General features: G+C 65.9%; 46 protein-coding genes (2 of these 46 running past the window's edge). 29 read left to right on the top strand and 17 right to left on the bottom strand.

Annotated elements, in window-relative coordinates:
- Positions 1 to 899, bottom strand: the 5' end (the start) of a protein-coding gene (locus tag H8S61_RS08280; protein ID WP_186938645.1) for a molybdopterin-dependent oxidoreductase. Its footprint begins 1693 nt before the window's first position; the window shows 899 of its 2592 coding nt (coding positions 1-899); its start codon is at positions 897 to 899; its stop codon lies beyond the left edge, outside the window.
- 332 nt (positions 900 to 1231) lie between these two features.
- Between H8S61_RS08280 and H8S61_RS08285 the strand changes: the two genes are divergently transcribed.
- The gene (locus H8S61_RS08285) at positions 1232 to 2716 is read left to right on the top strand and encodes a helix-turn-helix transcriptional regulator (protein WP_186938646.1); all 1485 of its coding nucleotides are present in this window, start codon (positions 1232 to 1234) and stop codon (positions 2714 to 2716) included.
- Between the two features lie 99 nt (positions 2717 to 2815).
- Here H8S61_RS08285 and H8S61_RS08290 read toward each other — a convergent pair whose 3' ends face one another.
- Positions 2816 to 3967 carry a nitrate/nitrite transporter gene (locus tag H8S61_RS08290; RefSeq protein ID WP_160941338.1) on the bottom strand — a complete coding sequence of 384 codons (1152 nt, stop codon included), beginning with the start codon at positions 3965 to 3967 and terminating at the stop codon, positions 2816 to 2818.
- Positions 3968 to 4250: 283 nt separating this feature from the next.
- Between H8S61_RS08290 and H8S61_RS08295 the strand changes: the two genes are divergently transcribed.
- Genes H8S61_RS08295 through H8S61_RS08305 form a run of 3 tightly spaced genes read left to right on the top strand, consistent with a single transcriptional unit; the run spans position 4251 to position 6603 of the window.
- Positions 4251 to 5303 carry an inorganic phosphate transporter gene (locus H8S61_RS08295; RefSeq protein WP_186938647.1) on the top strand — a complete coding sequence of 351 codons (1053 nt, stop codon included), beginning with the start codon at positions 4251 to 4253 and terminating at the stop codon, positions 5301 to 5303.
- Positions 5304 to 5313: 10 nt separating this feature from the next.
- A complete protein-coding gene (locus H8S61_RS08300) occupies positions 5314 to 5943 on the top strand; it encodes a DUF47 domain-containing protein (protein WP_186938648.1) in 630 nt (209 codons plus the stop codon).
- A gap of 30 nt (positions 5944 to 5973) precedes the next feature.
- Positions 5974 to 6603 (top strand): DUF47 domain-containing protein, encoded by a 630-nt coding sequence (locus H8S61_RS08305; RefSeq protein ID WP_160941336.1) that lies wholly within the window; start codon positions 5974 to 5976, stop codon positions 6601 to 6603.
- Positions 6604 to 6639: 36 nt separating this feature from the next.
- Here H8S61_RS08305 and H8S61_RS08310 read toward each other — a convergent pair whose 3' ends face one another.
- A complete protein-coding gene (locus H8S61_RS08310; RefSeq protein WP_186938649.1) occupies positions 6640 to 7593 on the bottom strand; it encodes a trimeric intracellular cation channel family protein in 954 nt (317 codons plus the stop codon).
- Positions 7594 to 7599: 6 nt separating this feature from the next.
- Positions 7600 to 8592 (bottom strand): zinc dependent phospholipase C family protein, encoded by a 993-nt coding sequence (locus H8S61_RS08315; RefSeq protein WP_186938650.1) that lies wholly within the window; start codon positions 8590 to 8592, stop codon positions 7600 to 7602.
- A gap of 146 nt (positions 8593 to 8738) precedes the next feature.
- On the opposite strand from H8S61_RS08315, the gene H8S61_RS08320 reads away from it, so the two are divergent.
- Positions 8739 to 9965: an MFS transporter gene (locus H8S61_RS08320; RefSeq protein WP_186938651.1), complete on the top strand. Its 1227-nt coding sequence runs from the start codon at positions 8739 to 8741 to the stop codon at positions 9963 to 9965.
- A 121-nt stretch (positions 9966 to 10086) separates the two neighbouring features.
- Here the strand turns inward: H8S61_RS08320 and H8S61_RS08325 are convergent, their stop codons facing one another.
- Positions 10087 to 11760, bottom strand: a complete 1674-nt coding sequence (locus H8S61_RS08325) for an MFS transporter (protein ID WP_186938652.1) — start codon at positions 11758 to 11760, stop codon at positions 10087 to 10089.
- Positions 11761 to 12011: 251 nt separating this feature from the next.
- On the opposite strand from H8S61_RS08325, the gene H8S61_RS08330 reads away from it, so the two are divergent.
- A complete protein-coding gene (locus H8S61_RS08330) occupies positions 12012 to 13889 on the top strand; it encodes a BglG family transcription antiterminator (RefSeq protein ID WP_160941331.1) in 1878 nt (625 codons plus the stop codon).
- Between the two features lie 244 nt (positions 13890 to 14133).
- Here the strand turns inward: H8S61_RS08330 and H8S61_RS08335 are convergent, their stop codons facing one another.
- Together H8S61_RS08335 and H8S61_RS08340 are read right to left on the bottom strand one after the other, a co-directional pair.
- Complete coding sequence (locus H8S61_RS08335; RefSeq protein ID WP_186938653.1) at positions 14134 to 15750, bottom strand: amidohydrolase; 1617 nt, start codon at positions 15748 to 15750, stop codon at positions 14134 to 14136.
- Between the two features lie 137 nt (positions 15751 to 15887).
- Positions 15888 to 17573 (bottom strand): MFS transporter, encoded by a 1686-nt coding sequence (locus H8S61_RS08340; RefSeq protein ID WP_160941329.1) that lies wholly within the window; start codon positions 17571 to 17573, stop codon positions 15888 to 15890.
- A gap of 345 nt (positions 17574 to 17918) precedes the next feature.
- Here H8S61_RS08340 and H8S61_RS08345 point away from each other — a divergent pair, with 345 nt between their 5' ends.
- Together H8S61_RS08345 and H8S61_RS08350 are read left to right on the top strand one after the other, a co-directional pair.
- The gene (locus H8S61_RS08345) at positions 17919 to 18428 is read left to right on the top strand and encodes a hypothetical protein (RefSeq protein WP_186938654.1); all 510 of its coding nucleotides are present in this window, start codon (positions 17919 to 17921) and stop codon (positions 18426 to 18428) included.
- Between the two features lie 149 nt (positions 18429 to 18577).
- Positions 18578 to 19747: a helix-turn-helix domain-containing protein gene (locus tag H8S61_RS08350; RefSeq protein WP_366458116.1), complete on the top strand. Its 1170-nt coding sequence runs from the start codon at positions 18578 to 18580 to the stop codon at positions 19745 to 19747.
- On the opposite strand, the gene H8S61_RS08355 is transcribed toward H8S61_RS08350, so the two are convergent.
- The gene (locus tag H8S61_RS08355; RefSeq protein WP_186938656.1) at positions 19704 to 21146 is read right to left on the bottom strand and encodes a sodium:solute symporter family protein; all 1443 of its coding nucleotides are present in this window, start codon (positions 21144 to 21146) and stop codon (positions 19704 to 19706) included. The two genes, H8S61_RS08350 and H8S61_RS08355, sit on opposite strands and share 44 nt — an antisense overlap.
- Before the next feature lie 245 nt (positions 21147 to 21391).
- Here H8S61_RS08355 and argF point away from each other — a divergent pair, with 245 nt between their 5' ends.
- From argF to H8S61_RS08385, 6 genes are all read left to right on the top strand, one after another.
- Complete coding sequence (gene argF, locus H8S61_RS08360) at positions 21392 to 22408, top strand: ornithine carbamoyltransferase (protein WP_186938657.1); 1017 nt, start codon at positions 21392 to 21394, stop codon at positions 22406 to 22408.
- Between the two features lie 138 nt (positions 22409 to 22546).
- Positions 22547 to 24061 carry a YfcC family protein gene (locus H8S61_RS08365; protein WP_186938658.1) on the top strand — a complete coding sequence of 505 codons (1515 nt, stop codon included), beginning with the start codon at positions 22547 to 22549 and terminating at the stop codon, positions 24059 to 24061.
- 79 nt (positions 24062 to 24140) lie between these two features.
- The gene (locus H8S61_RS08370) at positions 24141 to 25001 is read left to right on the top strand and encodes a dimethylarginine dimethylaminohydrolase family protein (protein ID WP_160941325.1); all 861 of its coding nucleotides are present in this window, start codon (positions 24141 to 24143) and stop codon (positions 24999 to 25001) included.
- 28 nt (positions 25002 to 25029) lie between these two features.
- Positions 25030 to 26019 (top strand): hydroxyacid dehydrogenase, encoded by a 990-nt coding sequence (locus H8S61_RS08375; RefSeq protein ID WP_186938659.1) that lies wholly within the window; start codon positions 25030 to 25032, stop codon positions 26017 to 26019.
- Between the two features lie 194 nt (positions 26020 to 26213).
- Positions 26214 to 27389, top strand: a complete 1176-nt coding sequence (locus tag H8S61_RS08380) for a PucR family transcriptional regulator (protein WP_186938660.1) — start codon at positions 26214 to 26216, stop codon at positions 27387 to 27389.
- Between the two features lie 331 nt (positions 27390 to 27720).
- The gene (locus H8S61_RS08385; protein WP_101723563.1) at positions 27721 to 27906 is read left to right on the top strand and encodes a hypothetical protein; all 186 of its coding nucleotides are present in this window, start codon (positions 27721 to 27723) and stop codon (positions 27904 to 27906) included.
- Between the two features lie 7 nt (positions 27907 to 27913).
- Here the strand turns inward: H8S61_RS08385 and H8S61_RS08390 are convergent, their stop codons facing one another.
- A complete protein-coding gene (locus tag H8S61_RS08390) occupies positions 27914 to 28867 on the bottom strand; it encodes a LysR family transcriptional regulator (RefSeq protein WP_186938661.1) in 954 nt (317 codons plus the stop codon).
- Between the two features lie 366 nt (positions 28868 to 29233).
- Here H8S61_RS08390 and H8S61_RS08395 point away from each other — a divergent pair, with 366 nt between their 5' ends.
- The 7 genes from H8S61_RS08395 (at position 29234) to H8S61_RS08425 (ending at position 38227) form a co-directional block, all read left to right on the top strand.
- Positions 29234 to 31924 (top strand): LPXTG cell wall anchor domain-containing protein, encoded by a 2691-nt coding sequence (locus tag H8S61_RS08395; RefSeq protein ID WP_186938662.1) that lies wholly within the window; start codon positions 29234 to 29236, stop codon positions 31922 to 31924.
- Positions 31925 to 31945: 21 nt separating this feature from the next.
- Positions 31946 to 32905, top strand: coding sequence for a heme-binding Shp domain-containing protein (locus H8S61_RS08400; protein WP_186938663.1), 960 nt, complete (start codon positions 31946 to 31948; stop codon positions 32903 to 32905).
- Positions 32883 to 33983, top strand: coding sequence for a heme ABC transporter substrate-binding protein IsdE (gene isdE / locus H8S61_RS08405; RefSeq protein WP_186938664.1), 1101 nt, complete (start codon positions 32883 to 32885; stop codon positions 33981 to 33983). Before H8S61_RS08400 ends, isdE begins: the two co-directional genes overlap by 23 nt.
- 12 nt (positions 33984 to 33995) lie before the next feature.
- Positions 33996 to 34988 carry a FecCD family ABC transporter permease gene (locus H8S61_RS08410; RefSeq protein WP_160941317.1) on the top strand — a complete coding sequence of 331 codons (993 nt, stop codon included), beginning with the start codon at positions 33996 to 33998 and terminating at the stop codon, positions 34986 to 34988.
- Positions 34978 to 35754, top strand: a complete 777-nt coding sequence (locus H8S61_RS08415) for an ABC transporter ATP-binding protein (protein WP_186938665.1) — start codon at positions 34978 to 34980, stop codon at positions 35752 to 35754. The genes H8S61_RS08410 and H8S61_RS08415 overlap by 11 nt, the downstream gene beginning before the upstream one ends.
- Positions 35755 to 35886: 132 nt before the next feature.
- Positions 35887 to 37167: an aspartate kinase gene (locus H8S61_RS08420; RefSeq protein WP_101723556.1), complete on the top strand. Its 1281-nt coding sequence runs from the start codon at positions 35887 to 35889 to the stop codon at positions 37165 to 37167.
- 10 nt (positions 37168 to 37177) lie between these two features.
- Entirely contained in the window at positions 37178 to 38227 is a 1050-nt protein-coding gene (locus tag H8S61_RS08425) for an aspartate-semialdehyde dehydrogenase (RefSeq protein WP_186938666.1), read from the top strand.
- A gap of 69 nt (positions 38228 to 38296) precedes the next feature.
- Here H8S61_RS08425 and H8S61_RS17445 read toward each other — a convergent pair whose 3' ends face one another.
- Positions 38297 to 38428: a hypothetical protein gene (locus H8S61_RS17445; RefSeq protein WP_015761364.1), complete on the bottom strand. Its 132-nt coding sequence runs from the start codon at positions 38426 to 38428 to the stop codon at positions 38297 to 38299.
- Between the two features lie 111 nt (positions 38429 to 38539).
- Positions 38540 to 39976, bottom strand: a complete 1437-nt coding sequence (locus tag H8S61_RS08430) for a helix-turn-helix domain-containing protein (protein ID WP_186938667.1) — start codon at positions 39974 to 39976, stop codon at positions 38540 to 38542.
- A gap of 212 nt (positions 39977 to 40188) precedes the next feature.
- Here H8S61_RS08430 and H8S61_RS08435 point away from each other — a divergent pair, with 212 nt between their 5' ends.
- The 3 genes from H8S61_RS08435 to H8S61_RS08445 all read left to right on the top strand — a co-directional run bounded on the left by H8S61_RS08435 (position 40189) and on the right by H8S61_RS08445 (position 44461).
- Entirely contained in the window at positions 40189 to 41970 is a 1782-nt protein-coding gene (locus tag H8S61_RS08435; protein WP_186938668.1) for an FAD-dependent oxidoreductase, read from the top strand.
- Positions 41971 to 42113: 143 nt separating this feature from the next.
- Complete coding sequence (locus H8S61_RS08440; RefSeq protein WP_015761361.1) at positions 42114 to 42860, top strand: TlyA family RNA methyltransferase; 747 nt, start codon at positions 42114 to 42116, stop codon at positions 42858 to 42860.
- Positions 42857 to 44461 carry a helix-turn-helix transcriptional regulator gene (locus H8S61_RS08445; RefSeq protein ID WP_186938669.1) on the top strand — a complete coding sequence of 535 codons (1605 nt, stop codon included), beginning with the start codon at positions 42857 to 42859 and terminating at the stop codon, positions 44459 to 44461. Before H8S61_RS08440 ends, H8S61_RS08445 begins: the two co-directional genes overlap by 4 nt.
- Before the next feature lie 179 nt (positions 44462 to 44640).
- Here H8S61_RS08445 and H8S61_RS08450 read toward each other — a convergent pair whose 3' ends face one another.
- Entirely contained in the window at positions 44641 to 46290 is a 1650-nt protein-coding gene (locus H8S61_RS08450) for an FAD-dependent oxidoreductase (RefSeq protein ID WP_186938670.1), read from the bottom strand.
- Positions 46291 to 46557: 267 nt separating this feature from the next.
- On the opposite strand from H8S61_RS08450, the gene H8S61_RS08455 reads away from it, so the two are divergent.
- Positions 46558 to 46923 (top strand): YccF domain-containing protein, encoded by a 366-nt coding sequence (locus H8S61_RS08455; RefSeq protein WP_160941313.1) that lies wholly within the window; start codon positions 46558 to 46560, stop codon positions 46921 to 46923.
- A 122-nt stretch (positions 46924 to 47045) separates the two neighbouring features.
- Here H8S61_RS08455 and H8S61_RS17275 read toward each other — a convergent pair whose 3' ends face one another.
- Both H8S61_RS17275 and H8S61_RS08465 read right to left on the bottom strand, forming a co-directional pair.
- Positions 47046 to 47906, bottom strand: a complete 861-nt coding sequence (locus tag H8S61_RS17275) for a helix-turn-helix transcriptional regulator (protein ID WP_255466532.1) — start codon at positions 47904 to 47906, stop codon at positions 47046 to 47048.
- Between the two features lie 166 nt (positions 47907 to 48072).
- Entirely contained in the window at positions 48073 to 49926 is a 1854-nt protein-coding gene (locus tag H8S61_RS08465) for an FAD-binding protein (RefSeq protein WP_186938671.1), read from the bottom strand.
- Positions 49927 to 50252: 326 nt separating this feature from the next.
- On the opposite strand from H8S61_RS08465, the gene H8S61_RS08470 reads away from it, so the two are divergent.
- The gene (locus H8S61_RS08470; protein ID WP_186938672.1) at positions 50253 to 51926 is read left to right on the top strand and encodes an FAD-binding protein; all 1674 of its coding nucleotides are present in this window, start codon (positions 50253 to 50255) and stop codon (positions 51924 to 51926) included.
- Between the two features lie 8 nt (positions 51927 to 51934).
- Positions 51935 to 52558, top strand: coding sequence for a hypothetical protein (locus H8S61_RS08475; RefSeq protein WP_015761353.1), 624 nt, complete (start codon positions 51935 to 51937; stop codon positions 52556 to 52558).
- 111 nt (positions 52559 to 52669) lie between these two features.
- On the opposite strand, the gene H8S61_RS08480 is transcribed toward H8S61_RS08475, so the two are convergent.
- On the bottom strand, positions 52670 to 54082 hold the full coding sequence (locus H8S61_RS08480; RefSeq protein WP_186938673.1) for a helix-turn-helix domain-containing protein: 1413 nt from the start codon (positions 54080 to 54082) through the stop codon (positions 52670 to 52672).
- 286 nt (positions 54083 to 54368) lie between these two features.
- On the opposite strand from H8S61_RS08480, the gene H8S61_RS08485 reads away from it, so the two are divergent.
- The gene (locus H8S61_RS08485; protein ID WP_186938674.1) at positions 54369 to 54680 is read left to right on the top strand and encodes a type II toxin-antitoxin system RelB/DinJ family antitoxin; all 312 of its coding nucleotides are present in this window, start codon (positions 54369 to 54371) and stop codon (positions 54678 to 54680) included.
- Positions 54677 to 55132 (top strand): type II toxin-antitoxin system VapC family toxin, encoded by a 456-nt coding sequence (locus H8S61_RS08490; RefSeq protein ID WP_186938675.1) that lies wholly within the window; start codon positions 54677 to 54679, stop codon positions 55130 to 55132. Before H8S61_RS08485 ends, H8S61_RS08490 begins: the two co-directional genes overlap by 4 nt.
- A 64-nt stretch (positions 55133 to 55196) precedes the next feature.
- Here H8S61_RS08490 and H8S61_RS08495 read toward each other — a convergent pair whose 3' ends face one another.
- A complete protein-coding gene (locus H8S61_RS08495; RefSeq protein WP_160941309.1) occupies positions 55197 to 56561 on the bottom strand; it encodes a PFL family protein in 1365 nt (454 codons plus the stop codon).
- 226 nt (positions 56562 to 56787) lie between these two features.
- Positions 56788 to 57521, bottom strand: partial view of a biotin--[acetyl-CoA-carboxylase] ligase gene (locus H8S61_RS08500; protein WP_186938676.1) — the 3' portion only. 238 nt of this gene lie beyond the right edge of the window; the window shows 734 of its 972 coding nt (coding positions 239-972); its start codon lies beyond the right edge, outside the window — the gene reads right to left on this strand; its stop codon occupies positions 56788 to 56790.

The following is a 57521-nucleotide window of genomic DNA, read 5'->3' on the forward strand; positions in this document are numbered from 1 at the left end:
GCGTCGAACCCTACGCAGTACGCGTCGAGAAACGCCTGATCTTGCAGGTTGTTCTCAATCATGTGGTACGCGATGGCCGCCAGAAGCGCCCCGTCGGTGGCGGGGCGGCACGGCACCCAATCGGCGCCGAGCGCCTGGCACGTGGGGTTGAACCACGAATCCACCACGATGACCCGGGCTCCCGCTTCGCGCGCCTGCTGGATGAAGTAGGTGTTCGACCCCAGGGCGCTCCACATGGGGTTGAGTCCCCACAGCACGACGAGCTGCGCTTTCGCCAGCGAGAAGCGATCGTTCGCCGCCGAGAAGAAGCTTCCCTTGACGGTGTTGGCAATCAGCGGCCATGCGCCCTTGGATTGCTGGCCCCACATGGAAACGTAGCCTCCGTAGGCTGCAAGCAGAGGGGAGGGCACCAATTCGAGATTGCCGAAGGCCTGGTTTCCGTATGTTTCCTTGATGCGCTTGAACTCGCTTGCCACCAGATCGAGCGCTTCATCCCAACCGATACGCTCCCACTCGTCGCGTCCGCGCAGGGTCACGTCGCCGCCTCCCGGCTCCCAGTGCTTGCGCTTCATGGGGTACTTCACGCGATCGGGGCTCATGACGAACTGGCGCAGCGAGCGTCCCTTCACGCACCCGCGCTGCTGGGGCATGTTGATCGTGTCTTCGTGCAGATCGTCGGTTTTCTGGCGGATCACCATGCCGTCCACCACGTATGCCTGGTTCTTGCAGCCGCAGTGGCAGGTGAGCCAGCACGCAGACGTTTTCCACGCTCCGTCCGCGAGCGCCCCCTCGACCCGTTCTTCGCCCTTGGCTTCCTCCACGCGGTTGCTGCTGCATCCGCTCATGGCGAGGGCTGCCGCGCTCGCCGTCGCGGCGGCTACGAACGCCCGTCGAGACATGCTGGATGCTTGGATACCTTCAAGTACGTGCATCGTCGATCCTCCATTCGTTTGAAGGGCTGCGCGCCGTTCGCTCGCTTTCTTGCGAATCGAATGCCCCTTGGCGTAACCGGCTTCCGCGATGCGGTGGAATTCGGTCGTGCCGACAGCCCTGCTCGTCGCGTGCTATTATGCGAAGGGGGCTTTCGACACGCATCGGCCTTGGACGGTTTTCGGGGTTATCTTTCTAAACCGACGCAGTAACCCTGTAAAATGCCTGATCAAAAGGTTGGTTGCTAGAAGGGTGCATGCTTGGGGCGGGCCGTGTCGAAGCGATGACGAAGAGGGGGACCATGGCAGGACTGCTTCGCAGGGCGGTGGCGGCGTATCGGAAGCTCGCGGCCATACCGCTGGTGTTCTTGGGAATCGGGTTGCAGCGCGCGTGGTCGTCGCTGCTGTTCAACGAATCCATCTTCCCCGTCTCGTCGACCGAGGCGTACATCGCGGGCATGGTATGCACGGTGGCGGTGAACTTCGCGCTGGCTTTCGCGTCGTCGCGCATGGGCCCGTTGTATCGTCAAACCTGGCTCGTCGTATCGGTTGCCGCGCTGGCGTCGATGGGGACGGTGCTCGTGGTGTGCGACGCGTTCCTCGTTGGCGCGGGGGTGCTCTCGTTCGTCGGCACGATGCTGGCCATGACGGCCACCGGGGCCAGCATGCTGCTATGGTGCGAGTTCTTCGGATCGATGAATCCCACGCGCGTGGCGCTGTACTATGCCGCCGCCATCGTATTCGGCCAGTTCGTGTTCTACTTCCTGTCCGGCATGGAGCTGTCCCTTTTGTGGCCGCTGCTGGTGGTCATGCCCGTGATGAACGTGGTGTGGGCCGTGGACAGCACCACGCGCGTGCGTGCTGAGGAAGGCAGCGCGGCGCAAAGCGATGGGGGCAAGGGGAGCATGACGTATCCGGTGGCACTCGTGGTGCTCATGGCGTCGGTCTCGTTCACCGACGGCTTCATGGACGTATCGAACAGGGGTGACGGCTTGGGCGTTCTCCTGGGCACCATCGCCATACCCTGCGTGATCGTAATCGTGGTGCTGTCGGGATCACGGCGGATCCGGCTTGAGAGCGTGTACCGGTTCGTGATGCCCGTCACCATCGTGGCTATGCTCATGCTGCTGCCCGACATGGGGTTGGACGAGCGGTTCAGCGGCGCGCTGTTCTGCAGCGGCGACGCGGCATTGGCCGTGATGACCATGATCGTGTTCTCGGGCATGAGCTACCGGTTCGGCATGAACGCCGTGTGGCTGAACGGCATCGAGCGCGGCGTGCGCTACTCCGCGTACGTGCTGGGCTGGCTTTTCCAGGTGCTGCTGGTCCCGCAGATGGGGTCCGACCAGACGTTCGTGGCGCGCATCGTGCTGACGGCGGTGATCGTGCTGCTGTTCGTGCTGCTGTTCGTTCCCAACAGCGACCTGTTCTCGGCTTGGGGCGTGCATCTTGCGAAGGACGATAGGCCTTCCGTTCGCTCGAGCGTGCGCGATGCCGCGATGGAGCCCGCTGTTGCCGAGCGATCCTCATCCGAGGAGACGTGGGCCGCGCGCTCGCTCGCTTGCGACAGCTTGGCCTCCCAATTCCGGTTGACGGCGCGCGAGCAGGAGGTCTGTCTGCTGTTGTCGCATCGCATGACGTCCCTCGAGATAGAACGGCAGTTGGTCATTGCTCCGGGCACGTTGAAAGCCCATGTCAACCATATATATACGAAGCTTAGCGTGCACAGTCGTGCCGAGTTCTACGAAATGTTGGCGGAGCGCGAACAAGAGCTGTCGACCTCGTAGCGCAGCGCACGCCGCGCGGTTCGCTGTTTCACGTGAAACACTTGTTCCAATATCGCGGTACATCGCAACAAATGTTTCACGTGAAACACGCCACGCGACTCATGCCTCGGCCTGCTTTCTCCCGTGCATCGCCAGGGCTATCGCGAGGCAAGCCAGCGCGAAGGCGCCGAAGGCGGCGAGGCCCGGCACGTTCGTGCCGAACAGCAGCATCGACGTGGACAGCACGAGCGGCGGGAAGAAGCCGCCGAGGCCGCCCATCATGGACACGATGCCGTTCGCAAGGCCGGCCTGCTTCGTGAAGTACGTCGGCACCAGCTTGAACACCACGCCGTTGCCGATGCCGCATGCGAGGCTGATCAGGTAGATGCCCGCCAGGTACACCGGCAACCCCGGCGCGACGGCCAGCACGGCGGCGCCCGCGACGATGCCCGCGAATACGAGGGCCAGCAGGCGATAGCAGTCGAACCGGTCGGCCAGCCAGCCGCCCAGCACGCGCACGGCCGCAGCCGCCACGATGAACACCGAGGTGGCCATGCCCGCCGACACGCCGTCCATCGCATAGTGCGACGTGAGGAAGTTCGGCAGGTACACGGTCAGCGCTACGAACGCGCCGAACGTCACGAAGTAGAACAGCGACAGGTACCACAGGCGCACGTCGCTGCCGATGGCCCTCAGCTGCTCCCTGATGGGCGTCTTCACACGCGGCTCGTCGCGATCGCCCAGCACGAAGTTCAGCACGATGAACGCCGCCAGCAGCACGAGGTACAGCTTGACGGCGGTGCGCCAGCCGAAGGCCACGGCGGCCACGGGCGCCAGCCAGGTGGTGAGCGCGGTGCCCATGTTGCCGAAGCCGTACACGCCGTTCACGAAGCCGTGGCGCTCCTTCGGATAGTACTTCGGCAGCGACGTGACGCCCACCGAGAACACCGCGCCGGCGATGCCGAGGAACGTCCCGCCGATGAGCAACCCCTGGTAGGAGGTCGTTTCGCTCAGGAACCACACGGGCACCACGAGCACGGCGAAGCTGGCCAGGAACACGGTACGCGCTCCGAACAGGTTCGCGCAGTAGCCGAACGGCACGCGCAGCACCGAGCCCAGCACCACGGGGATGGCGGTGACGAGGGCCACTTGGTCGGGAGGGATGAAGATGTCCTGCTTGATGTACGGAAGCAGCGACGACAGGATGACCCACACCATGAATCCTGCGATCAGGTCAGCCGTCTGCAGCGGCAGTTGAATGCGCTTGTTCATATCGATTTCCTCCCCCCGGTGCCTCGCGGTGCCGTATGCCGGCGCAGCGACGCTGAAACCTTCCCCCTGATTCGCTTACTGTATCACGCATCAATGCGATGCGGGTTAACTCCTATCCATTTAAGGGGTTTTCCCCGCGGCGCTTTCTTCGCGGCTTTACCTGGATTTTGCCGTTTCCCCCATAATCCGGCGTGAAAAGAGCGAGGAGCCCCTTTCGCTTTGTTAGATTTACGTTAAACTGGGGAATGCTGAACCTTTTTGCTGTTTTGTCGAGAGGGATTTCGTGACCATAGAGTGGGCTTCGTTCATCGCTGAGCTCGCGTCCAACCCGATTCTCGTGGTTGTGACCCTGCTCAACATCGGTGTCATCGTCGTGAACGGGGCGACCGACGCACCGAACGCGATTGCCACCGTCGTATCGACGCGTGCCATGAAGCCGAAGTTCGCCATCATCATGGCGGCTGTCTGCAACTTCCTGGGATTGCTGGTGGTGTCGCTCTTCACCGCCGCCGTCGCGCACACCATTTTCAACATGGTCGATTTCGGGGGGAGCTCCGAGCAATCGCTCATCGCGCTCATGGCCGCGATGGTGGCCATCATCGTATGGGGCACCGTGGCCTGGTACTTCGGCATCCCCACCAGCCAAAGCCATTCGCTGATCGCCGGCCTGACGGGCGCGGCCATCGCGCTGCAGGGCAGCTTCGACGCCATCAACGGCGCGGAGTGGATCAAGGTGGTGTACGGCATCGTCCTGTCCACGCTGCTCGGCTTCTTCCTGGGCTGGGTGAACTCCAAAGCGCTCGGGCGCATTTGCCGCAACATGGACCGCAAGAAGACGTCGCGCTTCTTCCGCTGGGCGCAGGTAGCCTCGGGCGCGGGCGTGGCGTTCATGCACGGCGCGCAGGACGGCCAGAAGTTCATGAGCATCTTCGTCTTGGCCATCACGCTGGCGACGGGCGTCGGGCAAGCCGACCAGATGATCCTGCCCGTGTGGCTCATGTTCTTCTGCGCGCTCAACATGGGGTTGGGCACCGCCGTCGGCGGCGAGCGCATCATCAAGAGCGTCGGTCTGGACATGGTGAAGCTCGAGCCGTTCCAAGGGTTCGCCGCCAGCGTCGCCACGTTCTTCTGCCTCATGCTTTCCACGTTCGCCGGCTTGCCGGTTTCCACGACGCACACGAACACGACGGCCATCATGGGCGTGGGCGCGGCGAAACGAAAAAGCGCGGTGAAGTGGGGAATTGCAATCGACATGGTGAAAACGTGGGTGCTCACGTTTCCGGGGTGCGGTCTGCTCGGATTCGCGTTCGCCCACCTGTTCTTAATGTTCTCGTAGAGGAGGACCTGTGAGCAAGAGGGTCAAGTTCGATTATTTCGACGCGTTCGAGAAGCAGACGGAAGTTGCCGTCCAGGAAGCCGAGTTGCTGATCGAGGCCATCGAAGGCTTCACCGAGGCCGAGCACCTCAAGGAGGTCATGGAGCGCGCGCACGAGCTGGAGCACAAGGGCGACGAGATCAACCACGCCATCTTCAAGACCGTGGCCACCGATTTCATCACGCCCATCGAGCGCGAGGACATCATCAACATGTCCCAGTACCTCGACAACATCATCGACTACATCGAAGACGTCATGCAGCGTTTCTACATGTACGACGTGCACTTCATCCATCATGACGCGCTCGAGTTCGCGCATCTCATCAAGAAGAGCTGCGAGGCGCTCGACAAGGCCATGGAGGACTTCCGCAACTTCAAGAAGTCCAAGACGTTCAAGCAGCTCATCGTGGACGTGAACACGTACGAGGAAGAGGCCGACCAGCTGTACATGAAGGTCATCCGCAAGCTGCACACCCACGACCGCGAGAACCCCATGCGCGTGCTGGTTTGGTCGCAGATCTTCGACCGCATGGAGAAGTGCTGCGACTCGTGCGAGCACGCCGCCGACACGATGAACTCCATTCTGTTGAAGAACGTGTAAGGATCGGCAACGACCCGCTAAGGGGGCCTCATGGGCAAGAAGCGCAAGGCGGACTATTTCGACCTGTTCGAAAAGCAATCCGAGGCTGCGGTGGCCGAAGCGCAGCTGCTCATCGAGGTGATCGACAGCTACACGTCGGGAAAGAGCGTGCGCGAGCTGATGGAGCGCGCGCACGCTCTGGAGAACGAGAGCGACGAGTACAGCCACGCCGTCTACAAGATGCTGTCGCACGATTTCATCACGCCCATCGAGCGCGAGGACATCATCGCGCTGACGCAGAACCTGGACAACCTCATCGACTTCATCGAGGACGTGGTGCTGTGCTTCTACATGTATCGCGCGAGCGACATGCACGAGCACGCGCGCGAGTTCGCGGTGCTCATCAAGAAGAGCTGCAAAACGCTGGATAAAGCCATGAAGGATTTCCGTCATTTCAAGAAATCGAAGGCCATCAGGCAGCTCATCATCGACGTGAACGCCTACGAGGAAGAGGCCGACCGGCTGTACCTCAAGGTGAACCGCAGCCTCTACGGCAAGGAGCACGACGACCCGCTGCGCGTGGTCATGTGGCTGCGCATCTTCGACCGCATGGAGAAGTGCTGCGACACCTGCGAGCACGTAGCCGACACCATGGGCGGGATCCTGCTGAAGAACGCATAGGGCGCGCCTGCGTTTCGCGGCGCGCCCGGGCGCGTGCTATTCCCGCGGCTCGAAGGGGTCGCGCTCTTCCTCCTCGTCCGTGCCGACGATGCGGCGTAGCTCTTCCCGGTTCACGATGATGCGGTCGCTGGGGTCGCTGGCGCCCGCGGCGCTCGACGACGTCGGGGGCTCGGCCTCGTGCGCGGCGGACGTCCGGTCGCCCTTGCTCCGCTCCGCCACGTACTCGCCGTTCATGCGCGCCCAGAACACGCGCAGCTTCTCGTAACCGTGCCGCTCCTTGTCGCGTTCCACCTTGCCCTTCGGCGGCCGCACGCGGTTCGCCACCGAGCGCACCGGCTTCGACACCGCGCGCGTCACCACGTCGGAGTAGTCGCGCGGCGGCTTCGTGCGCCAGCCGAAGAACAGCGACGCGTAGCGCAGCCCCAGCACCAGCACGACGCAGGCGAGGGCGGCGTAGTTGTCCAGGATGTGGTTCTGGCTCATCAGCGCGTAGGCGATGCAGCCCACGAGCGCGGCGCTGCCGTACAGGGCACCCGCTTGGAACGCCTCGGGCTCGCGGTTCATGCACACGTCGCGCAGGATGCCGCCGCCCACGGCGGTGATGGTTCCCAGGATGATGGACGGGATGATGTCGAGCCCCGCCGACAGGCTCTTGCTGACGCTGATGACGGCCCACAGTGCAACCGACAGGTTGTCGAGCAAATCGACGATGGGGTCGAGGTAGGTGGCCAGCTTGCCGAAGTAGAACACCACCACGCCCGCGATGGCGCACGCCAGCACGAGCGTGGGTTTCTGGAAGGCGTAGATGCCGTAGTTCTGCAGCAGGATGTCGCGCATGATGCCGCCGGCCAACCCGGTGAGGATGGCGATGCACGCCACGCCGAAGATGTCGTAGCGTGCGCGCACGGCGCTCATGGCGCCGGACAAACCGCCGGTCAGCGCAGCGGCCATTTCCAGCCAGAACGGGATGGTGAGGGCGACGTCCAGCATGGGGGCTTATGCTTCGCCGACGGGCGGCGCGTTGACCGCGCCGTCCTCGACCGACACCACGAGGGCCACCACGGGCTCGCCCGAGAAGTCCAGCTCGTGCGTGATGGCGCGCGCCGCTTCGAGGTCGAATCCATCCTCGTCGAACGCGAACAGGTTGTCCTGCGCCTTCCCCAGCGCCTCGTCGAAGAGGTCCCAGAAGCCCACCGTGCGCACTTCGCCCGTGAACGGGTTCTCCCACGCCTCGTGGGCGCGGTTGTCGAACGGGCTCTCGGTGAGGGCGACGGGGCGGTGGCTCATCGACTTGTAGAACGAGAAGGGACGCAGCAGCTCCTCGACGCGCCCGATGACGGCGCGCTTGCGGCCCGAGGGCGAGTAGAACAGGCGCTGCGCCATGCGGAAGTCCTTGACGGCCGTCTCGAACATCGTGGCGGGGATGATCTCGCCGTACACGGTGAGGGCGACGTAGGCGTACATCTTCGAGATGACGTGCAACACGAAGTCGCTCGCGTTGAGGATCTCGGTGGACGGGTTGAACGTGGCCACGGTTTCGTTGCGCCGCTCGAACAGCACGAGCTCGTCGAGCTCGCTCTCGATGATGCCGTGCACCTCGCTGCCGTCGGCGCGCGACAGGCCGGGCTCGCCGGCGTCGCACAGCTGGTACTCGTGGAAGAACACGAACGGGTGCATGGTGGAGTCCAGCGTGTAGTGGCACAGGAAGCCCAGGGCGTAGGCGCGGCCCACCTCGAGCTCGGCGCTTCCGAGGATGCCGAGGGAGTTCTTGAACGCGGCCAGCAGCTCGCTCGGCTTCTTGTTGTGCATGGTGGAGCCCAGACGGTTGTGCTCGCGCAGCTGCGGGCTGAGCACGGTGTAGAACAGGGGGTCGGGCCCTTGGTTGCCCAAGAGGAAGGCCTCGGCTTCGTCGCGCGAGCCTCCGATGAGGGTGTACAGGCGGTCGTAGACGTCGCGCCCGAAGAAATCGTGTGTTATGAGTGCGGGCATGGGGGATGACGCTCCGTTCTGACTTGAATTTTACCGGTGACGCTCAGCGCTATCATATACAATGAGCGAGGACTTGTTAACCTTCGGTTTCTCACTTGTGAAGAAGGAATCCCCGAGTTGACGGAAACGAGACGAGAGGCGTGGCCATGGCAGGCAAGCTGACGAAGCAGGAGAAGAGCTGGATTCTCTACGATGTGGGCAATTCGGCCTTCGTGCTGCTTGCGACGGCACTGATCCCCGTGTACTTCAAAACGCTAGCCGAGCCGGGTTCGTCGGTGGTGGTGGCGTGGGGCTACGCCGAGACGGTGGCCTCGCTGCTGCTGGCGCTGCTCATGCCCATTCTGGGAAGCCTTGCCGACCTCAAGGGCAACAAGAAGAAGTTCTTCATCGGCACCGTGGGCACCGGCGCCATCGCGCTGGCCGCGCTGGGCATCCCCACAGCGGCGCTCGCATTCCTCGTGATCTACGTCATCGCCTCCATCATGCTGAACGGCTCGATGGTGTTCTACGACGCCTTCCTCGTGGACGCCACCACCGACGAGCGCTACGACGAGGTGTCGTCGCAGGGCTACGCGTGGGGCTACATCGGCTCGTGCGTGCCGTTCATCCTGTGCCTCGTGGTGGTGCTGTTGGGGCCGAGCGTGGGCATTCCCATGGACGTCGGCATGAAGATCGCGTTCCTGATCACGGCCGTGTGGTGGGTGGTGTTCAGCATCCCGCTGATCAAGGACGTGCATCAAACGCATTATAAGGAGCGCGCGACGCATCTCGTGCACGACACGTTCAGCGGCCTGCTGCGCACGCTCAAGCGCATCTGGAAGGACCGTCGCCTGCGCCTGTTCATGCTGGCGTTCTTCTGCTATATCGACGGCGTGCACACCATCATCAAGATGTCGACGAGCTACGGCACCGACCTGGGAATCGACTCGACGCAGCTGGTGCTGGCGCTGCTGGTGACGCAGTTCGTGGCATTCCCGTCGGCCATCGCCTACGGGCGGCTGTCCACGAAGTTCGGCACGAAGCGCATGCTTCTCGTGGCCATCGGCGCGTACTTCTTCATCACGCTGTTCGCGGCGTTCTTCCTGCGCGAGGCCGTGGAGTTCTGGATGCTCGCCATCTGCGTGGGCCTGTTCCAGGGCGGCATCCAGGCGTTGTCGCGCAGCGAGTTCGGCAAGCTCATCCCGAAGGAGCACGCCAACGAGTACTACGGCTTCTTCGACATCTTCGGCAAGTACGCCGCCGTCATGGGCACGTTCCTGGTGAGCCTGTTCACCCAGCTCACGGGCAACTCGTCGCTGGGCGTGCTGTCCATCGCCGTGCTGTTCGTGCTGGGCTTCGTGCTGCTGTGGCGGATGCCCCAGAGCAAGGAGTAGCGCGCGCCGGAGGGGCGGGTGTTTCACGTGAAACACCCGTTCTGAAACGCCCGATTGTTTCACGTGAAACACCCGGGCGCGGCACGCCGTTGCCCATGCCGCACTGCGTCCCGGCTTCGCGCTACTCCTGGAGGGCTGCGTCTTCGAGGTCGGGGGCGGGGGAGCCTTCGCTTGCGGTACGGGTGCGGGGGACGGCGGTTTGGACGAGGTGGCGCGTTCCCAAGAGGCCGACGAGCATCACGAGGCTCAGCAGCGCGAACGTGATCTGGGTGGCCTCGGTTTGCACCTGGGCGTGGGAGGCTGCGAAGCCGTCGGCTGCGGCGGCGCTCATGCCGTAGGGCTCGATGACGGCCAGGAACCCCTCGTTGCTGGTGTAGGCGGCGCTCTGCTCGATGAGCAGCGGCCGCGCGTCGGCGTCCACGGCGTCGGCGGGAAGCGCTCCCGCCATGCCGAACGACAGCGTCAGCAGCAGCGACGTGCCCGCAGCGGCCGTGCCCAGGGCCATGCCGATGTTGCGCGCCGCGCCCTGCATGCCGCCCGATTGCTGCGCGTCGCGGCCCGAAACGGCCGACGCCACGGCGTTGTTCGCCTGCGAGTTCACCGCGCCCACGCCGAACCCGCCGAGGCACACGCCCGCGAACAGCGTGGGCCCCACGCCGTCGCTTGTCACCCCGAGGGCGATGAGCGCGCAGGCGGCCGCCATGGCGGCGAATCCTCCGCGGATGAGCAGGCGCGACGACAGATGCGGGGCGACCTTGGGCAGGAAGGTGGCCAGCACGAACATCGGCAGGGCCGACAGCAGCGAGAACACGCCGGTCTGCAGCGCGGAAAACCCGGCCACCAGCTGGAGGTGCGGCGTGATGACCATGCCCTGCGCGCCCATGTAGAAGAACGGCAGCGCCACCGCGACGAGGCCCGCGCGCACGGGGCGGCTCTCGATGAACGATCGCGGGATGAGCGCGCTGCCGTGCACGCGCTCGATGCGCCGCTCGACGGGGATGAGCACCACGAGCAGGACGAGCCCGCATGCGGCCAGCGGCAGCGCCGGCGAGATGCCGAAGAGGGTGAAGGGGCATCCCGTGGTGGGCGCGACCACGCCCCATGCCGAGACGCGCGACACGCCGAACAGGAACATGCCCAGCCCGAGGGCCGCCAGCGCGGTGCCGACGCCGTCGAGGCGCGCGGGCTTGCCGGTGGCGTGCAGCGCGGGCAGCAGCGCCGTGCTGAGCAGGACCAGGACGAAGTAGAAGCCGAGCGTGGCGAAGGTCATGCGGAATCCGGCGCCGTCCATGAGCGCGCCCAGCGCGAGCGGCGACAGCGTGGAGATGGCCGCGGCCCCGGCGATGGCCCCGAACGCGATGGCGCGCCGCCGACCCTGGAACAAGCCGGGGACGAAGCCGAGCACGGCGGGCGTCACGAGGCTGGCGCCGAGCCCCATGACGAGGCGGCCGGCCCAGGTGAACGCCAGCATGGTGGGGGCGCATGCGGCGAACGCCTCGCCGACCACGGCCAGCACGAGCCCGATGCGCAGCGTCTTGCGCCAGCCCCACGACACGCCCAGCATGCCGCCGGCGATCATGAAGGCGCCCGCCACGAGCGCGTACACGGTGTTCGCCACCTGGATGTCGCCCAACGAGGCTCCCAGCTGGGACGACAATTGCGATACGGCGATGTTCATGGCGGCGTTGTCGCTGGTGGTGCCCACCTGCGCCAGAACGAGCGCGGCCAGCGGCGCGTACGAGGAGGCTCCGTTCGAAGCGGGTGCGGCGGTGTGAGATTGGGATCGAGCTGACATGGAAAACCCCTTTAGCCGAGATGCAGGTCGATGCTGCGAATCCGGTTCCGCCTTGTATTGTAGGCCGCACCGGGAAACGACATGCCAACGGAAATTGCCGGAGTTGCGGCAACCTTGCCGTGCCGTGAGGGGCGGTTTGCCGGAGCAACGGAACGCGCGCATCGCGTACGCCAGGTACGCCTCGAAACGGGTGCAGTACCATGGGAGGTGGAACGTTTCATATCCGCCGAGTTCAAATCAGGGGGTTGGCGATGAACGCGAGGCAAGGCGCATTGCTGCGCGAATTGCTTGAGGCAACCGAATTCCAGACATGCGATTACTTCGCCGGCCGCTTGGGATGTTCCGAGCGCACCGTGCGCAACGATGTGAAGGTGATCGCGACGTTTCTCCAGCACGAAGGGTTCTCGTCGCAGATCGTGGGCAAGCGCGGCGCGGGGATGCGGCTCGTGCTGGCGCAGGGCGAGGGCAACCGCCTCGTGCGCGTGCTCGACGAGAGCGAGTTCTCCATGCAGCCGCGCTTCGAGCGCCTGTGCCAGGAGATGACCATATTCGCCTGCGCGCCCGGCACGCACACCGCGGAGTCGCTGGCGCACCGGCTGTACACGAACAAGCAGCAGATCCAAGCCGACGTGCGCTGGTGGCAGCGCATCCTGGCCCCGTACGGCATCGGGTTGACCACCGGGCGCAGCATCGCGCTCGAGGGCACGGAGTGGGTGGTGCGCGGGTTCGTGATGTCGGTGCTGTTCTCGTTCTCGGCCCGCGCCGTGAAGCAGCGCATCGAGCCGTGGCTGACGGGCGAGGGCGTGAGCAAGCACGACCAGGGGTTCTACGAGCGGTGCATCGACGAGGTGCAGGAGTCGCTGGGCTTCCGGTTCTCGAGCAACGCGCAGTGGCAGCTCACCGTGTATTTGAAGGTCGTGGTGGCGCGCATCCGGCTGGGCTGCACGATATCGTCGCATGCGAGCCATCGCGCGCTCTCGCCGTACTTCTCGGACCTGCGCGTGCGGCTGGAGCGCCATTTCGGCATCACGGTGTCGCTGGCCGAGATGCACCTGCTGCAGGACATGGCCGATTGCTGCACCTGGCAGTGGAGCTCGAAGCTCATGGACCAGTACGTGCCCGACGAGCGCGCGTTCGGCATCGCGCGCGACATCGTGCGGGCGTTGGCCGACAGCTTCCAGAGCGAGGTGCCGCCCTCGTACGTCAAGCCGCTCGGCATCCTCGTGGAAAGCGGGCTCACGCGTCGCGCCTGCGGGTTCACCATCAAGAACCCCAACGAGCTGACCGTGAAGTACGACACGATGGACAGCTTCTGCCTGCTGTCGTCGGTGCTCGTGGACGTGGGGCCGGTGCGCGAGGCGTACCTGAACGGCTCGGACTATGCGCGCATCGCGCTCGTGCTGCTGGAGTACCTCGAGCAGGTGGACTACCAGCGCCGGTACCGTGCGGGGCTCGTGGTGAACTGCGGCATTGACATGGCGCTGTTCGGCAAGCACCGCATCGAGAAGCTCATGTCGAAGGTGCGCGTGGCCGATATCGTCACCGAGGACGAGATCCAGATGGAGTGCGCGCGGTCGAACGTCGGCCTGTTCGACCGTTTCGACTTCCTCATCTCGTTCGAACCGCTGGCGGTGGACTTCCCGTCGGTGGTGGTTTCGAGCACCATCGACGAGCGCGACATCGAGCGCATCGTCGCGTCTATCCCGCTGTGGAAGAGCGGCCACGAAGCCGAGCTGCCCTGGGTGCACCGCAAGCTCAAGCGCGGCCCGAAAAACGTGGGCGTGGTGCGCGGGCTGTGCGACGATCTGCTGGTCAACGGCGAGATCGACATGACCTACGAGCGATTCGTGTGGCTGTTCGAGACGCTGTCGTTCGTGAAGGGGCGCACGCTCGTGCTGGCGCTCTGCTGCGAGGGCGTGCAGCGCACGCGCGCCGTGCTGTACCAGATGGAAGGCGATGCGCACGTGTTCGGGAAGCGGTGCTCCATGGCCGCGGTGCTGCTCGTGCCCCTCGCGGATCGCGGCGACCTGACGCCGGCGACCGAGGGCTTCAAGCGCCTCCTGGAGGCCCACGCCGACATCGCGGACGTGGCCGACGAAGGGGACTTCTTCAGCAGCTTCCCGGAGTAGGGGGGGTGTGCACGGCGTGTCAGGGGAGCACCCCTGCTTTCGGCGTGCGATGAAGGGAGAGCCCCCTCCTGCTTGGCGCGCGGAGGGGGCGGCGGGTTGCGAGGGTTGTGCGTGCCGAAAGAGAGACGTGCAGGTTGGGTTGTGGGCGCGTGCGGCTGCGTTCGCTCGAAGGACTTCGAGCGCGCCATGGGAAAAGCAGGGCAGAAAAAGGGGATGGGCGCACCCATCCCCTTCTCCGGTTGCCTTACCCGTAGACTCGCTCGCCTTCCTTGATGGTGGCGAGCACGGTTACGTCGCGCAAATCGGCGGGGTCGATGGCGAAGGGGTCGCGGTCGAGGACGGCCAGGTCGGCCAGCTTGCCGGTTTCCAGCGTGCCCTTGCGATCCTCCTCGCCGTACTGGTAGGCGCCGTTCACCGTGATGGCCCGCAGGGCGTCGTACACGCCGACCTTCTGGTCCTCGTCGAGCTGCACGCCCTTCTTCGTCACGCGGTTCACGGCGCACCAGGCGGCCTCCAGCAGGTTCGGGCGCAGCACGGGCGTGTCGGTGTGCAGCGTGAAGGGCAGGCCGGCGCGCAGGGCGTCGCCGCACGCGCTGATGCGGCCGCCGCGCACGGGCCCGAAGTTCTTGAGGTGCACGTCGCCCCAGTACCAGATGTGCGACGAGAAGATGGACGGCACCATGTGCAGCTCGGCCATGCGCTCGTACTGGTCGGGACGCATCGTCTGGCAGTGGATCATCACGGGGCGCAGCTCGTGCTTGCGGGGGTTGTCGGACGCGTCGAGCGCGGCGGCGTACACGCGCAGCAGCTGGTCGCCGGCCGCGTCGCCGTTCGTATGGCACAGCAGCTGGTGCCCGCCGTCGATGGCCTTCTTCGCGAAGGCGATGGCGTCCTCGTCGGTCATCGTGCCGTACGCCACCCAGTCGTCCTCGCCCTCGGGGCCGCTGACGTAGGGCTCGGTCATCCACGCGGTCATGCCCTGCGGCGAGCCGTCCAGGAACATCTTGAGGCCGCCGATGCGCAGGTGCCCCCGGTACGTCGGGCCGTCGTAGGCGGCGTACTGCTCCAGCATGGCGTCCACGTCCTCGCCGTGCATGGGGTAGGCCACCACGTCCAGCTTGAGCTTGCCGCTTTCGGCCATGCCGCGCAGCAGCTCGGCCATCGATGCGGGGGTGGCGCCGTCCTGGCAGGTGGTGATGCCGTGCTCGAGGTACACGAGCTGCATGTCGTCGGCGATGGCGTTGAGGTCGAGGTTCATGCGCGGCTGCGTGACGGCGTACAGGGCGTTCACGGCCGCGGGCTCCTCGGCGTAGCCGTCGGGCTCCTGCGTGCCGGCCACGCGTCCGTAGCGGCCGCCCTCGGGGTCGGGCGTGGACGCGTCGATGCCGGCCATGTCGAGCAGCAGGCTGTTCGCCACGGCCATGTGGTTCGAGGCGTGCACGGCCAGGATGGGCACCTCGGTGGACACGGCGTCGAGCACGCTCTTGTTGGGGTGGTGCCCCTCGGCGAGCTCGTTCTGATCGTAGCCCGTGGCCATGACCACGCCGTCGGGGCCCACGTTGCGCGCGGCGATGAACTCCCGGATGACGCGCTGGATGTCCTCGAACGAGGTGCACAGCGACAGGTCGGCGTACAGGACGTACTGCATGGAGCCGCCGAAGTGGCCGTGCGGGTCGATGAGGCCGGGCAGCACGGTGGCTCCCTGGAGGTCGACGGCTTCGGCGTCGGGGGCCTGGCGGCGGGCCTCGTCGAGCGGCCCGACGAAGGCGAGGGTGCCGTCGTCGGCGACGACGAGCGCCTCGGCCCGATCGCCTTCGGCGACCATCGTGTAGAAGGTTGCGTTGTGGAAAAGCGTGGTCATGGGAACTCCTTACCTTGGGTAGTGCGGGGCGTGCAGGGCAAAAGAAACGGGTGGGGTGCGATCCCACCCGTAGAGGTGCCGTTATTTCAGCGAGGGCCGGGCGCTTCGCGGTGCGCAGCGCCCGGCGTGATGCGGTATCAGACGGGCGTGGGCTCGAGGTCCTCGTCGCCCGCGGTCGCAACCGGCGCCGCTGCGGCGGCGGTTGCGCCTTCCTCCTCCTTCTTGAACACGGTGATCCAGCGCGTGGTGATGAGGCCCGCGAGGATGACCACGGCCGACACGCCGTAGCCGGTGATGGTGGAGTTGACGCGCGCCTGGGAGTTGATGGCCACGAGCTCGGCCTTCTCGGTGTCGGACATGGGGATGTCGGCGATGGCCTGCTCGAACTGCGAATCGCCCATCAGCGTGAGGTTGCGCTCGGACACGGCCGCGCGCACGGCGGGGGTGATGGTGGGGTTGGCGTCCATGGCGGAGTTGATGTTCGAGGTGATGCCGAACAGCAGCACGGCGCCGACGGCCGCCACGCCGATGGCCTGGCCCACGTTGCGCATGGTGGTCTGGATGCCGCCGGACTGCGAGGCGTCGCGCTCGTTCACGGCCAGCGCCACGATGTTGTTCGTGTGCGAGCTCACGATGCCGGCACCGGCGCCGGCCACGGCCAGGCCCACCCACATGAGCGGCGTGACGACGCTGCCCTGCAGCGACAGGCCCATGGGGATGAAGGCCAGCGCCATGACGCAGTAGCCGATCTGGATGACGCGACGCGGGTTGGCGTTCGGGATGAACTTGGGGATGCCCATCGAGAAGAGGAACGTGGGGATGCCCACGGCCAGGGCGGACACGCCCATGAGCATGGGCGACCAACCGGCGACGAGCTGCAGGTAGGGCGACAGCAGGATGGCCTGCAGGCCCATGAAGAAGAACGTGATGGCCGAGGCGATGAGGCCGGCGCGCACCTGCGGGGTCTTGAGGAACGACTGGGGGATCAGGGCGATGCCGTTCTTCGCCTCGACGCGCTTCTCCACGAACACGAGCACGACGAGCACGATGAGGCCGAGCGCCGCCATGGGCAGGGCCGGCGAGATGCCGAAGATGGTGAAGGGGCAGCCTGCGAACGGCTCGATGAGGCCCCAGGCCGAGATGCGGGACAGGCCGATGAGGAACAGGAACAAGCCCACGGCGGCGAGGCCGGTGCCGATGCCGTCGAACTTGAGCTTCTCCGTGGACTTCTCGATGGCCGGGATCTTCAGCGACATGACCAGCACGAGCACGAAGTACACGGCCAGCACGCCGTACGTGATGCGGAAGCCGCCCACCTGCATGATGATGCCGAGGAACAGCGGCAGGAACGCCGAGAGGCCCGACGCGGCGCCGATGCAGCCGAATGCGAGCATGCGGTTCTTCCCGTGGTAGATGTGGGGGATGAGTCCCAGCACCGAGGGGATCATGAAGCTGGCTCCGAATCCGACGAGGATACGGCCTCCCCAGATGAAGACCGTCATGTTCGGCGACAGCGCCATGACCAGCTCGCCCGCTGCGCACAGCGCGGCGCCCATGCGGAAGTTCTTGCGCCAGCCGATGATGGTGCCCACGAGTCCGCCGGCGATCATGAACGCGCCGGCCATGAGCGAGTACACCATGTTGGCCAGCTGGATGTCGGGCGTGGTGGCGCCCAGGATGTTGACGAGCTCGGTGTTGGCCAGGCCGAGCGCGCCGTTGTCGCCCGACGTCCCCATCTGGGCCATGATGAGCACGAGGATGGGCAGGACGAGAAACTTCTCGACGGTCCCTTCCTTCGATGCTGCGGGGTTCTTCTGATTCATGCTTCCTCCTTGTCTGCGTGTGAGCAGGTCTGCTGGCGCTCATTCTAATGACGCGAACAGGGCGCGTTGGCAGAATCAGTTCCGGAGCAACGGCAAAACGGAGACGGGGCCCCGTGCGAAGAGCGTCGACGACGGCGCGACGGCGCGGGCGATGAGGTTGCATGAAAACGCAGGTGAGCGGCATGGTTTCGCGTTTTCCGATTCCGGGTGAGCGACGGGGTCGGCGCGGGCGCGGCCTCCGGCAAGGGCGCGGCCCGTGCCGGAGTTCCGGCAGCGGTTCATCCGCGAACCCCGCAGTTCGCTTCCTATAATGCGGGACGTTCACCCTTGAGAGGAAGGTGCTCCATGGAGGTTTCCGCAACGGCCCAGAAAGCCCCGAAAACGTTCTCCGCCTACGCCGCCAACAAGTGCCTCATCGGCTACGGCCTGGTCAACGGCATCGTCAACGCGGCGGTGTTCGCCGCCATGCACGCGGCGCAGCCCGAGGTGGGGTTCGGCCTGCCCGACATCATGATGGATCTGACGCTGACGGGCGCCATCCTGGGCATCATCCTGTTCGCCTGCGTGGTGCCGCTGACGCGCCACGACATGAACGCCGCGCGCTTCGCCCGCCCCGAGGCGCTGCCCTCTTTCGTGCGGCTGCTGCCGCGTTCGTACGTGGGCGCGATGCTGGTGCTGGGGCTCGTGGCCGCCGTCGCCGCCATGGCGGTTGGCCTGGCGTTGGCGCTGATCGTGGGCATCGTGCTGCCGTTGCCGCTGCACTTCGTCACCATGATGGTGCTCAAGGGCTGCGTGTGCGCCTGCATCGGCGCCCTGTCCGGCTTCCTCACCATCTCCTACGTGGTGCGCGGCTAGCTAGCGGGCGCAACCTGTCGGACGCCGCGCGTAATTCTCGTTAAGCCCGATCGACCTCCACGCCTCGCCTTTCGCGATACGGTATCATGCGTACCGTATCGCATCTTCTTGAAGATCGCTTCTCGTGCACAGGGGAAACGGAGGGGCTCGTGGTTACCGTTGCGGACATCATCGCACTGCCGGCGTTCAAGAACGTGGAGCTCGTCGCTCCCTGCGAGGGGGCGGAGCGGCGCGAGGTGCGCAACGTGGGCATCCTCGATTGCCCTCCCGACTACAACGAATACAGCGTGTACGTGGCGGGCGAGCTCATCCTCACGAACCTCGGGTTCGCGTTCGGCAATCCCGGCATGGCCGAGAAGTCGCTGCTGACGATGCTGCGTCGCGACGTGGCCGCCATCGCCATCAAAACCGTGTACGAGCCTCCCATCAGCGACGTCGTGCGCAAGGAAAGCACGGCGCGCGGGGTGCCGCTCTACCTGTACGACGGCGCCTACCACGAGACGGTGGCGTACCAATCGCTCGACCTGCTGCAGCGCGATCGCGACGAGCTGGACAAGGGCAAGGCCCTCGACGAGCTGCTGACCACCCACGACGGCGACCAGGTGCGCACGCGGCTGAGTGCGCTCGTGGGCGTGACGGGCTCGAAGCTGCAGTGCTTCGCGTTCGCCCTGCGCGCGGGCGACCCGTGCTCGTTCTACGCCATGCTCGACTCGGTGTCCTCGGGGCTGGGGACGGTGAGGGACGGGTGCGCGGCCGTCGAGTCGGCCAGCGTGTGCCGCTACCGCGATCATATCCTGGCGTTCGTGTCCTACGGCTCGGCCGGCGACGAGGAGCAGGCGGCCGCCGAGCGCCGCTGCATCGCCGTGGCCTCGGTGGAGGGCAGCCTGCACTGCGGCGTGAGCGAGGCGGTGCACCTGAGCGACGGCGACCTGGCCATCCGCCAGGCGCTTGCCGCGGCCGCGAGCGCGCAGCGCCACGGCGACCAGCTGGTGCGCTGGTCGGGCTTGCACCTCTCGGCCTTCGCGAGCGCCGCGCGCCACGACCGCCTGTTCATGAGCGCGAGCGAGCTGTACCGCTCGATGCTGGCCACCTACGACGAGGAGCACGGCACCGAGCTCGTGCGCACGGCCGAGGCGCTGGTGAACTGGCACGGCGACGTGAAGGTCATCGCCGAGGAGCTGCACCAGCATCCGAACACCGTGCGCTACCGCATGCGCAAGATGAAGGCCGTGCTGGGCATCCCCCACGAGGACGACAAGGTGTTCATCAACCTGCTCAGCCTCGTGTTCCTTCCCGATCTGGACGCTCTTCGCCGCTGAACGGGGAGGGCACCTTCTGCTTGCTGAGGAGGTTCGCCGTCACGTACGCCGCGAGACCGGACGCCATGCCCGCCACGATGGGGATGGAGCTTGCCGTGCCCACGACGATGAAGCAGCCTGTCACCACCACGGTGCTCACGCCCAGCGCGTAGAGCCCCGCCTTCGGACTGAACCGCTTGAGCACGAAGCTGGCCACGAGCGGCACGAACACGCAGCCCGACAGGTAGCCGTAGCAGATGTCGATGCCCACCAGCACGTCGTTGATCCACAGCGAGCACACCATCACCACCACACCGATGAGCAGGGCGAACAGGCGCGTGATGGTCACTTCCTTGAGGTGTGCCGTCCTGCGGGCCCACCTCTTGTGGAGGAAGCGCAGGTACAGGTCGTTGTACAAGATGGTGGACGAGGCGAGTATGGTGCCGCTCGACACCGACATCGTGGCCGCCATCGCCGCCGCCAGGATGAGCCCGCGCACGCCGACGGGCAAAAACGTGGACACGCCCACCACGAACGCGTTCTGCGGGTTGTCCAGGTGGGGCAGCAGCACGAACACGCTCATGCCGATGACGACGGTGGCCAGCGCGTAGAAGACGCTGTAGACGCCCGCGCACACGGTGCCCGCCTTCGACACCTTCTCGTTCTTCGCGGTGAAGATGCGCTGCCAGATGTCCTGGCCGATGATGAGCCCGGGAACGTACAGCACGAGGTAGGCGAAGCTCTTGTCGAAGCCCATGCTGCCCACCGACAGGTACGTCTCGGGCACCTTGCTGACGAGGGCGTCCCAGCCGCCGGCAGCTGAAATGCAGAAGATGGGGGCCAGGATGAGGATGCCCACCGTTTTCACGACGAACTGCACGATGTCGGTCATGGTGACCGACCACATGCCTCCCACGAACGTGTACAGGATGACGATGCCGCCTCCCACCAGCATGGACAGCGTGGCATCGATGCCCGTCACGCCGTTGATGATGGTGCCGATGGAGATGACCTGCACCACGCTCAGCGTGAGCGTGTAGATGAGCGTGAGCGCCGAGCTGAACACGCGGGCGACGGGACCGTAGCTGCTCTCAACCACCTCGTTCACGCTGAGGGCGCGCAGCTTCGACAGCTTGCTCGTCACGAGGAAGCCGGCCGCGATGAGCCCCAGGCCGATGCTCAGGTTGAGCCAGATGCCGCCGAGCCCGAACTCGTAGCCCAGCTGGGCGCTGCCGATGGTGGAGCCGCCGCCCAGGGTGAGCGCGGCCATGCAGCCGAAGAACAGGGGAAACGACAACCGTCTGCCGGCCACGAGGTAGTCTTCCTTCGTTTTCGCGAATCGCGCGGCGATGAAGCCGATGGCGACGATGACGATGAAGTACAACGCGATGATGATGTAGTCGATAGGCGATAGAACCATCTGCGACCCCCACTCCGTTGGAAGAACCCGCTGCGCATCTCATCCTAGATTTCCGTTGCGCGGCACCCTTTGTTCAGTCGGACAAAGCGCGCGGCTCGGGTTTTGTCCACCTGTCCAGAGGGGTGCCCTCCCGTCGCTGCGTATGATGCTTCTCGTAACCTGGCCTGCCAGGAGGGGTCGCACCGATCAGGCGTGACGTCCGTCGGGAACGAGGGCGCTAGGACATCCATCGAAAGGAGCTTCACATGACCGATTCCGTATTCCAGGGACGCAGCCTCCTCTCCACGAGGGACTACACGAAGGACGAGCTGACGTACCTCATCGGGTTCGCCGAGCACCTCAAGGACCTGAAGCAGCGCAACGTCGAGCACCGCTACCTCGCGGGCAAGAACATCGCGCTGCTGTTCGAGAAGACGTCCACCCGCACCCGCGCCGCGTTCACCACGGCCTGCATCGACCTGGGCGCGCACCCCGAGTACCTGGGCAAGAACGACATCCAGCTGGGCAAGAAGGAGACGGTGCGCGACACCGCGCTCGTGCTGGGCAGCATGTTCGACGGCATCGAGTTCCGCGGCTTCAAGCAGGAGCACGTCGAGGACCTCGCGAAGTACAGCGGCGTGCCGGTGTGGAACGGCCTCACCGACAAGGAGCATCCCACGCAGATGCTGGCCGACTTCATGACCATGAAGGAGAACTTCGGCAAGCTGGAGGGCCTCACGCTGGCCTACTGCGGCCAGGGACGCAACAACGTGCAGAACTCCCTCATGATCACGAGCGCCATCCTGGGCGTGAACTACTACAACGCCACGCCGGCCGAGCTCGAGCCCGACCCGGCCATCGTCGAGCTGGCGCAGGCCTTCGCCGCCGAGAGCGGTGCCACCATCACGGTGACGAACGACCCGGTGGAGGCCGTGGAGAACGCCGACGCCGTCTACACGAACGTGTGGGCGGCCATGGGCGAGGAGTCCCAGTTCGCCGAGCGCGTGAAGCTCATGTCGCCCTACCAGGTGAACGCCGAGCTGCTGTCGCACGTGAAGAACCCGGACTACATCTTCCTGCACTGTCTGCCGGCCTTCCACAACGCCGAGACCGAGTACGCCGCCGACATGGCCGAGCGCTTCGGCGTGGAGGAGATGGAGGTCACCGACGAGGTGTTCTACTCCGACCACGGCCGCCAGTTCCAGCAGGCCGAGAACCGCATGCACACCATCAAGGCGATCATGGCGGCCACCCTGGGCGACCTGTACATCCCCCGCGTCTAACACCAATTCCCGGTACGCCGCGCGGTTCTGCGCAGAACCGCGCGGGAGGTTTGGGGCCCGCAAGGATGCCGCTTCGGCGGCACCCTTGGGCGGCTGCTGCCTCGATACGCCGGAAGCGCTGCAAGGAGAGGAGCTTCCATGTCGGATAAAGAGCCCAAGAAGGGCAAGAAGAAATTCCAGATGCCGAACACGTACGTCATCCTGTTCGGGGTCATCTGCTTCATCGCCGTGCTCAGCTGGTTCGTGCCGGGCGGCGCGTACGAGCTGAACGCCAACGGCGACGCTATCTCGGGGACGTACCACATCGTCGAGTCCAACCCGCAAGGGTTGTGGGACGTGTTCATGGCGCCCATCACGGGCATGCTGGGGTCGGGTGCCATCAGCGGCGCCATCTCCATCTCGCTCACCATCCTGCTGTTCGGCAGCTTCCTCGAGATGATGGAGGAAACCGGTGCGGTGAAGACGGCGCTCAAGCGCATCACCATGAAGAACCAGAACAACATGCACCTGCTCATCGGCATCCTCGTGTGCATCATGGCGTTCTTCGGCACCTTGGAGGGCGCCTACGAGGAAGGCATCGTGTACTTCCTCATGTTCGTCCCGGTCATCTTGGCGTTGGGGCTCGATACCGTGGTCGCGGTCATGATCGTGGTGCTGGGCACCCAGGCCGGCTGCTTGGCCTCGACGGTGAACCCGTTCGCCACGGGCATCGCGTCGGGCATCGCGGGCATCTCGGCCGGCGACGGCATGGGCATGCGCGTGCTGATGCTCGTGGTGTTCACGGCGCTCGTCATCTTCATCATCTGCCGCTACGCCGACAAGATCAAGGCGCATCCCGAGAAGTCGGTGCAGTTCTTCCGCCGGAAGCTCGATCTCGAGGAGTTCCCGGTTTCCACCAACGAGGACCTCACGCTGTCGGGTCGTCAGAAGGGCGCGCTGGCCATCTTCATCCTCACGTTCGCCATCATGATCGTGGGCCTGGTCCCCTGGACGTCCATCAACCCCGATTGGACGTTCTTCGAGGACGCCGTGGCGTGGATCGGCATCACGCCGGTGCTGCGCGAGCTGCTGGGTGCCAACATCACGCCGTTCGGGTCGTGGTACTTCCCCGAGCTGTCCATGCTGGTCATGGTCATGACGCTGATCACCGGTATCGTCATGCGCTACAACGCCGACAAGATCATCGACACGCTGATCAAGGGCGCTGCCGGGCTGGTTTCCACCGCGTTCGTCGTGCCGCTGGCGCGAGGCATCCAGGTGGTGATGGACGGCGGGCAGATCACGCCCACCATCCTGCACATGTGCGAGAGCACGCTGTCGTCGCTGCCTCCCGTCGCGTTCGTCATCGTGGCGCTGGTCTGCTACTTCCTCATCGCGTGCCTCATCCCGTCGTCGACCGGCCTGGCCGCCGCGACCATGGGCATCATGGCGGCGCTCTCGCAGTTCGCCGGCGTGGACGTGGCCATCATGGTGACCATCTACTGCATGGCGCTCGGCCTGGCCAAGATGATCTCACCCACCTCGATCGTGGTGATGACCTGCACCTCGGCCGCCCACATGAGCTACGGCGACTGGGTGAAGCGCGCCGCTCCCATCGTGGGCTTCCTGTTCCTCGTGTGCTGCGTGTTCCTCACCGTGGCCGTGATGCTGTAACCCTCCGTGCTGCCCCGGGGCGCCCCGCGCCCCGGTATCCCAAGCGATTTCGTGAATGGTCCAATGAAAGGAGCCTCCCATGGCTGAAGAAGAAAAAGTGTACGTGTCCAACGCGACGAACCCCCTGAAGAAAGTGATGATGTGCTCGCCGCGCTACTACCAGTTCAACGGCATCAACGTGATCACCGCCGAGTGGATGAAGAAGGGCGACCAGGAGAAGAACGACGTCATGGTGGCCGAGTGGCAGATGCTCGTGGACGCCTACAAGGCCAACGGCATCGAGGTGGTGGAAGTGGAGGCGCGCCCCGAGTTCGAGGTGATGACGTTCGCCCGCGACTACGGCTGCATGATCAAGGAAGGCGCCGTGATCGGCCACTTCCGCCACCCGGTTCGCCAGGTCGAGGCCGTGGCGTACGAGAACAAGCTCAAGGAGATGGGCGTTCCCATCGTGGCGCGCGTGAACGCGGGCTGCATGGAGGGCGGCGACTTCTGGATGATCGACGAGCACACGCTGGCATGGGGCCAGGTGGACCGCACCGACCAGGCCGGCGTTGACAACCTGCGCGACCAGCTGCAGAAGTTCGGCTACACCGTGGTGGGCGTGCCGTGCCCGCCGGACAACCTGCACCTCGACATGATCTTCAACATCGTGGCCCCGCAGGTGGCGCTGGCCTGCATCGACCAGCTTCCCTACAACTTCCTGCAGATGCTCAAGCGCCGCAACTTCGAGCTGATCCCCGTGGCCAGCGAGGACATGTACAAGCACGGCTGCAACGTGCAGTGCATCGGCGACGGCAAGGTCATCGCCATCGAGAAGAACAAGCACATCAACGACAAGATGCGCGCGTTGGGCATCGACGTGATCGACGTGCCGCTCGACCAGATCCTCCATGCGGGTGGCGGCCCCCACTGCCTCACGCAGCCCATCGAGCGCCCGTAACCGCGCCGCATCGAAAGGCAGGGCTGTCATGAAGGTTTTGATTTGCGACCATCCCGACTCCATGATGCCCGACCACACGCTGGAAACCGAGACCCTGCGAGCGGGTCTCGGTGCCGACGTGGAGGTCGAGGTGTACGAGTACGAGGACGACAAGCGCGACGAGTTCTTCCAGCATCTGGCCGACGCCGACGCGCTGCTCACGGCGTTCGTCACGGTGGACGCCGAGGCCATGGACCACGCGCCGAAGCTCAAGGTGGTGTCGCTGAACTCCACGGGATACGACCAGGTGGACTTGGAGGAGGCCACGAAGCGCGGCATCGGCGTGTGCCCCATCGGCGAGTACTGCACGTGGGACGTGTCGGAAAGCGCCATCGCGTACATGAACGCGCTCAACAAACACTTCAAGTTCTACCAGAGGGAGATCGACGAGCGCCACAAGTGGGATTACGCCGCCGCTCCGCAGTGGCCGCGCCTGGAGGACCAGGTGTTGGGCATCGTGGGGTTCGGCAAGATCGGAAAGTGCACGGCCGAGAAGGCGTCGGGCCTGGTGAAGCACGTTATCGCGTGCGATCCGAACGTGGACGACGTGGCGTTCGCCGAGCGCGGCGTGACGCGCGTGAGCAAAGACGAGCTGCTGGCCCAGGCCGACATCATCGTGAACCACATGTGCCTGACCGACGACAACGTGCACTACTTCGACGAGGCGGCGTTCGACGCCATGGTGCGCCGCCCCATCTTCATCAACCTGGGCCGCGGCCTGTGCGTGGACGAGGAAGCGCTCGTGGCGGCGCTCGATGCGGGCAAGCTGCGCGCGTTCGGCACCGACGTGCTGTACGACGAGACGCCCGACTTGGCCACGAACAAGCTGGTGGGACGCGACAACGTGATCATCACGCCGCACTCCGCGTTCTACTCGACCACGGCCATCGAGGACTTGGAGCGTTTGAGCTGCGAGAACATCGTCCACTTCCTGAAGGGGGAGAAGGAGCGGGTGTTCAAGCTGGTCAACGAGGTGTAGAACACGCGGCGGCGCGCGGGTGCTCCGCGCGCCGCCGAGCCGGCATCCGCCAGTCGGTCCGCCGCCGGCTGGCGGATGTTTCACGTGAAACATCCGTTCTGAAATGCCCGATTGTTTCACGTGAAACATCTTGCATGCCGCGCGGTGCGGCTTCTGCGGTATCATGGGCTGGACAGGTTCCGGGAGGAGGCCCCATGATCACGGTTGCGGACATACTGGCGTTGCCGGCCTTCGAGCAGGTGCAGCCCATCACGCAGTGCGTCGGCGCCGGCGCGCGCGAGGTGCGCAACGTGGGCATCCTCGACTGCGCCCCCGACAAGGACGACGGGTACGCCTCGTACATCCCCGGCGAGTTCATCGTGACGAACCTGGGCTTCGCCCGCGACGATCCCGAGCTGTCGGAGCGCTCGCTGCTCGTTCTGATCGCGCGCGGCGTGTCGGGCATCGCCTTGAAGAAGGTGTACCGTCCCATCGTGAGCGAGTGCGTGGTCGCCGCCGCCGAGGAGGCGGGCGTGCCGCTGTACCTCTACGACGGGGGCTATCACGAGGTGGTGGCCTATCAGGCGCTCGACCTCATCCGTCGCGATGCCGAGGAGTCCGACAAGGGGCGCATTCTCGACGAGCTGCTGTCGGGCCACGACCCGCAGGCCACGCGCGGGGCGCTGTACGAGCTTGCGGGGACCACCGGCTCCACCGTGCAGTGCGTCGCCGCGGCGCCGCGCGCGCTCGACGAGTGCTCGCTGTACGCGACCCTCGACGCGCTGAGCGCGGTGCTGGCCGACTTCAAGCGCGATTGGGAGGTCGTGGACGCGACGTTCGTCTTCCGCTACCACGGCGCGCTGCTCGCGTTCGTCTCGTACGCGCAACCGCCTGCGGGCGTGCGCTCGCGCTCGGAGGGCGACCTCGTCGCGCGCATGCGCACCGCGGGTTCGGTGTCGCTGGGCGTGGGCGAGGAGACGCCGCTCTCGGACGGCGACATGAGCGTGCGCGAGGCGCTCGCGGCGCTCAAGACGGCGCAGATCGAGAACGAGGACGTGGTGACGTGGGCCGACCTGCATCATGACGCGTTTCGCGCGGCGGCGTGCGAGGGCCGCCTGTTTTGGCGCACCGCGGCGCTGCATCGCGCGCTGCTGGAGGAGTACGACGACGCCCACGGCACCGAGCTCGCCGCGACGGCCGAGGCGGTGGCGCGCGCCTACGGCGATCTGCGCCTGGCGGCCGAGGCGCTGCACCAGCATCCGAACACGGTGCGCTACCGTCTGCGCAAGGCGAAGGATGTGCTCGGGATGTCCGATTCCCCCGACCGCGAGTTCACGTTCCTGCTGGGGCTCGTCTACCTCGATCACACGAACCCCCTGCTGCAACCCTGACGCTCGTTCTGGCGCGTTGCGCCCGTGCACGATTTCATGGCGCTCTGTGCGGAAAAATCGGACTTTTGGGAGTTTTTTCCCGGCTTTGGCGTGGCGGAACGTCTTTCGGCGGAGCGCTCGCCGGCAAAACACCAGGTCGCGTATTCGTCCCGGTGCACAATGCGAGGCTCGGATTGCCAAAAACCCGATTTTTCCGCACAGAGCGTTGGCTCAATGGTAAACCACCGTTGTACGATCGGCCAAAAGCGGCCGGTCAGGTTCTCCGTTCGTCCAAACGCTTCTTTTCCCCAGCGCAGTACGCTGGATGCAACGAAAAAGAAAGGAGCACCTCATGTTTGGAAAACTGAACGAACAAGCCACGTCCGCCCTGCTGTCCCTGGAATCCGGCGATCTGTCGTACTGCCTCAAGCTGGCGAAGCGGTTCGAGCATATGGGCATCGAGAGCGAGCAGGCGAGCAACGCCCTGTGCGCGCTCGTCGAGGGCGGCGAACTCGAGGCTATCTACCAGGCCGGATAGCGTTCCCTCAGCTGGCTGCCTTGATAGCGCGGTCGTGCGGTGCCAGGTTCTCGAGCTGTTCGAGCTCCTTCAGGCAGGCGTGGATCGTCTCGGCTGCGCTTATCACCCGGGGGTCCGCATCGGCCCGCCACGCCACGACGAGCGGGAACCCGAACGGCGCGCCGTCGAGCCGGTCCACCAGGACGACGTCGTCGCGCCGTGCGCAGTACAGGTTGGCCGTCGCCTTGGGCGTGATGTACAGCGCCGTGCCGAAGTCGGCGATGAGCAAATCGGAGAAGCTCTGCATGCTGCCGGGCGCGTACGACAGGTGCAGGTCGGCGCCCAGCATCCGGTCGATCAGGATGCGATCGTGCTCGTAGGCCAGCATGCTTTCCGTCATGATGGAGGCTCCCACCAGGTCGTCGCGCGAAAGTTGGCGCTTCGCCGCCAGCGGGTGCGAGGCCATCATGGCGATGACGGCCGGGAACGGGCGCGCCGGGCGGTAGGCGAGGCCGCGCGCCAGCGCCTCGTCGACGAGGCGGGGAAAGTACGAGAAATCGCACAGCAGCGCGATGTCGGCGCGGTCGGTGTCGAGGGGCGCGAACGGCTGCTCGCGGAACTCCCGGTCGACGAACTGGAACGGCACGTCGAGGCGCTCGCTCAAAAGCGAGGCGAGGGACGCCGTGGGCGTGAGGCAGGCGATGCGCACGCGCCCGGCCGCCTCCTCCCGAAACCGCGTGCAGCGCGCCACGGTGCCTTCGAGCGTTTCGAGGGCCGACTTCGCGCCGTCGAGGAACAGGGCGCCTTCCTGCGTGAGCGCGTTGTCGTTGTCGCGGTCGATCAGCTTCAGGTCAAGCTCGCGCTCGAGGTTCGCGATATGGGTGCTCAGGGTCGATTTCGCGATGAACAGCTCTTCCGCCGTCTCGCTGAAGCTGAGATGGCGGGAGAAGGCGATGAACTCCTCAAGGTATTCGGTCCTCATCGGCGGGCGCGGTTCCTTTCTTCCGATGTGTCGACGGTCGTTCTGGAAACCCGAACGGGCTTTCGTACGGCAGGCGGTGCCGCACGGGGCGTTCGGAGTTCTCGAACGCGCTGTGCCCATCATAATGTTAGTTGTAGCTAACTATGTTCGAAATTTGTAAACAGCCCGTTAAATTCATGAACGGGATTCGCGTTTTCGCGCTTGTCGCCGCGCGCTCCTCATCGCATAGTGATGGACGATCATGTAGGAGAGACGGTTGGTTGCGGCCCCGATGCGGGCTTTTGTTTTCACGTTGAGTTAGCTTGGTCTAACAAAATAAGGAAAACGGAAGGGCGTCCGCCGCAACCGAGACGAAAGGATATGCGAATGATCAGATCGAGGCAGAGGTTCGCGTTCGCGAAGCGCGGTGCGGCGGTGGTGCTCGCAGCGACGCTGACCGCGGGCATGGTGCCGACGATGGCGCTTGCGCAGAGCGACGGCGCCGGAACGGCGGCGGCTGCCGCCGCGGCCACGAACGACGGGTTCTACCTGGAGGAGGGCAAACCGTACTCCGTTGGCATGACGTGGTCCAACGATCTTGGCATGGGAGCTCGGTTTCTCGGGACTCAGGCCCAGCTTGTGTATACCGGCGGTGCCTACATTGCGAAGCTCACGTTGACGAGCGAAGGCCAGACATACGCCGACAATGCTGTTTTGACCTATAACGGGGTGGACTACGCTTCCGAGAACGGCACATTTTCGTTGCCGCTGTCTTCGTTGACGAGCGGACTCCAGATTACTATTACCAAGATGGGCAACATGCCGATGAAGCCCACTGTCGACGTCGCGCTCGATTTGAGCGAGCTGCCGACGCAGCCGCCGGCGGTCGACCCCGAGCCTGAGCCGACGCCCGAGCCTGAGCCGGAGCCGACGCCCGATCCGGAGCCGACGCCCGAGCCTGATGAGCCGGGCGATGCCGACGACGATGCGTATGCGATTGCGAATGCAACCTGGTATCTCGTCAAGGACGGCGTTCAGGAGGAGACCGCCACCGATCGCATGTCGAACTTCTTCGGCAGCACGGTTCAGTACGCGGACAACGGCGACGGTACCTACACGCTGCGCATCAACGCATCGGGCGTCGCCGGTCTTCAGTTTTGGATGAGCTTGAACAACGGCGATAAGAGCTACGGCACGTTGGATGGCGAAGTCTACGTCTTCTCCTTCGTCGTGAACTCCATCAGCGAAGGGATCAACCTCCAGCTTGGGTACACCGCCGGGAATCACGTCGGCTCTCACGATACGAATCTCTACCTGGAGGGAGCTGAGCCGACGCCCGATCCGGATCAGCCGGGCGACGGTGATGGTGACGGCTCCGACGATACCATCGTGGAGGGCAAGGAGTACACGGCCGGCATCACGTGGGCGCAGTACGGCAGCATGGCATCCCGTTTCATGGAGTCGGAGGCGACCATCGTCTACCGGGACGGCACCTACACGGTGAAGCTGCCGGTCACTCAGACGGGTGCGAACGCTGCCGGGTTCGCCCTTACGTACGATGGCGCGAAGTACGCGGTGACGGACGGCGCGTTCGTCCTGGCCTTCAAGGAGCTGCCCTCCAGCATCGAGGTGTCGCTGAGCTCGGACAACATGCCCATGGTGATCACCGACACCATCACGTTCGACCTGAGCAACGTGCCCGACGCAGACGACGGCAGCGGCGACGTTGAAACGGTCGACAAGACCGCCTTGAATGCCGCTATCGCCGATGCGAAGGCGCTCACGCAGGGCAACAAGACCGACGAGGCGTGGGACGCGCTGCAGGCGGCCATCGCTTCGGCCGAGAAAGTCGCCGCGAACGAGAACATCCCGCAGCCGGGCGTCGACGGCGTGACCGCCCAGCTCAACGCCGCTATCGAGACGTTCAAGACCAGCGCTGACAAGGAGACCCCGTCGGGTCAGTACGGCATGGTGGTCGGCAAAACGTACACGGCTTCCGTGAGCTATGCGGGCACCGGCTCGTTCGCTGGCATGCAGGACATGCTCCAGCAGATGGTGACCAAGTACTTCGGCACCGCGGTGGAGCTGAGCCTGTTGGAGGACGGCACGTTTGACGTGGTGGTGTACTTCGGCGGCTCCACGGGCTACGACGACGCCATCGGCGACCTCACCTACAACGGCCAGGCCGTCAAGCAATCCGCCAACAAGACGTACACCGTCAACGTGCCCTCGCTCGAGAGCGCGATCGATCTGGCCCTGCACGTGGGCGGCTCCATGAACATGGACATCACGTACGCCATGACGGTGGACACGTCCACCATCGCGCTCAAGAACGGCGACACGCCGGTGACGAGCGTCGACAAATCAGCGCTCCAGAGCCTGGTGGACCAGGCCTCCGCTCTGACGCAGGGCAAGAAGAGCGATGCGGCGTGGGAGAGCCTGCAGAGCACGCTTTCCGCGGCCCGTGCGGTTCTGAACGACGCCAATGCCTCGCAGGACGCGGTCAACCAGGCCGCCACGTCGCTGAAGGAGGCTATCGATCGCTTCAACGCCAGCGAGAACGTCGCGTTCCAGGTGGGCCACACCTACGAGGTGCCCATCGCGTTCTTCAAACAGGGCAGCGTGACCGAGAAGTCCATGGCGGCGCAGTACTTCGGCGACACGGCGCTCGTGCGTCCTCAGGAGAACGGCACCTTCACGGTGAGCTTCGCCGCGTCGGGGCAGGGCTTGGAGTACATCAAGTCGCTGTCGTACCAGGGCAATGCGATCGCGCAGAGCGGCAACCAGTTCACGCTGTCCATCCCGGCTGCCGAGAACGACACGGTGATCCCCATCAGCATGTCCATCACCATGATGGAGCAGCTGGGCATCGGCCAGTCGCAGGTGGCCGACCTGCACCTGTACCTCTCGCAGGCGAAGGACCTGGGCACGGGCCAGACCGGCTTGGCCGCCTCGTCGTCCAACCTGGCCCAAACGGGCGATGCCACCGCGGGTCTGATGACCCTGGCGGGCGGCGCGCTCGTCGCGGGCGCCGCGGTTGCGATGACGGCCCGTCGCCGCATGACCCAGCGGAAGTAAGCATCTACTGAAAGGCACGGTATGACCACGCGTATTCGATCTGCATGCGCGGCGGCCTGCGCCCTGGCAACGGTGCTCGTCCTCGTGGCGAGCGCCGTTTCCCCGGGGCCGGCGTTCGCCGCTGTTTCGGCTGTGTACACGGCCGCGACGAACCCCACCTACGAGAACCCTGCGACGGGCGCCATCGAAGACGCCGCCGGCAGCAGCAACGTCGCTCTGGCCGAGTCGATGGTGACGAGCATCGTCTATGAGAACGCCCTGATCGAGCGGGACACGGACGGCACGCTGTACGCAAGCCTGCGCTTCAAGCTGGCCGACCAGATCAGCAGCATCGCCCTCGAGGTGTCTGCGGACGGATCGTCGTACGAGCCGGTCGAGGCCGCGCAGATGCAGACGGGCACCGACAGCGCCACCTCCACGGCGACGGCCGACTACCGCTTCGCGATTCCCAGCGAGACGGCGACCGTCCGCTGCTCCATGGACGTGATCCCCATGGGCCGCGCGGTCGTCTACTTCATCTCGTTCGGGGCGCTTCAGGAAGGCGATGCGGACGGCACGTTCGTGCAGACCGTGACGCCGGGCGAGGGCACCGAGGACGCGGCTCCCGCGGCGGCCTCGGCCGCCGACGCGGATGCCGCCGAGGACGAGCCCGTGCAGGACGCCGACGATTTGACCGGCACGTCGCCGAACGAGGGCGTGCAGGAGTTCGACGAGGAGGGCCGCGAGGTCACCGGCGGCAAGCAGGCGGAAGCGTCGCTCGACGGCGGCACCCTCGCGTTGATCGCGGGGATCGCCGCAGGCGTGATCGTGGTTGCCGGCGTGGCGGTGTACGCGGTCTACCTGCGCCCGAAGCGCGCGAAGCAGGCGAGCGCCGCCGCAGCGGCAGCCGCCGCCGCGAGCGCGCCCGCAGGCTCCGACCGCGACAAGGCTTCCGACGCCGGCGAGGCGTTCGATGCCGATGAGCGTGCGAGCCGTGCCTGAGCGCGCGTCGACGACCTGCGGAATCGGGAGGGCGGCGCGCCGTGCGGGCGCGCTCGTCCTCGCGGCGTGCCTCGCCTGCTCGCTGCTGTTGGCGGGGTGCGTCGACCAGCATCCCGAGCGCTCGGAGAGCGAGGACGGCTCCTACGAGCCGCGGATCGTCGCCACCTCGCCTGCCATCGCCGAGGTGTGCGACAGGCTCGACCTCGACCTGGTGGGGGTGTCAACCACCTCGCGCGGGCTGCCCGAGCGCTACGCCGACGTGGAGCGGGTGGGCACGTCCATGTCCCCCGACCTGGAGCTGTTGAAGTCGCTGCGGCCCGATTACGTTCTGTCCCCCAACTCGCTGCAAAGCGACCTGCAGCCCAAGTACGCGTCCATCATGGAGGCGTCCGTGTTCCTGAACCTGCGCAGCGTCCAAGGCCTGTACGATTCCATAGCCTACCTGGGCGATAAGTTCGACCGCCGGGAGCAGGCGCAGGCGCTCGTGGACGAGTACGAGGCGTTCGTCGAGGACTATCGCGCCCGTAACGGCAGCGAGGAGTCCCCGAAGGTGCTCATATTGATGGGCGTCCCCGGCTCGTACGTGGTGGCCACGCCGAACAGCTACGTGGGCAGCCTCGTCGAGCTGGCCGGCGGCGAGAACGTCTACGCCGACGCCGACGAGGAGTTCATCAACGTGAACACCGAGGACATGCAGGCGCGCGACCCCGATATCATCCTGCGCACGTCCCACGCCCTGCCCGCCCAGGTGATGGCCATGTTCGCCAACGAGTTCGCCACGAACGACATCTGGAAGCACTTCCGCGCCGTGCAGGAAGGCCGGGTGTACGACCTCCCTTCCGACAAGTTCGGCATGAGCGCGGATTTCGACTACCCCGACGCGTTGGAGGAGCTGCGCACCGTTCTGTACGGGGAGGAAGAGGGGAGCGACGGGACCGTCGTGGGCGAAGCGGCCTCCGCCGCAGCCGAGGCGACGTCGTCAACGGAGGATGCCGACGCCGTGGCCGACGCCGCTGCCAGCATCGCGGGCGGCGCGGGCTCGAGCGGCGTCGCCAGCATCGTGGACAAACAGGGATAAGGAAGGTATCGCATGGTAAGCACCTTGCGCAAAGGGGCGGCGTTCGTCGTGACGGCGGTGGCGCTCGTGGGGCTGTTTCTGGTTGCCGTGAACACGGGCAGCTTGCAGGTGAGCCCGGAGCAGCTGCTCAACGGCCTGTTCGTGGCCTACGACGACACGGTGTCCACGATCTACGACCTGCGCTTCCCGCGGATATTCATCGCCATGGCGGGCGGCGCGGCCACGGCGGTCTCGGGCGTGCTGCTGCAGGCGGCCATCCGCAACCCGTTGGCCGACCCGGGCATCATCGGCATCAGCTCCGGCGCGTCGCTCGTGGCCGTGCTCATGACGGCGTTCTTCCCGGCGCTGTTCCTGTTCACGCCGCTGTTCGCGTTCGCGGGCGGCATGGCCGCGTTCCTCATCGTGTACAGCCTGTCATGGCGCGGCGGCCTGGCGCCGCTGCGCATCATCCTCGTCGGCGTGGCCGTGAGCGCCGTGTTCACGGGCATCATGTCGGCGTTCGATTCCGGGACGGGTTCCTCCATGAGCGGCGTGGCCAGCCTGGTGGACGCGAACATCACGATGAAGACCTGGGACGACCTGTGGACGCTCGCAAGCTATGCGGCCGTGGGGCTGCTGCTGGCGCTGTTCGCGGCGAAGCGGTGCGACCTGCTGGCGCTCGAGGACAAGACGGCGCGCTCGCTGGGCATCGACGTGAACAAGAATCGCCTGGCCATCTCCGCCGTGGCCGTGCTGCTGGCGTCCATCAGCACGGCCATCATCGGGCCGATCAGCTTCCTCGGCCTCGTCGTGCCGCATATCGCGCGGCTGCTCGTGGGCACGGCGCATCGGGTGCTCATCCCGTACTCCATCGTGCTGGGGGCGTTCTGCCTGCTGCTGGCCGACACCATCGGCCGCACGGTGGCGGCTCCGTACGAGATCAGCGCCGCCGTCATCATGTCGATCGTCGGCGGACCGGTGTTCATCCTGCTGTTGAGGAAGGCGCGGAACAACTATGGCGAATAACGTGTTCACGATACGGGGGCTGTCGTTCGCGTACGACGACCAGCGCATCTTCGAGGGCCTCGACCTCGAGCTGCGCGAAGGCGTGGTCACCACGCTCATCGGCGCGAACGGCTCGGGGAAGTCGACGCTGTTCAACCTCATGACGAAGAACCTCAAAGCCCAGGCGGGCAGCATCTTCCTGCGCGGCGGCGACGTGAGCCAGCTGCGTCTCAAGGATTTCGCGAAGCTCGTCGCCATCGTCCATCAGCGCAACACGGTGCCGGTCGATCTGTCCGTGGAGAAGCTCGTGGCGTACGGGCGCTTCCCGCATCGCGGCATCGGGCACGCGACGGACGCCGAAGAGGACGAGCGCATGGTGGCATGGGCGCTGGAAACCACGGGCCTCACCTCGTTCGCCAAGCTTCCCGTCTCGTCGCTGTCCGGCGGCCAGGCGCAGCGCGCGTGGATCGCCATGGCGCTGGCGCAGGGTTCGCAGGTGCTGCTGCTCGACGAGCCCACCACCTTCCTCGACGTGCGTTACCAGCTGGACATCCTGCATCTCGTCCGGCAGCTGAACCGGGAGTACGGCATGACGGTGGTCATGGTGCTGCACGACGTGAACCAGGCGCTGCACTACAGCGACCACCTGGTGGCGCTCGCCGGCGGGCGGGTCGTTGCGCAGGGCGACCCGTGCGACGTGGTGACGCCCGCGCTGCTCGAGCAGGTGTACGACGTGGCGCTCGAGGTGGCCACGGTGCGCGGGCGGCCGTTCGTTTTGCAGGTGTAGGCGTCGCTGAGGCGCTCGCTTGTTGTTTCCCCGTGAAAAAACGGCAGGTGGCGGCGGTCGCTCTGGCTCGGCAAGCAGGTTGTTTGGTATAGTGGACAGCCGATTGGGTTCAACCTGACGAGAAAGAGCACCATGTCGCTAATCGTAGCAAAATTCGGGGGCACGTCCGTCGCTTCGCCTGAGCGCATCCAGATGGTCGCGAAGAAGCTCATTGCGAAGAAGCAGGCAGGGCACCAGGTGGTTGCCGTCGTGTCCGCCATGGGCAAGACCACCGACGAGCTCGTAGGCCTCGCCGCCTCGCTCAACGACAACCCGCCGGCGCGCGAGATGGACCGTCTGCTGTCCACGGGCGAGCAGGTGTCCATGACGTTGCTGGCGATGGCCATCGAGGCGCGCGGCTACAAGGCCATGAGCTTCACGGGCCGTCAGGCCGGCATCGAGACGGACGGCACGCACGCCAAGGCCAAAATCGTGAAGGTGCACAACGAGCGCATCATGGAAGCCCTGAACAAGGGCGTGATCGCGGTGGTGGCCGGGTTCCAGGGCATCGACGCCAACGGCGACATCACCACGCTCGGCCGCGGCGGCTCCGACACCACGGCGGTGGCGGTGGCGCACGGTCTGGGCGCCGACGTGTGCGAGATCTACTCCGATGTGGACGGCGTGTACACGGCCGACCCGCGCGTGTGCCCGCGCGCCAAGAAGCTCGACGTCATCTCGTACGACGACATGCTGGAGCTGTCCAGCTCCGGCGCCGGCGTGCTGCAGATGCGCGCCGTGGAGTTCGCGCGCAAGTACCAGGTCGTCATTCATTCCCGCTCGGCGTTCTCCGACGCCGAAGGCACCTATATCAAGGAGGAGACCGACATGATGGAGGAAGCCGTCATCACCGGCATCGCCCACGACACGTCCGAGGTGAAGTTCACCATCCGCGGCGTGCCCGACATGACCGGCGTGGCCGCGAAGGTGTTCTCGGCGCTGGCGGGCAACACGGTGAGCGTGGACATGATCATCCAGAACATCTCGGAGGACGGCATCACCGACATCAGCTTCACGTGTCCCGGTGCCGACCTGCCGCGCGCGAAGGAGACGGTGGAGCGCATCCTGCCCGACATCAACGCCCGCGACTACGACGTGGACGAGGACATCGCGAAAGTGAGCCTCGTGGGCACGGGCATGAAGTCGTCGCCCGGCGTGGCGGCGCGCGCGTTCTCGACGCTCGGCGAGAACCAGATCAACATCCTGGCCATCTCGACGTCGCCCATCCGGCTGTCCGTCGTGGTGGACGGCGCGCAGGCCGCGGCGGCCGTGCGCTGCCTGCACAAGGCGTTCGACCTCGATTCCGACAGCGTGTTCGAGGAGACGCAGCTGAGCGCCGAGGAAATCGCCGCGAAGATGAACAAGGGTAGATAGGGGACTGACGATGACTTGGACAAAGAAGATGCCGGCGAACCCGGTGGTGGCCGTGGCGGGCGCCACGGGCGCGGTGGGCGCCGAGTTCTTGCAGGTGCTGCACGACGTCGACTTCCCGGCGGCCGAGGTGCGCGCGCTCGCGTCCGCCCGCTCGGCGGGCAAGGCGCTGCCGTTCTTGGGCTGCGGCCAGGTGCCGGCGGGCGACCTCACGGTGCAGGAAATGACGCCGGAGTCGTTCGAGGGCGTGGACATCGCGCTGTTCTCGTGCGGCGCGGGCGTGTCGAAGGAGATGCGCGAAGCCGTAGCCGCGGCCGGCGCCGTGATGATCGACAACTCCAGCGCGTTCCGCATGGACGAGGACGTGCCGCTCGTGGTGCCCGAGGTGAACCCGGGCGACGTGGCGTGGCACAACGGCGTGATCGCGAACCCGAACTGCTCCACCATCCAGATGGTGGTGGCTTTGAAGCCGCTCTACGACCTGTCGCCCATCAAGCGCGTGGTGGTGTCCACGTACCAGGCGGCCAGCGGCGGCGGCGCGCCGGCCATGGCCGAGCTGTACGACCAGACGCGCGAGTTCCTCGGCGGCACGCCCGACGACGAGCTGACCGTCGAGGTGTTCCAGCATCGCATCGCGTTCAACTGCATCCCGCACATCGACAAATTCCTCGAGGACGATTCCACCAAAGAAGAGTGGAAGATGGTCGTCGAGACGAAGAAGATCATGGGCGACCAGGGCATCCGCGTGGCCGCCACGTGCGTGCGCGTGCCCGTGCTGCGCTGCCACGCCGAGGCCGTGTACGTGGAGTTCGCCGACGAGGTGAGCGTGGAGGCCGCGCGCGCGGCCCTCGAGGCGTTCCCCGGCATCGTGGTCATGGACGACTGCGCCACGAACACGTACCCCATGCCGGGCCTGCTGGCCGGCACGAACGAGACGTACGTCGGCCGCCTGCGCCGCGACGACACGGTGGACCACGGCCTGGCCATGTGGGTGGTCGCCGACCAGATCCGCAAGGGCGCGGCCCTCAACGCCGTGCAGATCGCGCAGCTGCTGCTGCCGTAGCGCGAGAGCGCGCACCGAGCTTGCTCCGGCGGTCGCCCTTGGGCGGCCGCCGTGCGTTGCGGGAGGGTTTCAACGCCACGGCGCCCTGATGCGCCAGCCGGTTTCCGTCACGTCGACGAACAGCAGCCCCAGCAAGAACAGCGCCGCGGCCGTGTAGCCGCACCCGGCGATGACGAGGGATGCTATCCCGATTGCGTCCATGCATGCTCCTTTCCGTTCGAGAAGCAGCATACGGACGCGCGCGTTAAGAGGATGCGAAAGACGCGCCCCGCACGTTAACATTGCGCAAAGACGCCGCACATCCCGGACGCCCTACTCGTCCTGCGCGTCCTTTCCGCAGCGGGCGTTCACCAGGTCGACGATCTCCTGCTTCGCGTGCACGTCGAGCAGGGCGTAGATCTTCTTCGTGTGGGTGCGCACGGTGTTTTCCGAGATGAACAGCTTTTTCGCGATGGACGGCACGTCGTAGCCATGCGCCAGCAGGTCGAGCACCTCGGTCTGGCGCGCCGACAGCCCGCGTTCGGCGGCCAGCTGCGCGCACGCCTGCTGCAGCACGTCGACGCCGCTGGGGGCGGGCTCCTTCGGGCGCGCGGCGCTCTTCCGCACGAGGATGAACATGACCAGCGAGCAGCCGTACAGCAGCACGAACACGCTGGTGACGATCTGCGTCTCCTGCGACAGCGAACTGCGTCCGATCACGGCCGCCAAACCTTGCCCGATCAGGCGCGACGCGTATGTGACGCCCGCGAACAGCGCGTACACGAACACGAGTCCGAGGCTGCGCTCGCGCGCGATGGAGATGCACGACACCATCATGACGATGGAGAACAGCGTGAACCCGAAGCTGCCCACGAACAGCACGAGGGTGCGGTACTGCTCGGCCACGAAGGGGAACGCCAGGAACGCGGTGATGAGCACGGGGAACAGCACGACGTACGCCTTCGAGATGGTCGTTTCCTTGTCGAGCGCCAGCCAGACGACGGCCAGGATCGCCGCCGATACGAGGTTCGCCGCGAACACGATGGCGCAGCTCTCGAAGAACGCGAGGTCGTCGGAGAACGCCACCGATCCGATGACGGGCGAGATCACGCCGATCATGACGATGCACAGCAGGGGCTTCCAGAAGCGGCTGCGGATGAGCAGCGGCACGCGCGGCGCTGCGCCCGCAGGGAGCGTGGCGACGGGCGCCGCAGCGGGCGCGCCGCCCTCGAACCGCAGGGTGAAGAACAGCAGCACGAGGTTGCAGAACGCCAGCAGCGACTCGGTGAACAGCAGCCCGGCCTGGCCGAACGCGAAGAACAGCCCGAAGGGGAGCAGCGACAGCACCGATCCCAGGATGATCTGCTTCTTCGTCTCGCGCGGCTCGCTGAGCGACAGCACCGTCTCCCAGCAGATGAAGCAGCACGTGGTTCCCACGCCCACGAGCACGGCCGACACGGTGAGCATGACGGCCGACGACGTGACGAAGAACCCCAGCAGGAAGATCATGCCCGCCGCGATGAGCAGCACGGCCTCGAAGAACGGCGCGCGGTCGAACAGCCGCGGAAAGCGCGTCGATCCCAGGAAGTAGACGAAGAACGCGACGATGTTGCTGAGCGACACCGGCGTGCTCCAGCTGTCCTGCGCGCTCGCGCCGAACGCGAACTGCGGCAGGAACGAGAAGCCCCACAGCGAGAACGAGTTCATCGCCAAAAAGCAGGCGAACCCCGTGGCCACCAAGAACAGCTGAGTTTTCTTCGTATGCGCCATAACCCCTCCCCAGGCATATTGTAGGCGAAATCAGGGGACGCTTCGATGGCCGACGCTCAAAAAGGCGTGCCGGTGATCAGCGAATTTGCCAATTCACCTGATCTATGTGACCCCTTTTCGAGCGAAACACCAAGCGCGGGTGAACGCGCGCCGCCCGCGTTCGTGCAAGACTGAGCCCGTGTTCCGCAACTGATCGCAAGGAGGGAAATCGCATGGAACTGAATCGCCGAGATTTTCTCAAAGGGGCTTTGGCAACAGGCGCGTTGGCGGCTACGGGAAGCGCGCTCGCGGCATGTTCGCCTTCGGGCGGCGCTGCGTCCGAAGGGGGCGCGGCCAGCGCGGGCTCGGCAGCGGGCGCGTCCGACGTGCTGACGGCCGACAGCTACCAGCAGATGAAGTGGAGCTTCGAGATTCCGCCCGAGCCGGTGGCCGATGCCGACATCGCCGAGACCATCACGCACGACATCGTGGTGGTGGGCGCGGGCATGGCCGGATTGTGCACGGCGGTGTCGGCCGCCGAGCAGGGCGCCGACGTCATCGTGTTCTCGGCTAGCAGCAAGCCCATCAGCCGCGGCGGCTCGAACCACGCCATCGGGTCGAAGTACCAGAAGGCGAAGGGCATCGATTATTCGCCCGAAACCGCGCGCGAGATCGTGAAGGCCGAGCAGACCGCCGGCACGTACCTCATGGACAAGAAGAAGTGGGAGCGCTGGATCAACCACTCGGGCGAGTCCATCGACTGGACCATCGACCATATGGAGAAGCAGGGCCTCAAGTGTTGCCTCGAGCCGGGCTACTACGATCCCGACGGCACCATCACCGTGCCGCCCGCGTCGCACAACTTCTACACCGATGAGCAGCCTTTCGGCGCCCTGTACGGCGCGCCGCTCGAAGCGCAGGCGTACGCCGATATCTTCACGGGCGATTTCGGCGGCGAGATACACTACAAAACCGTCGCGCAGTACCTCATCCGCGAGGATGACAACACCGGGCGCGTGTCGGGCGTCGTGGCGCAGCGCGAGGACGGCTCGTACGTCAAGTACGTGGCGAACAAGGCCGTGGTGCTGGCCACGGGCGACTTCTCGAAGAACCCCGACATGATGGCGAAGTACAGCCCGTGGGCGTGGGAGCACTTCAAGGACGCGCTCTCGTTCGGCGACGTGGATTACGATGCCGAGCTCGTGTACTCGGGCCTCATGCCCGGCGACGGCCAGAAGATGGGCCTGTGGGTGGGTGCCGCCTGGCAGAAGACGTACCCGGTGCCGCCCATGATCAACGGCGGCGCGTCGGGCCCGGCCCACGGCGTGATCTCCAACTTCTGGGGCCTCAACATGGACATCCACGGCGAGCGCTACCAGAACGAGTGCACGAACTTCGCGTACGGCGCCATCTCGGTGCTGCAACTTCCGCAGAAGACCGCCTACGCCGTGTGGGATAAGGCGTACGCCTACACGCAGGACGAGTGGGAGCAGTTCGGATGCTGCATCGACCACGAGAACGGCATCATGCCGCTCACGCCCGACGAGGTGATCGCGTCGTGGGACAAGAACGCCGAGGGCGGCAAGGAGTCCATCGGCACGGGCGCCACGTACTACAAGGCGGACACCATCGAAGAGCTGGTGAAGCAGATGGACGGCATCGACCAGGAGCAGGCGCTGGCCACCATCAAGCAGTACAACGAATACGCCGAACAGGGGCTCGACGAGCAGTTCCACGTGAATCCCGAAATCCTGTTCCCCATCTCCACGCCGCCGTTCTACGCCACGAAGATCACGGGCGCCACGTTCCTCACCGTGTGCGGCGGCTTGCGCACCGACGAGAACATGCAGGTGTGCGACGAGAACGACACGCCCATCGAGGGTCTGTACAACACGGGCATCATGACCGGCGACTTCTACGCCAACACCTACAACTTCGTCATGCCCGGTCAGAACCTCGGCGCCGTGTGCGGCACCCTGTCCTACCTGCTGGGTCGCGACCTGGCTGCATTGTAAGCGCAGCTCGAACTCCTGCTGTTCCTCCCTCCATGCGGCCGCCTTCGGGCGGCCGCGGCTCGGTGAGGACGGCGGCTTCTCGTCGTCCTTAGGTTGGTGCCGCCTTCGCCGGTGCGGACGTGGTTTGCTCTATACTGTTTCCCATGAAGAAGATCAGACTTGATACGCTGCTGGTTGAGCAGGGGTACTTCGCGGACGCCGGCGCGGCGCTGCGCGCGGTGCTCGCCCACGAGGTGAAGGTGGACGACGTGTACGCCACGAGCGCGGCGCTCAAGGTGGCGCCCGACGCGGAGGTCGTGGTGAAGAACCGCAAGCGCTTCGTGTCGCGCGGCGGCCACAAGCTGCAGGGCGCGCTCGACGCGTTCGGGCAGCGCGTCGAAGGCCTGCGCTGCCTGGATATCGGCTCGTCCACCGGCGGTTTCAGCGATTGCCTGCTGCAGGCCGGCGCGGCCAGCGTGGCGTGCGTCGACGTGAACTACGGGCAGCTGGCGTGGAAGCTGCGGCAGGACCCGCGCGTGGCGGTGTTCGAGCGCGTGAACATCAAGCTGGCCGACCCGGCCGAGCTGGGCGCGCCCTTCGACGTGCTCGTGGCCGACCTCAGCTTCATCGGCCTCGCGGCGCTCGCGCCCACGTTCGCGCGGTTCTCGCAGCCGGGCACCGTGTTCATCGGCCTCGTGAAACCCCAGTTCGAGTCGCGGCCCGACGAGACGGAGCACGGCGTGGTGCGCGACGAGGCCGTGCGGCGGCGCACGGTGGACGAGGTGCGCGCGGCGCTGGTCGCTGCGGGGTTCGGCGTGGCAGGCGTGGTGGAGTCGCCCATCACGGGGCCCGAGGGCAACGTGGAGTACCTCGTGCGCGCGGTGTTCGAGGGGAGTGGGGTGGCGGATTGAGCGCGACCGAGCAGCAGGTGCCTTCTTGGGATTTCAAATCGTTCGCGGCACGGTACCTGCCGGGCTTCTCGTTCTCGTTTCTGGGAACGGGCCTCGTGCTCGTGTGGATACAGTGCATCCTGTACGCGCGCTACATCTGGGTCGATTCCGGGCTGACGACGGTCGCCATCAACTTCGCGCGCTGCGGGTGCATCGTCGTGCTGGGCGCCGTGGCGCTGCACCGTGCGTTCTCACCGAGGTTCGAGAACGTGCTCGGCTGGATCTCGGCCGGGCTCATGACGCTGGGCAGCCTGCTGTTCTTCGTGCAATCGCTGTTCCCGTCGTTGCCGTTCACCCTGGTGGCGGCCGTGTGCTCGGGCGTGGGGCTCGCATGGGGCGGCGGCATGTGGATCACGTTCTACATCCGGCTGGGGTTGCGCGAGGCGCTGCTGGCGGCCTTCGCGTCGCTGGCGCTGTCCACCGTCATCGGCATCTTCATCGGCATCGTGGAGGAGAGCACGGCGTTCTTCGTCAGCATGCTGCTGCCGATGGTGACGCTGGTCATGTACTTCCAGGCGCAGAAGACGCTCGACGAGCGCGAGCGGCGCGGCATCGTGGCGCCGCCGCCCGACGACGTGTACGCCGCCGAGCCGCGTTCCACCATCGTGCGGCTCGTGGTGGGCATCGCCCTGTTCAGCTTCGTGCTGGGCGTGTCGCGCGGGTTCCCGTTCGGCGAATCCATCAAGCTGTCGCCCGTGTTCCACCTCGTGCAGCACCTCGGGGTGACGGCCGCCGGCCTCGGCATCATCTGGTGGACGCTCGTGAAGGGGCGCGGGTTCAAGTTCGCCGTGCTGTGGCAGGCGCAGCTTGCCGCGCTGGCGGTGGGCGTGATCCTGCTGTCGACGCTCGATCCGCTCGTCAGTGAGGTGGGTGCCACCCTCATCGCCATCACGAACCTGTTCCAGGTGGGGTTCTTGTGGTTCGTGTCGTACGACGTGGCGCGCCATCGCGCGCTGCCGCCGTACCTCATCCTGGGATTCTTCTGGTTCCTGCACCTGTTCTTCCGCGAGAGCGGTCGGTTGGCGATGTGGTGGCTCGGCGATGCGGGCGGGGCCGAGCAGATGCTCATCGTGGCCACCATGATCTGCCTGCTGGCCGTGAGCGTGGGCTTCTTGCTGACCGATTCCATCCCGCGCGTTCGGCCGCTGTTCGCCGAGGTGTGCGGGCGCTGCCGGTTCCGTGCCGAGACGGAGACGGCGCTGCGCGAGGGTCGTCTGACCAGCGTGGACGAGCGCGTGTGGCGCCCGGAGGAGCACGGGGTGGCCCCGCTGGCCGCCGCGGCTCCGGTGGCGACAGCCTCGGCGGCCTCGCGGGTCCCGACGGCCCCGGCAGCTGCGATCGAGCCGCCCTTCGACCGCGAGGCGTACGTGCGCGAGCGCTACGGCCTGACGAACCGCGAGGCCGAGGTGCTCATGCTGCTGGCCGAGGGCCGCAGCTCGTCCTACATCGCCGGCGAGCTGGTGCTGTCCGACAACACGGTGCGCAGCTACGTGAAGAACATCTACCAGAAGCTCGACGTGCACTCCAAGCAGGACGTCATCGACTTCGTGAAGGCGCTGTAGGCGCTCGCGCGTCGCGGAATCTCGCCCGTTGCTCCCTCGCGCCGTGGATGGCCCCCAGGGAGACGGGGGCTGTCCCCCCGCGGGGCATCCGCCCGAAACGCACCGCGCCCCGGCTGGGAGGCAGCCGGGGCGCGCGGGAGGGAAGGGACGTCGTCGAGAGTGGCGTGCGGCGCGAGGCGCTAGGCGTTCGCGAGGGCGCTGCGAGCGGAGATGCGGCCGAAGATGAGGCACTCGGCGATGTTGCCGCCGCCCTGGTACACGCCGCTCCACACCGAGCCGAACTCGCCGGCGGAGTACAGGTTGGGAATGGGCTTGCCGTCGGGATCGAGGATCTCGCCCTGGGCGCTGCGCACGGGGCCGCCGTCGGTGTTGAGGAACGACGGGCAGCACAGCTGCGCGTAGAACGGGGGCGTGGTGATGGGCGTCAGCGTCTTCTCGGGACGATGGAAGTACACGTCCTTGCCGTTGGCGCAGCACTCGTTCCACTGGTCCACCGTGGCAGTCAGCTCGTCTGCCGGCACGCCCATCTGGCTGGCGAGGTCGTCGATGGTGTCGGCGGAATAGGCCAGCTTGTCGGCCACGGGGTCGCTCGTGGTGTCGGCGGGGATGGCGCCGGCCTCGAGGCCTGCCTGGTCGAACACGAACCATGCCTTGCGCGGCTGGGCCAGGTGCGGCCATTCGCCGCCGATCTGCATATGGCCGTGGCGGCTGCCGACGGAGACGGACGGGTCGTCCCTGTAGGCGATGTCGGACTTGTTGCTGTAGCCGTCCCAGTCCATGTAGTAGCGGCGGCCGTTCACGCCCACGGTGATGCCGTACTGCTTCGGGCACGGCGAGATGATCTGGTTGTTCGTGAACTTCGTGTTCTCGAGGTCGCGGCCGGCCATCCAGAAGCCCGCCACGTGCTCCATGTGCCAGAAGTCGGCGCCGATCTTCATGCAGGCCTTGTGGCCGTCGCCCGTGTTGCCCTCCTCGACGGCGGGATGGGCACCGCCCTGGCCGATGAAGTCCTGGCGCATCGTGGGGTTGGCCTCGAAGCCGCCCGTGCACATGATGACGCCCTTGTTGGCCTTGACGTTCTTGCCGTCGATGACCGCGCCGAGGATCTGCTTGGTGCCGGGGTCTTGGATGAGCTCGCTCATCGGGGCGCCCGTACGGTACTCGATGACGTCGGAGTGATCGGCGATGACGCGGTCGAGCAGCTTCGTGATGTGCTTGTCGCCCTTGATCTCCACGTCCTTCTTGCCGGCGACGGTCAGCTTGCCCAGCGCGTAGCAGTGCTCGAACTCGGGCCACTCGGGCGTGGACTTGAGCGGGTCGTCCTTGGTGGTGGGGGCGATGATCGACGCTTCCTCGACCACGCCGCCCAACGTGTCGAACACCCAGCTGTAGTTCTCGGCGGCGCCCTTGGCGTAGGCGGCGATCACGTCGTCGGGCGTGGTGCCCTCCTCGCCGCGCATCTCCAGCATGTACTGGTTGAACGCTTCCTCGTCCTCGGCGTACACGACGGTGCCCTTGCAGTACGGGCTGTTCCCGCCGGGCATCGTGCCCTTCTCGGCCAGCAGGCACGTCGCGCCGTTGCCCTCGAGCGCCACCGTGATGGCGGCGGCCTGGCCGGCGCAGCCCGCGCCGATGACCACGACGTCGAACTCCTCGTCCCACTTCGTATCGGTGCCGGCAGCCGCGGCGGCCGTGCCGCCGTCTCCGGTGTTGGCGGAGCCCTGCGGCGCGCAGCCGACGATGCCGAGGCCGGCGGCACCGGCGAGGGCGACGCCGGCGGTCTTCAAGAACGTGCGACGGCTCTGCTCGAACGGGGTGCTTTCTTTCATGATGGTCCTCCCTGTCTCCGTGGTGCTGCGATGCAGCTTTCCGGTCCGTGCGCATCCACCGGCCCTCCCGTCGCTGCCGGGATGCTGCGATGGTTCCCGCGCATCGGACGAGGAGCATGCTATCCCGCCCGCCGTTACGGCGGCACCCCCTAAGTGCAGCGTTTTGGTAGGGAATGCGCGCACCCCGCAAAATGCGGGGGCAGGGGGTGGTATGCTTGCGAACTGGGAAAACGTTAGATCGGGCACCGCGGCGCGAAAGGATGCTTCATGAGCGTGATCGGCAATATACTGTGGTTCGTCTTCGCGGGGTTCTGGCAGGGCGTGAGCTGGTGCCTCGTCGGGCTGCTGTGGTGCATCACCATCGTGGGCATCCCGGTGGGCACCCAGTGCTTCAAGATGGCGGGGCTCGCGTTCTTCCCGTTCGGCAAAGAGGTCGAGTACGGCGGCGGCGCGGGGTCGGCTGTCCTCAACGTGCTGTGGTTCATCTTCGGCGGCGTGTTCTTGGCGCTCGAGGCGCTGCTCAACGGCGTGCTGCTGTGCATCACCGTCGTGGGCATCCCCTTCGGCCTGCAGTGCTTCAAGCAGGCGAAGCTGGCGCTGCTGCCCTTCGGCGCGGTGGTGCGCGGGAAGTAGGCGTTGCGAGCGCGGCGGGTGTTGCGAGTGCGGTGGGTGTTGCGAGTGCTCCGCGGGCGCGGCGAGTTCGGTGGGCGCTGCGGCGCGGCGAGTGCGGCGAGCTCGCCGCGCCGCACTCGCCCTTACGCCTGCTGCTCGAACAGCACGAGCAGTTCTTCCTTGTTGCCGGTCTGCGTTTTCTGGTAGATGTGCCGCAGGTGCGTCTTCACCGTGTTCTTCGAGATGAACAGCGATTCGGCCACGTAGTCGAGGCGGTGCCCCGTCACCCACAGCTCGAGGATCTCGCGCTCGCGCGCCGTGAGCCCGGCCACATCGACGATGCGGTCGAGACGGCGTTGCAGCACGTCCTCCGCATCGACGATCACCTCGGTCGGATGGTCGCTCGTGGCGAAGAAGTACATGCCGGGCACGAGGATGAGCAGCGCGAGGATGGACAGCGCCGCCGGGTCGAGCGGCGCGAGCATGCCGACGCCCGTGCCGATCGCGCGGACCGACCACGTGCCGGGCAGCACCTGGATGAGCGCGAGCACGGCGACGGCCAGGGCGAGCGAGCCGGCGGTGCGGGCGATGATGGAGCGCAGGGGAAGCTGGGCGTACGCCTCGCCCCAGGCGAGGTCGATGATGGGCAGCACGAGCGCCGACAGCAGCAGGTCGACGGTGAGGAACTGCTGGGGCAGCACGCCTGCGGCGGTCAGCGGGTAGCCGAGGCCGCCGACGATCTGGACGATCATGGCGGCCGCGATGAAGCCGGAATGCAGGCGTGCGGGCGACAGCCGTTTCCACAGCGCGGTGGTGACGAGGGCCGATACGGCGAAGGCGCAGAAGAACGCGAAGCGCGTGCTCACGAGAGCGCCGGTGTCGGAGAAGCCGCCTCCCAGCGATGGCGTGGGCGACAGTACGAGCAGCAGGGTTGCCAAGTACAGGCCCCTGCCGAGGTACAGCCACGATGCTGCGGTTCCCGATGCCCCTGGTGTGCGCGTCAAACGCCCCTCCTCGCTTGCTGCTTCGCTGCTTCTCGGAGCTTCCATTATAGCCAAAACGCGGCCCGGAGGGGCCGCGTTCGGTGGCTCGGGCGCGGGGAGGGGAGGGCGCGCCCGAGCATTCAGGGGAGGGATGGCGATCGGTGGGGCGGAGGGGCGGCCGGCCGTCCTACGCTTTCCGCTGCTCGATGTCCTCGGGCGCGATGGTTGCCAGGCGCTTGCCCAGCAGCATGCCCTCGGTCATGCACAGCCCCAGGCTCATGCCGCTGATGGGCGTGCAGTAGTTCACGATGTAGCGGTTGCCCGAGTTGTTGCCGGCGGAGTACAGGCCGGGAATGGGGAACAGGTCGGAGTCCAGCACGCAGCCGTTGAAGTCGGTGTCGAGGCCGGTGGTCTGGCAGAGGCCGACGTAGATGTCCTCGGCGTTGCCGGTGACCGCGTAGAACGGCGGCGTGGTGAGCGGCTTCATGATGCGCGCGTCCACGGCGAAGTCCTCGTCGAGGCCGGCTTCGGCGTACTGGTTCCACTTCTCCAGCTCGGACAGGGCGTTGGCCTTCTGCTCCTCGTTGTAGCAGCCGATCTTGTCGAGCAGCTCCTCGAAGGTGTTGGCGCAGTACACGCCGTCCTTGCTGGGCTCGGTCGACGAGGGGTCGAGGGCGGCCATCTGCTCCTGCAGCGGGTCGATGCCGTGGAAGGTCACCTTCGACGTGAGGTTGATGGCGCCGTGCGCCGGCGGCATGCACGCGATGGTGTCGAGGTAGTTCGCGTCGGCCACCGAGACGATGACGCCCTTCGGCTGGCGGCTGGACTGGTAGCCCGAACCCTCGGTGCCGCCCGCGCACTCGTTGCAGAAGCGCAGCCCGCGCTGGTTGAGCAGCATGAAGCCCGGGCCCCACGGCGCGGTTTCCCAGGGGCCCGACTGGCCCGTGTTCATGCCCGTGCGCGGGCCGGCCTCCACGTGGCCGCCTGCCCACACGCCCAGCTTGATGCCCGCGCCGTCCTTGACGCCCATGCCGCCGGAGGTGGCCAGCTCGATGTTGCCGTAGTTCTCGGCCAGGTGGCGGTACTCGTCGTTGATGTCGCGGATCATGTCCTCGTTCGCCTGGAAGTCGCCGGCGGTCAGCACCACGCCGCGCGTGCCTGTGTAGCGCACGTAGCTGTCGTCGTCCTGGTTGCGCGCCACGACCGCCACCACGCGCCCGGAGTCGTCCTTCTCGAGGTACTCGGCGTACGTGTTGAAGTGCCACGCGGCGCCTTCCTTGATGGCCTGCTCGCGGTGATGCGTCATAACCACCGAGCCCCATTCCCAATCGGAGCCGCCGCCCGTGACGGGACGGTGGACGATGGTGGACTTGTAGAACTGGTAGCCGGAGGGGTCCATGACCATGCGGTCGTCGGCTTCGGCCGAGTAGATGTTCACGCGGTCGGTGTTGTGGTAGAAGTCGGGGTCCACCTCGTCGATCTCGGAGATGCTCCAGTCCATGATCTGGCCGGAGTAGTCGACGAAGTTGCGGATGAGGCGCTGGTTGCTGCGGTTCGCGTTGCGCACGAGCCAGTTCGTCATGAAGTTGACCTTGTCGATGCGGTCGGCGCCGTGCTCGATCGCCCACTCGCTGTTGATGATGGCCACCTCGCCGCCGATGTAGAAGAAGCTGTCCTCGGGCTGCGCTTCCACGACGCAGACGCTCGCCCCGTTCATGGTTGCCGAGCGCGCCGTCCAGGTTCCCGCCTGGCCGCCGCCCACCACCACGACGTCGAAGGTGCCGCCGTCGGCGATCTTCGCCTCGTCGACCGGCTCGGGCGGGGTGCGCCAGTCGGCCGCCGCCTGGCTTTGCCAGCGATGCTCGGGCTTCGCGCTGCCGTCGGCCGCGTCGGCCTCGGCGACGGCCGACTTCGGGCTGCACCCGGCCAGCGCCCCTGCCGCGGCCAGGCCGGTGACGGCTGCGCCCGTGAGGAAAGTGCGGCGCGAGAGGCCGCGGTTCGCCTTGTTCTGTCCGTTCGTTCCGTTCTCGTTGTGCTTCATGGTCGTGATCCTTTCATTCCCCATCTTGGCCCTCCTGTGCGCCGCTCGGCGCTGCCAAGGTTCGTCGTGCATCATGCCCGGCAACGTGGGATCGCGCGTCATTCCTCAGAGGTGAATGTGCGAACGACCGGCAAAAAAAGAAAAATCACCCCTGAGGAATGACGCGGATTTTCGCGTCAACCACCCGCTTCGTCAGGGTGGGCGCGCGCAAGTCACTGCTGAACGGGTGGCGGATCCACCCGCAACGGGGGGACTGCCGCGAACGCGTCGAGCCTACTATCGAAAGCGTAAGGGCGGCATGAGCCGTGCGGATCGAAGGAGGAACGATGGAACAGTTCAGCAGGCGGAGTTTTTTGAAAGGCGCAGGGCTGGCGGCAGTGGGAACCGCTGCGGTCGGGCTGGTCGGATGCGGGTCGGCTGCCGCGCAGGAGCAAAAGGATTGGTGGATGCCCGAGGCGTGGGACGAGGAAACCGACGTCGTCGTGGTGGGGTACGGCGCGGCCGGCGTGGCCGCCACCATCACCGGCCTGGACGCCGGCCTGGGCGTGATCACGCTGGAGAAGTCGAGCGAGCCCGACGGCGGCAACCTGGGATGCGCGACGGGCTGCATCCAAACCTGCATGAAGCCCGACGATGCCGACGGCATGGTGGAGATGCTGCGGCATTTCAACCAGGGGTCGGTGAGCAAGGAGGACGGCGACGTGCTGTATCCCGCCATCGTCGAGCAGGAGATCGAGGCGGGCGCGTGGCTCGACTCCCTCGAGGACCTCGAAATCTACTGGGTTTGGCGCGATTACGGCGATCCCTCGCGCATGACCGGCGAAGTGGCCTGGTCCGAACGCGGCGATGCGGGCGGTTCTGAGCTGTTCGGGAACTTCCACGAAATCGCGGTCGACAAAGGGGCCGATATCCGGCTCGCCACGCCGGCGAAACGCCTCGTGCAGAATCCCGAGACGAAGGAAATCCTCGGCGTCGTCGCCGAAGGCTCCGGCGGCGACATCGCCATCAAGGCCAAAAAAGGCGTCATCATGGCGTGCGGCGGCTTCGAGGGCAATCCCATGATGCAGCAGTGGTACACCGGATGGGGCATCCACCTGTTCCCGTGGGGCACGCCGCACAACACGGGCGACGGCCACCGCATGTGCGTCGAAGCGGGGGCGCAGCTGTGGCACATGGACTGCTCCGAGATAGGATCGCCGTGCTACCGTCTGCCGTCCGAGCAGGTGGGGTGCTCGGTGAGCATGCAGTCGGCGGGGCATTTCCCCGACGCCTCGTCGTGGCTCTTCGTCAACTACAAGGGCGAGCGTTTCGTGAACGAGACGAAGAACCTTTCCCATGCACCGCAGCACACGCGCAAGCGCACGGTGTGGTACGACATGGACACCGACACGTACGAGTTCTCCAACCTGCCGTACTGGATGGTGTTCGACCAGGCGACGTTCGACGCCGCACCGCTGTACATCCAGTCGACGAAGCCGAAGTCGCTCGTGTCGTACGCGGGCGTTCACCAGCTGCTCGGCCAGGAATGGACGAACGCCTGGGCGCTCGAGCAGGGGTGGATCGTGAAAGCCGACACCATCGAAGAACTCGCTGCGGCGATGGTGGGCACGTCTCCTTCGGGCACGAAGTACGAAGGCGTCGACGCCGCAGCGCTGGCGGCGACGGTGGAGCGCTGGAACGCCGGCTGCGAGGCGGGCGCCGATTCCGATTTCAAACGCGATCCCGAGACGATGGCGGCGTTCGGCGACGGGCCGTTCTACGCCATCGAGATGGGCATGGGCATGATCAACACCCAGGGCGGCCCCAAGCATAACGAGCACAACCAGACGCTCGACACGAACGACGAGGTGATTCCCCGTCTGTACAACGTGGGCGAGTTCGGGTCGCTGAACGGCGGCAACTACAACCTGGGCAACATAGCCGAGGCGCTGACCACAGGCCATTTCGCCATGCTGCATGCAGGCGATCTCGAGCCGTGGGATGCGAGCGACGGAAAGTAGGAGCGCTCATGAACGTATCCGCGAAGAAAGGCATGCGCGCGTTGGCTCCCGCGGCGATCTTGCTCGCGCTGTGCGCGTCGCTTGCCGGGTGCGGCGGCACGCCGCAGCAAGCGGGCGGTGAGGCGGGCAAGGCGGGCGATACGGCCCAGGCGGCGGCGAGCGACGCTCCGTTCTCCTGGTCGGCCGATGCCGATTGCGGTCTGTGCCATGCGACGCAGTCGTCGTCGCTGACGGACTCGTCGTGCCAGGTTTCGGCCAACCATGCCAACCTGCAATGCGTGCAATGCCACACCGATGAAAACGGCCTTGCCGCAGCCCATGACGGCGTCACGCTGGCCGATACGAAGGGAGCGAAGAAGCTGTCGAAGACTTCGGTCGAGCAGGATGCGTGCGTGAGCTGCCACGCCGACGCGGGCGCACCCGAGGCCGCCGCGTCCTCGACGGCGCTCACCGACGACCAAGGCACGACGGTGAACCCGCACGACCTGCCGCAGAGCGCAAGCCACGACACGTTGACCTGCGGAAGCTGCCATACGATGCACGATGAGAAACCGCTTGAAGAGACGGCGGCCGCAGCGTGCACGCAGTGCCACCATCAGAACGTGTACGAGTGCTATACCTGCCACGAGTAAGCGAGTCTCGCTGAACGACCCCGCGTGCCCGCCGCTCTCCCTCCCGGCGGCGCGGTACGGCCTGACGGCCAAGATCGCCCTTCCCTCGGCGATCTTGGCCGTCCGCATGCGCTATCGGCGCTCGTTCACCAGGCGGATGAGCTCTTCCTTGCTGTGCACGTCGAGCTTTGCGTACAACTGCTTCGTGTACCAGCGCACGGTGTTCTCCGACAGGACGAGAATGTCGGCGATTCCCTTCTTCGTGTGTCCGCGGTAGAGCAGCTGCATGATCTCGCTTTCGCGATCGGACAGAGAGAATTCATGCTTCACCTGGCCCCATCCCTTGTCGGGGTCGTCCACGGGATACGAGGGCGCAGGCTGCTCGTCGTGCAGGTTCTGGGCGGTCATGAAAAAACAGCTGGCCAGGAACACGAACACGCAGATGGCCGTCGCTTGCACGATGTGCTCCTCGATGGGGAGCGTCCCGTAGGCGCTTGCGAGGGCGCTGTACGCTGCGATGCCGCCGGCGACGGATGCTTCGTACAGTCCGCGACCGATGCCGAACACGAAGCAGGGGTGCTGCGCGCTTCGCTGGGCGAGCTTGATCAGCACGAGGTACAACAGCACGAGCACGAGGTTGCGCGCCAGGGAAAGCGAGATGTAGGCGATGGCGGACGAGGCGCCGGCTACGAACCAGAGCATGAGCAGCAGGAACGTCAGCGCCAGCAGCATCGAGTTGGCCAGCGCCTTCGCCCGTGCGTTGTCCTCTCGGGCGACGAGCCACATGAAGAGGAGGAAGGGCAGCAGGGCGCGCAGCGCATAATTGGCGAAGGCGATCGCGTGCTCGTGCGACGAGCTGGGAATGGCCCCCTGCAGAATGCTGAATATGATGCCGTTGCCGAAAATCACGGCGTACACGATGACCTGGACGACGAGGAAAAGGGAGGACGATCGGCGCGGCTGCTTGCGAAGCGTGGTAGCACCCGGTCGATTGACCAGGAGGTTCGACGTCCCATCCCAAGCGCGACGCGCGCAGATGATGGAGCCGAACGGCAAGACGCAGGCGACGGCGAGGACGGGAGCGGTGCCGGTCAGGGAGAAGATGCTCATGACGAGGCAGATGAGGGCCCCGAACGAGAACCCCAGCAAGATGAATCCGCAGGCGTCTTTGGTTTTCATGCTGCTGTAGATGAGGAACCACGACGAGAAGCAGAAGGCGATGCCGAGCCCGCTTATTGCGCCCGCAGCGACCTGGGCGAAAACGGGAAGCGACACCGAAGCGATGCCGAGCAGCGGCGTGACGCAGAGGGCGACGGCGCTGAGCGGATGGAAGAGGACGTGCGGGTCGCGTTCGGCACCGGGTCGAAACAGCAGGGCTATGGCGAGCAGGGCCGCCAGCATGCCCAGATGGAAGGCGAGTTGAAAGGCAAGCGTGTCGAACACCACGCGTTGGCTCACCACGAACATCCAGGCTTGCGGGAAGCAGAGGCCCAAGAACAGCGCATTGCGTTTCGGTCGGTAGACGCGCGTCAGCTGGTCGATCATCGATATCCCCTCCTGCTTGAAGGGGCGCCGCGCGCTTCGCGTTTCTCCCCCGCGCCGCGCCCTCGTTTCGAGCTTATCAGGTGAACTCGATCCGAACAAGGATGATGCGATGGCGCAGGTTTTTTGGAATTATGCCGATGACCTGGGAATACCGTGTATTGTGCCAACGCGCGCGCAAAGTCCACCCCGATCGGGTGGGGCACAGACGAACGCGGTTTCGGCACGCCTTGAGATTCGCAGCTCTCCATGCTATCATATGTTGTACGTACAACATTGGAGGTGCAACATGGCTGATGCGATGGTGACGGCGCGCATGTCGGCGGAGAAGAAAGAGGCGGGCAACCGCATGCTCGAGCAGTTGGGCACGAACGCCTCGCAGGCGGTGAATCGCCTGTACGACTACGTGCTGGAGAAGAAGCAGCTGCCGTTCCCCGAGCAGCAGGGGCGACGGAAGTACACGCAGGAAGAAATCGCGCAGGCGATCGCCTGGGTGGATAGTATTCCGCGGAGGGATCGCTTCTCCACCATGACCGACGATGAAATCAGGCGGGAGCGCTTGGTGTCGCGTGGTCTTGCGACGAGTAAGGATTTCTCATGAGGCTGATGCTCGATTCGAATATCGTGATTGACTATATCAAAGTGCGAGAGCCCTTTTATGCGAGTGCTCGAAAGCTAGTGATGCTGGGGTTTCTCGCGGAGCACGAACTCTGGTTCAGCTCGGCACAAGCGAATGACGTCTTCTATACCCTGACTGGCGGAGGGAGGCCTTCGCAAGCTGCCCAGCTGAAGCAGGATCTCAAGAAGATGCGACAAGGGATGCGCATCTGCGGTGTTAACGAAGTTCAATTTGACGCAGCGCTCGATTCGTCGTGGGTCGATCTGGAGGATGCGTGCGTGTACCAGTGCGCGCTCAGGTTGAAGGCCGACGCCATCATCACGCGCAACCAGAAAGATTTCGAGAAGTCGACCATCAAAGTGTTCGACTGCGACGAGCTGTTCGCCTACTTGGCCGAGGAAAAGGGTCTCACCTACGAGGAAATACCCTGGTAACGAGAAGGCGGCCCCCGCAGGGCCGCCTTCGAAAAGCGTGCTGGATGCAAGCGCCGCCGCCGCGCTAGTTCTTCAGGGAGTTCAGGGGGGCGGGCATGCGGCCGCCGCGGTGGGCGAATGTGGTGCCGGCGTACTGGTTCACGGGCATGACCGGGGCGTAACCCAGCAGGCCGCCGAAGTCGAGCTGGTCGCCCACCGTCTTGCCGATGGCGGGGATGAGGCGGACCGCGGTGGTCTTGCTGTTGATCATGCCGATGGCGCATTCGTCGGCGATGATGCCGAAGATGGTCTCGACGCTCGTGTCGCCGGGGACGGCGATCATGTCGAGGCCCACGGAGCACACGCAGGTCATGGCTTCCAGCTTCTCGAGCGACAGCGCGCCGTCTTCGGCCGCGCGGATCATGCCGGCATCCTCGGACACGGGGATGAACGCGCCGGACAGGCCGCCGACGGACGAGGACGCCATGACGCCGCCCTTCTTCACCGCGTCGTTGAGCATGGCGAGCGCGGCCGTGGTGCCGGGGCCGCCGCACTGGCCCACGCCGATGGCCTCGAGGATCTCGGCCACCGAGTCGCCCTCGGCCGGGGTGGGGGCCAACGACAAGTCGAGGATGCCCTGCTGCACGCCCAGGCGCTTGGACGCCTCGCGCGCCATGAGCTCGCCGGCGCGCGTGATCTTGAACGCGGTGGCTTTGATGGCCTCGGCCACCGACGTGATGTCGGCGTCTTTCGGCAGGTCGGCCAGCACGGCGCGCACCACGCCGGGACCCGACACGCCCACGTTCACCACTTCGTCGGCCTCGCCCGAGCCGTGGAATGCGCCGGCCATGAAGGGGTTGTCCTCCACGGCGTTGCAGAACACGACCAGCTTTCCGGCGCCGATGCACTGGCGATCGGCCGTGGCCTCGGCGGTAGCCTTGATGATGCCGGCCATCTTGAGCACGGCGTCCATGTTGATGCCCGCGCGCGTGGAGCCCACGTTCACCGACGAGCACACGTTGTCGGTGACGGACAGCGCGTGGGGGATGGACTCCATCAGCTTGTTGTCGGCTTTCGAGGCGCCCTTGTGCACGAGCGCGCTGAAGCCGCCCACGAAGTCGACGCCCACCTCTTTGCCGGCCTTGTCCATGGCCACGGCGATGGGGGTGAGGTCGTGTGCGCTCGTGGCGGCGCAGATCTCGGCGATGGGCGTGACGGAGATGCGCTTGTTCACGATGGGGATGCCGTACTCGCGCTCGAGCTGCTCGGCCGTGGGCACGAGGCGCTCGGCGGCGGTGGTCATGCGGTCGTACACCTTGCGTGCCATGACGTCGATGTCGGCGTCCGTGCAACCTCGCAGGTTCAGCCCCAGCGTGATCGTGCGGATGTCGAGGTGCTGATTGCTCACCATAGCAAGCGTCTCGGCGATTTCAGCAGGCGTGATCTGCATGATGCCCCGTCTTTCTCTCAAGCGTTGTGTGATCGTGCGGAACAGCATAGCAAACCCCGTGGTCGGCGGCGTCGCGGTTCGCTCGATTTCGACGTTTCTTCTCAAGGGCAGCCCGAGGAAGGGAACGGATGTTTCACGTGAAACATCGGCGCGATCAAGTGGCGTGCGGGTTGCGCGCGGGTTGCGCGCGGCGCGCGGCCACCTGCGCGGGCGGCGCGGCGGTGGGCTAGGTGAGCCGGGTGCTGACCTCGCCGTGGGGGAGCTCGCGGCGGGTTTTGTCGGGCAGTTCGACGACCAGCTTGAAGTCGGGCGTGAGGTCGACGGCGCGGGCGCGCACGCGCGAGGGGCCCTGGCGCACGACGAGCGGTTGGCCCAGCAGGAAGCACCGGCGGCGGTACTCGTCGTAGAACGAGGCGTCGGCCACGTGCCGGTACAGGTTCCAGAAGCGCGCGAGGATGGCGGCGGCCAGCTCGCAGCGCACGGCGCCCGTGCGGTCGTCGAGCACGGCGCCCGCCACGTCGGCGATGTCGCGAGGGAAGCCATCGGCCGGCGGTTTCACGTTCACGCCGATGCCGAGCACCGCGTGCTCGAAGCGCCCCGACTCCATGTCCACCATGCCCTCGGTGAGGATGCCCGCCACCTTGCGCTCGTCGCAGTAGATGTCGTTCACCCACTTGATGAGGGCTTCCTTGCCGGTCACCTGCTCGATGGCCTGCGCGCCCGCCACGGCGGCGGCGCAGGTGAGGAACTGGCCACGGTCGGCGGCCAGCGTGGGGCGCAGCACGATGCTGAGGTACAGGCCCGAAGACGCGGGGGAGAAGAACGTCTTGCCGGGGCGTCCCTTGCCAGCGGTCTGCTCCTCGGCCACGATGACGGTGCCCTCGGGCGCGCCTTCGGCGGCGCGGCGGCGCGCCTCGGAGTTGGTGGAGTCCACGCGCTTGCGCACGGAGATGGCGAAGG

This window comes from Eggerthella hominis, assembly GCF_014287365.1.
Lineage (GTDB): Bacteria > Actinomycetota > Coriobacteriia > Coriobacteriales > Eggerthellaceae > Eggerthella > Eggerthella guodeyinii.

What these genes read in the sequence shown, in the direction of transcription:
- H8S61_RS08450 (WP_186938670.1), bottom strand. Translation starts at nt 46,290, where the DNA reads ATGAAAGAAAGCACCCCGTTCGAGCAGAGCCGTCGCACGTTCTTGAAG.
- H8S61_RS08325 (WP_186938652.1), bottom strand. Translation starts at nt 11,760, where the DNA reads ATGTCAGCTCGATCCCAATCTCACACCGCCGCACCCGCTTCGAACGGA.
- H8S61_RS08465 (WP_186938671.1), bottom strand. Translation starts at nt 49,926, where the DNA reads ATGAAGCACAACGAGAACGGAACGAACGGACAGAACAAGGCGAACCGC.
- H8S61_RS08340 (WP_160941329.1), bottom strand. Translation starts at nt 17,573, where the DNA reads ATGAATCAGAAGAACCCCGCAGCATCGAAGGAAGGGACCGTCGAGAAG.
- argF (WP_186938657.1), top strand. Translation starts at nt 21,392, where the DNA reads ATGACCGATTCCGTATTCCAGGGACGCAGCCTCCTCTCCACGAGGGAC.
- H8S61_RS08490 (WP_186938675.1), top strand. Translation starts at nt 54,677, where the DNA reads ATGAGGCTGATGCTCGATTCGAATATCGTGATTGACTATATCAAAGTG.
- H8S61_RS08420 (WP_101723556.1), top strand. Translation starts at nt 35,887, where the DNA reads ATGTCGCTAATCGTAGCAAAATTCGGGGGCACGTCCGTCGCTTCGCCT.
- H8S61_RS08440 (WP_015761361.1), top strand. Translation starts at nt 42,114, where the DNA reads ATGAAGAAGATCAGACTTGATACGCTGCTGGTTGAGCAGGGGTACTTC.
- H8S61_RS08345 (WP_186938654.1), top strand. Translation starts at nt 17,919, where the DNA reads ATGGAGGTTTCCGCAACGGCCCAGAAAGCCCCGAAAACGTTCTCCGCC.
- H8S61_RS08330 (WP_160941331.1), top strand. Translation starts at nt 12,012, where the DNA reads ATGAACGCGAGGCAAGGCGCATTGCTGCGCGAATTGCTTGAGGCAACC.
- H8S61_RS08470 (WP_186938672.1), top strand. Translation starts at nt 50,253, where the DNA reads ATGGAACAGTTCAGCAGGCGGAGTTTTTTGAAAGGCGCAGGGCTGGCG.
- H8S61_RS08380 (WP_186938660.1), top strand. Translation starts at nt 26,214, where the DNA reads ATGATCACGGTTGCGGACATACTGGCGTTGCCGGCCTTCGAGCAGGTG.
- H8S61_RS08335 (WP_186938653.1), bottom strand. Translation starts at nt 15,750, where the DNA reads ATGACCACGCTTTTCCACAACGCAACCTTCTACACGATGGTCGCCGAA.
- H8S61_RS17445 (WP_015761364.1), bottom strand. Translation starts at nt 38,428, where the DNA reads ATGGACGCAATCGGGATAGCATCCCTCGTCATCGCCGGGTGCGGCTAC.
- H8S61_RS08415 (WP_186938665.1), top strand. Translation starts at nt 34,978, where the DNA reads ATGGCGAATAACGTGTTCACGATACGGGGGCTGTCGTTCGCGTACGAC.
- H8S61_RS08495 (WP_160941309.1), bottom strand. Translation starts at nt 56,561, where the DNA reads ATGCAGATCACGCCTGCTGAAATCGCCGAGACGCTTGCTATGGTGAGC.
- H8S61_RS08365 (WP_186938658.1), top strand. Translation starts at nt 22,547, where the DNA reads ATGTCGGATAAAGAGCCCAAGAAGGGCAAGAAGAAATTCCAGATGCCG.
- H8S61_RS08285 (WP_186938646.1), top strand. Translation starts at nt 1,232, where the DNA reads ATGGCAGGACTGCTTCGCAGGGCGGTGGCGGCGTATCGGAAGCTCGCG.
- H8S61_RS08455 (WP_160941313.1), top strand. Translation starts at nt 46,558, where the DNA reads ATGAGCGTGATCGGCAATATACTGTGGTTCGTCTTCGCGGGGTTCTGG.
- H8S61_RS08485 (WP_186938674.1), top strand. Translation starts at nt 54,369, where the DNA reads ATGGCTGATGCGATGGTGACGGCGCGCATGTCGGCGGAGAAGAAAGAG.
- H8S61_RS08320 (WP_186938651.1), top strand. Translation starts at nt 8,739, where the DNA reads ATGGCAGGCAAGCTGACGAAGCAGGAGAAGAGCTGGATTCTCTACGAT.
- H8S61_RS08410 (WP_160941317.1), top strand. Translation starts at nt 33,996, where the DNA reads ATGGTAAGCACCTTGCGCAAAGGGGCGGCGTTCGTCGTGACGGCGGTG.
- H8S61_RS08435 (WP_186938668.1), top strand. Translation starts at nt 40,189, where the DNA reads ATGGAACTGAATCGCCGAGATTTTCTCAAAGGGGCTTTGGCAACAGGC.
- H8S61_RS08395 (WP_186938662.1), top strand. Translation starts at nt 29,234, where the DNA reads ATGATCAGATCGAGGCAGAGGTTCGCGTTCGCGAAGCGCGGTGCGGCG.
- isdE (WP_186938664.1), top strand. Translation starts at nt 32,883, where the DNA reads ATGAGCGTGCGAGCCGTGCCTGAGCGCGCGTCGACGACCTGCGGAATC.
- H8S61_RS08475 (WP_015761353.1), top strand. Translation starts at nt 51,935, where the DNA reads ATGAACGTATCCGCGAAGAAAGGCATGCGCGCGTTGGCTCCCGCGGCG.
- H8S61_RS08290 (WP_160941338.1), bottom strand. Translation starts at nt 3,967, where the DNA reads ATGAACAAGCGCATTCAACTGCCGCTGCAGACGGCTGACCTGATCGCA.
- H8S61_RS08305 (WP_160941336.1), top strand. Translation starts at nt 5,974, where the DNA reads ATGGGCAAGAAGCGCAAGGCGGACTATTTCGACCTGTTCGAAAAGCAA.
- H8S61_RS08375 (WP_186938659.1), top strand. Translation starts at nt 25,030, where the DNA reads ATGAAGGTTTTGATTTGCGACCATCCCGACTCCATGATGCCCGACCAC.
- H8S61_RS08370 (WP_160941325.1), top strand. Translation starts at nt 24,141, where the DNA reads ATGGCTGAAGAAGAAAAAGTGTACGTGTCCAACGCGACGAACCCCCTG.
- H8S61_RS08385 (WP_101723563.1), top strand. Translation starts at nt 27,721, where the DNA reads ATGTTTGGAAAACTGAACGAACAAGCCACGTCCGCCCTGCTGTCCCTG.
- H8S61_RS08315 (WP_186938650.1), bottom strand. Translation starts at nt 8,592, where the DNA reads ATGCCCGCACTCATAACACACGATTTCTTCGGGCGCGACGTCTACGAC.
- H8S61_RS08310 (WP_186938649.1), bottom strand. Translation starts at nt 7,593, where the DNA reads ATGCTGGACGTCGCCCTCACCATCCCGTTCTGGCTGGAAATGGCCGCT.
- H8S61_RS08425 (WP_186938666.1), top strand. Translation starts at nt 37,178, where the DNA reads ATGACTTGGACAAAGAAGATGCCGGCGAACCCGGTGGTGGCCGTGGCG.
- H8S61_RS08400 (WP_186938663.1), top strand. Translation starts at nt 31,946, where the DNA reads ATGACCACGCGTATTCGATCTGCATGCGCGGCGGCCTGCGCCCTGGCA.
- H8S61_RS08390 (WP_186938661.1), bottom strand. Translation starts at nt 28,867, where the DNA reads ATGAGGACCGAATACCTTGAGGAGTTCATCGCCTTCTCCCGCCATCTC.
- H8S61_RS08355 (WP_186938656.1), bottom strand. Translation starts at nt 21,146, where the DNA reads ATGGTTCTATCGCCTATCGACTACATCATCATCGCGTTGTACTTCATC.
- H8S61_RS08480 (WP_186938673.1), bottom strand. Translation starts at nt 54,082, where the DNA reads ATGATCGACCAGCTGACGCGCGTCTACCGACCGAAACGCAATGCGCTG.
- H8S61_RS08430 (WP_186938667.1), bottom strand. Translation starts at nt 39,976, where the DNA reads ATGGCGCATACGAAGAAAACTCAGCTGTTCTTGGTGGCCACGGGGTTC.